Here is a 56,717-nt window from a genome sequence, read left to right as displayed (position 1 = left end):
ACCCTTCCGTTGCAGCCGCGCATAGAGATAGTCGATATAGGCGTCGACGCGGGTGGAGAGGCGGGCATTGATGATCTCGATGCCGGGGCGATCGAGATCGATGCCGGCCCGTTCGGCGGTCTCGCGGACGGCATCGTCGCGGCCGAGCAGGATGGCTGTGCCGAGTTCCTGGTTGGCATAGGAGATCGCCGCGCGCATCACCAGTTCCTCCTCGCCCTCGGCGAAGACGACACGCTTGGGATGGCGGCGCACGCCCTCATAGAGCCGCTGCAGCGTCGAGGCGATCGGATCGCGCCTTGCCGAAAGCTCGCGGGAATAGGCGGAGAAGTCGGCGATTTCCTTGCGCGCCACGCCGGTTTCCATCGCCGCCCGCGCCACGGCGACCGGGATGGCCGAAATCAGGCGTGGATCGAAGGGCACGGGGATGATGTATTGCGGCCCGAAGCGCGGGCGCATGCCCTGATAGGCGGCGGCGACGTCGTCAGGCACGTCCTCGCGCGCAAGGCTGGCGAGCGCCCGCACGGCGGCGATCTTCATCGCGTCGTTGATGGTGGTCGCCCGCACGTCGAGCGCGCCGCGAAAGATATAGGGGAAGCCCAGCACGTTGTTGACCTGGTTCGGATAGTCCGAGCGGCCGGTCGCCATGATCGCATCGTCGCGGATGCGCGCCACTTCCTCCGGCGTGATTTCCGGGTCGGGATTGGCCATGGCGAAGATGATCGGCCGCGGCGCCATGGAGCCGATCATCTCCTGCGTGAACGCGCCCTTCTGCGACAGGCCGAACACCACGTCGGCGCCTTCCATGGCTTCGGCGAGGGTGCGCCGGTCGGTCTTCACCGCATGGGCGGATTTCCACTGGTTCATGCCCTCTTCGCGGCCTTGGTAGATCACGCCCTTGGTGTCGCAGAGCGTGATATTGGCCGGATTGAATCCCATGGCCTTGATCAATTCGATGCAGGCGATGGCCGCGGCCCCCGCGCCGTTGCAGACCAGCTTGGTGTTGGCGAAATCGCGCCCCGTCAGGTCGAGCGCGTTGATCAGGCCGGCGGCGGCGATGATCGCGGTGCCGTGCTGGTCGTCGTGGAAGACCGGGATGTCCATGATCTCGCGCAGCTTCTGCTCGATGATGAAGCAGTCGGGCGCCTTGATGTCTTCGAGGTTGATGCCGCCGAAGGAGGGGCCGAGGTAACGCACGCAGTTGATGAACTCGTCGACATTCTCGGTATCGACTTCGAGGTCGATGGAATCGACGTCGGCGAAGCGCTTGAACAGCACCGACTTGCCTTCCATGACCGGCTTGGAGGCGAGCGCGCCGAGATTGCCGAGGCCGAGGATGGCGGTGCCGTTGGAAATCACCGCCACCATGTTGCCGCGCGTGGTGTAATCATAGGCCGTGCCCGGATCGGCGGCGATGGCTTTCACCGGCACCGCGACGCCGGGCGAATAGGCAAGCGAGAGGTCGCGCTGGGTCGCCATCGGCTTTGTGGGCGTGATCTCCAGCTTGCCGGGACGCCCCTGGGCATGGAAATCCAGCGCTTCCTGTTCGGTTACCATGGCCTTGGTCGGGCCGGAATTGTTCGTGGCAGACATAATCCCTCACCTAGTTGTGGGCAGTCGCTCCCCGAACGACCCACCTTATTGTCTTCATTCATGGCGCGCCGTTATGTTGCATGACTTTTTTCCAGGTGAAAACAGGCCTATGTCGATAAACAGCTATTCATCCTCGACGGAAATGCCCGATGCCGCCGCCCTGGCCTCGGAGGAAAGCCGCGCCTCGGCGACGCCGATGATGGAGCAGTATATCGAGATCAAGGCCAATAATCCGGGCTCGCTGCTCTTCTATCGCATGGGCGATTTCTACGAGCTTTTCTTCGACGATGCCGTCGAGGCCTCGCGGGCGCTCGGCATCACGCTGACCAAGCGCGGCCAGCATATGGGCTATGACATCCCCATGTGCGGCGTGCCCGTCCATGCCGCCGACGACTATCTGCAGAAGCTGATCGTGCGCGGCTTCCGCGTCGCCGTCTGCGAGCAGGTGGAGGAGCCGGCGGAAGCCAAGAAGCGTGGCTCGAAATCCGTGGTGCGCCGCGATGTCGTGCGTCTGGTGACGCCGGGCACGCTGACCGAGGAAAAGCTGCTCTCGCCCTCCGAATCGAATTACCTGATGGCGCTCGCCCGCCTGCGCGGCGGCACGGGTGCGCAGCTCGCGCTCGCCTGGATCGACATTTCCACCGGTATCTTTCGCCTCGCCGAGACCGAGATGGGACGGCTGCTGGCCGATATCCTGCGCATCGATCCGCGTGAGCTGATCGTTCCCGACACCCTCTTCCACGATCCCGAATTCAAGCCGGCCTTCGATGTGCTCGGCCGCGTGGTTGTGCCGCAGCCTTCGGTGCTGTTCGACAGCGCCACGGCGGAAAACCGCATCGCTCGCTACTACGACGTCGGCACGCTCGACGGTTTCGGCGCCTTCTCCCGCGCCGAACATGCCGCCGCCGCTGCTGCGGTCGCCTATGTCGAGAAGACGCAGATCGCCGAGCGCCCGCCGCTCGGCCGCCCCGAGCGTGAGGCGAGCGCTTCGACCCTGTTCATCGATCCCGCCACCCGCGCCAATCTGGAGCTGACGCGTACGCTCAGCGGCGACCGTAACGGCTCGCTGCTGAAGGCCATCGACCGCACCGTCACCGGCGGCGGCGCACGGCTGATCGCCGAACGGCTGATGTCGCCGCTGACCGATGCGGTCGCCATTAACCATCGGCTGGATTCCGTCGGTTTCCTGATGGACGAGCCGTCGCTCTGCGGCGAATTGCGCGAGGCGCTGAAGCTGGTTCCCGACATGCCGCGCGCTTTGTCGCGGCTGGCGCTCGACCGCGGCGGCCCGCGCGATCTTGGCGCCATCCGCCAGGGATTGGCCGCCGCAAACGGACTTGCGCGCCTTCTGGAAACCCGGCTGCTGCCGGAGGAAATCGCCGAGGCGCTGTCCGAATTGCAGCGTCTGCCGGCGCATCTGGAGCCGAGGCTGTCTTCCATGCTGGCCGAGGAACTGCCGCTCCTGAAGCGCGACGGCGGCTTTCTGGCCCGTGGCGCGAATGCGGAACTGGATGAGGTCCGGCGCCTGCGCGACGAATCGCGCCGGGTGATCGCCGGTCTGCAGCAGCAATATGCCGAGGAAACCGGCATCAAGTCGCTGAAGATCAAGCACAACAATGTGCTCGGCTATTTCATCGAGGTCACCGCCGGCAATGCCGGCGCGATGATCGATACGGTCGAGGCCAAGGCGCGCTTCATCCACCGCCAGACCATGGCGAGCGCCATGCGCTTCACCACCACCGAGCTTGCCGATCTCGAAAGCCGCATCGCCAATGCCGCCGACAAGGCGCTGGCAATCGAGCTTGCCGCGTTCGAGGAGATGGTGGCGGCGGTGGTCGGGCAGGCGGAGGCGATCAAGGCCGGCGCGCGGGCGCTCTCGGTCATCGATGTTTCCGCCGGTCTGGCGCTGCTCGCCGACGAGCAGAACTACGCCCGCCCGACGGTCGACGATTCGACCATGTTCGCGATCTCGGGCGGCCGCCATCCCGTCGTCGAGCAGGCCTTGAAGAAGCAGGCGGCCAATCCCTTCGTGGCCAATCATTGCGATCTCTCGCCGCAAGGCGATGGCCGCCTCGGCGGCATCTGGCTGCTGACCGGCCCGAACATGGGCGGTAAATCGACCTTCCTGCGCCAGAACGCGCTGATCGCCATTCTCGCGCAGATGGGTTCCTTCGTGCCGGCGGCGTCCGCCCATATCGGCGTCGTCGACCGGCTGTTTTCGCGCGTCGGCGCCTCGGACGATCTGGCGCGCGGGCGCTCGACCTTCATGGTCGAGATGGTCGAGACGGCGGCGATCCTCAACCAGGCGACCGAACGCTCGCTGGTCATCCTCGACGAAATCGGCCGTGGCACGGCGACCTTCGATGGCCTGTCCATCGCCTGGGCGGCGGTCGAGCATCTGCATGAGGTCAACCGCTGCCGTGGCCTGTTCGCCACCCATTTCCATGAATTGACGGTGCTGTCGGAAAAGCTTGGCCGCCTCTCCAACGCCACGATGCGGGTCAAGGAATGGCAAAGCGAGGTGATTTTCCTGCACGAGGTCGGCCCGGGTGCGGCCGATCGCTCCTACGGCATCCAGGTGGCGAAACTCGCCGGCCTGCCGGCCTCGGTGGTGGCGCGCGCGCGCGATGTGCTGACCCGGCTGGAGGATGCCGACCGCAAGAACCCGGCCAGCCAACTCATCGATGACCTGCCGCTGTTCCAGGTGGCGATCCGCCGCGAGGAGCAGAAGGGGGCCGCGCCCTCGAAGGTCGAGGAGCACCTGAAGGGCGTCAATCCCGACGACCTGACCCCGCGCGAGGCGCTGGAGGCGCTTTACGCGCTGAAAAAGCTGCTTCCGATATCGTAAGCGCCACCGTCCCGGCGCTTCGCCCTATTCTTGCCGGGAGAAAAATCCTATGTGAGAACAGCTTGGCAAGGCTTGCGGTGATAGCCTGCGGCCAGGAATGATGGACGATAGGGTCAGCAAGCGGATGCATACGCACAAATCCTCAGGCCGCCAGCCGGCCGCGACCGGCCATGCGGAGGCCGGACGCGCCCCGCCGTCGCGAATGGAATCGGATTTTCCGAACCTTCTCGATGTCGAGGCGCTCCGCCGGCAATGCGAGGAACTGGTCGCTGCCCCCGGCATGACCGTCGAGGCCATCCGCCCGGCGCTGCTTTCCCTGTTCAAGAAGGCAAGTGCCGAGGGGCGGGCGAAGATCCGCGCGCTGCTCGACGAGGACGGCAGCGGGTTGAACTGCGCGCGCCGCCTTTCGCGGCTGCAGGACCGGCTGATCGGCGTGCTCTATGATTTCATCATCGCCCATGTGCAACCGCTGAAGCCAGGCGACATCGCCGTCTGTGCCGTCGGCGGCTATGGACGCGACACGCTGGCGCCGGGCTCGGATATCGACCTGCTCTTCCTGTTTCCGCCGAAGCCGACCGAGGCCATGCACAAGGCGGTCGAGTTCATGCTCTACATGCTCTGGGACATGGGCTTCAAGGTCGGCCATTCCTCGCGCACCCTGGAGGAATGCATTCGTCTGTCCAAGGAAGACATGACGATTCGCACCGCGACCCTTGAAACCCGCTATATCTGCGGTGACAGGGCGCTGGTCGAGGGGCTGGAAAGCCGTTTCGACAAGGAAGTGACCGCCGGCACCGGCCCGGAATTCATCGCCGCCAAGCTCGGCGAGCGCGATGCGCGCCACCGCAAGGCCGGCGACACCCGCTATCTCGTCGAGCCGAACGTCAAGGAAGGCAAGGGGGGCCTGCGTGACCTTCACACCCTCTTCTGGATCGCCAAATATTATTACCATGTGCGCGATACCGCCGAACTGGTGAAGCTCGGCGTGCTCTCCAAGAAGGAATGGGCGCTGTTCCAGAAGGCGGAGGATTTCCTCTGGGCGGTGCGCTGCCACATGCATTTCCTCACCGGCAAGGCCGAGGATCGCCTGTCCTTCGACATCCAGCGCGAGATCGCCGAGGCGCTGGGCTACCATTCCCGCCCCGGCCTCTCGGCGGTCGAGCGCTTCATGAAGCACTATTTCCTCGTCGCCAAGGATATCGGCGATCTCACCCGCATCTTCTGCTCGGCGCTGGAAGACCAGCAGGCCAAGGCGGTGCCGGGCCTGACCGGCATCATCAGCCGATTCGCCAATCGCAGCCGCAAGATTCCCGGCTCGCTGGAATTCGTCGAGGATCGTGGTCGTATCGCGCTCGCCAATCCCGACGTCTTCAAGAACGATCCGGTCAGCATCATCCGTTTCTTCCATGTCGCCGATATCCACGGGCTGGAATTCCATCCCGATGCGCTGCGGCGCCTGACGCGCTCGCTGCCGCTGATCGACAACGGCTTGCGCGAAAACGAGGAAGCCAATCGCCTCTTCCTGTCGATCCTCACCTCGAAGCGCGATCCGGCCCTCATCCTGCGGCGCATGAACGAGGCCGGGGTGCTCGGCCGCTTCATTCCCGAATTCGGCAAGATCGTCTCGATGATGCAGTTCAACATGTATCATCACTATACGGTCGACGAGCATACGATCCGCGCCGTCGAGGTCATGTCCGACATCGAGAAGGGCAAGGCAGACGACATCCATCCGCTGACGGCGAAAATCCTGCCGGGCATCGAGGATCGCGAGGCGCTCTATGTCGCCATCCTGCTGCATGACATCGCAAAGGGACGGCAGGAGGATCATTCCGTCGCCGGCGCCCGCGTGGCGCGCAAGCTGTGCCCGCGCTTCGGCCTGACGCCGAAGCAGACGGAAATGGTCGTCTGGCTGGTCGAGGAACACCTGATCATGTCGATGGTCGCCCAGACCCGCGATCTGAACGACCGTAAGACCATCACCGATTTCGCCGAAAAGGTGCAGTCGCTCGACCGGCTGAAGATGTTGCTGGCGCTGACGGTCTGCGATATCCGCGCCGTCGGCCCCGGCGTCTGGAACGGCTGGAAAGGCCAGCTTCTGCGCACCCTCTATTTCGAGACGGAACTGCTGCTGGCCGGCGGCTTTTCCGAAGTGTCGCGCAAGGAGCGGGCCATGGCCGCCGCCGATGCGCTTTACGATGCGCTGGCCGACTGGGACGAGAAGGACCGCCAGACCTATTCGCACCTGCATTACCAGCCCTATCTGCTGTCGGTGCCGCTGGAGGATCAGGTGCGCCACGCCCGCTTCATCCGCGATACCGACCGCGCCGGACAGGCGCTGGCGACCATGGTGCGCACCCATTCCTTCCATGCGATCACCGAAATCACGGTCATCGCCCCCGACCATCCGCGCCTGCTGACGGTGATTGCCGGCGCCTGCGCCGCCGCCGGCGCCAATATCGCCGACGCCCAGATTTTTACGACTTCGGACGGGCGCGCCCTCGACACCATCCATGTCAACCGGGAATTCCCCAATGACGAGGACGAGATGCGCCGCGCCGCCACCATCGGCAAGATGATCGAGGACGTGCTCTCCGGCAAGAAACGCCTGCCGGAAGTCATCGCCACGCGCACGAAAAACCGCAAGAAGAACCGCGCCTTCGTCATCCCGCCCTCGGCCTCGATCTCCAACACGCTGTCGAACAAATTCACCGTCATCGAGGTGGAGTGCCTCGACCGGCCCGGCTTGCTGTCGGAAATCACCGCCGTGCTTTCGGATCTGTCGCTGGACATCCATTCGGCGCGCATCACCACCTTCGGCGAAAAGGTGATCGATACCTTCTACGTCACCGACCTCGTCGGCCAGAAGATCGTCAACGAAAACCGCCGCGCCACCATCATCGCCCAGTTGCGGGCCGTCATGAACGACCAGGAGGAGGAGCAGCGCCCGCGTATGCCCAACGGCATCCTCGCGCCCGCCGGCCCCCAGAAAAAAGCAAGATCCGACGCATGAGCCTCGTCAAGAAATTCGCAACCGTCGGCGGCGCCACGCTCGGCAGCCGCATCTTCGGTTTCGTCCGCGAAAGCCTGATGGCGGCGGCACTCGGCACCGGCCCCATAGCCGATGCCTTCAACGCCGCCTTCCGTTTTCCCAACACCTTTCGACGGCTGTTTGCCGAAGGCGCCTTCAATTCCGCCTTCGTGCCGCTGTTCGCCAAGGAGATCGAGCAGCGCGGCATGGACGGCGCCCGCCGCTTCTCGGAAGAGGTTTTTGGGGTTCTGTTCACCGTCTTGCTGGTGCTGACGGTGGTCATGGAATTTTCCATGCCCTTCATCGTCCGCACCGTCGTCGCGCCCGGCTTCATGGCCGATCCCATAAAATTCGAAAGCACGGTGCGGCTCGCCGTCATCATGTTCCCCTATCTCGCCTGCATGTCGCTGGCTTCGATGATGGGCGGCATGCTGAATTCGCTGCACCGCTATTTCGCCGCCGCCATCGCCCCCGTCTTCCTCAACATCGTCCTGATCGCCGTGCTGGCTTACGGCTGGTATCTCCGGGTCGACGGCATCACCATCGGCACCTGGCTCGCCTGGGGCGTGATGGTGGCCGGCGTCCTCCAGCTCGCCATCGTCTGGATCGCGGTGCGCCATGCCGGCATCAAGATCGGCCTGCGCCTGCCGCATTTCACCGCCAATGTCCGCCGCCTGCTGCTGCTGGCGCTGCCGGCGGCGATCACCGGCGGCATCACCCAGATCAACCTGCTGATCAACACCAACATTGCCTCCGGCCAGGAAGGTGCGGTGTCGTCGCTGGTCTATGCCGACCGCATCTACCAGCTGCCGCTCGGCGTCGTCGGCATCGCGGTCGCAACCGTCCTGCTGCCAGAATTGTCGCGGGCGCTGCGCGGCGGCCATCTGAAGGAGGCCGCCAATCTCCAGAACCGCTCGGCCGAATTCACCCTGTTCCTGACGCTGCCGGCCGCCGCCGCCTTGCTGGTCATGTCCGAGCCGATCGTCCGCCTCGTCTTCGAGCGCGGCCGCTTCTCGGCGGATTCGACCGTCATCGTCTCGCATATCCTGGCGATCTACGGCCTCGGCCTGCCGGCCTTCGTGCTGATCAAGGCCTTCATTCCCGGCTTTTTCGCCCGCGAGGATACGCGCACGCCGATGATCTTCGCCGCCGTCTCGGTGGTGGTGAACGTCTCGCTGGCCTTGACGCTGTTTCCGCGCATGGGGGCGGCCGGCATCGCCACGGCGGAAATCACCGCCGGCTGGGTCAATGCGCTGATGCTGTTCTTCACGCTGGTGAAGCGCGGCCATTGGGGGCAGGATCTGGGGCTCTTGAGCCGCATTCCGCGTCTTGTCTTCGCCGCCGGGCTAATGGCCGCAGGGCTCTATTTCGCCATCGGCTGGCTTGCCTGGCCGTTGTCGTCGGCCGCCCCGCTCGGTATGCGCGCCGGAACGGTCGCCGCCCTCGTCGTCGTTGCCATGATCGTCTATTTTGGGGCAGCCTTTGCGACCGGCGGGGCCGATCTCGGCATGATCCGCCGCAACCTCAAGCGCAAGGCGGCAAAGCCCGCCGTCGCCACGGAAAGCGCCGAATAGGCGTCTTCGAATTCCGCTTGATCGCCGTCGCGGCGACGTGCATAAACCGCCGCGTTAGCTACATGGGCGAATGCGCGGCCGCCCGGGAGAATGTAAACCCCATCCTCCCGACCGGCGTCCGCAAAATCATTTTCCCTGGGGCCCTCCACCAGCCTATTGAGGACATCATGGCCGAATTCCAAAAACTCGTCTTTTCCGGCGTGCAGCCGACCGGCAACCTGCATCTCGGCAATTATCTCGGCGCGATCCGCAAGTTCGTGGCGCTGCAAAAGGACAATGACTGCATCTATTGCGTCGTTGATGAGCATGCCCTGACGGCGCAGCTCGTCCACGAGGATCTGCGCGGCCAGACGCGCGCCATCGCCGCCGCCTATATCGCCTCCGGCATCGACCCGAAGAAGCATATCGTCTTCAACCAGTCGGCCGTCGCAGGCCATGCCGAGCTTGCCTGGATCTTCAATTGCGTCGCCCGCATCGGCTGGATGGAACGCATGACCCAGTTCAAGGACAAGGCCGGCGGCAAGAATGCCGAGCAGGTGTCGCTCGGTCTGCTGGCCTATCCCTCGCTGATGGCCGCCGACATCCTGCTCTATCGCGCCACGCATGTGCCCGTCGGCGACGACCAGAAGCAGCATCTCGAGCTGACCCGCGACATCGCCCAGAAGTTCAACATCGATTTCAGCGCCAATATCCGCAAGGAAGGCTACGGCATCGACATCAAGGTCGGCGACGAACCGGTGCATGCCTATTTCCCGATGGTCGAGCCGCTGATCGACGGGCCGGCCCCGCGCGTCATGTCGCTCCGCGACGGCACCAAGAAGATGTCGAAGTCGGACCCCTCCGATCTCTCGCGCATCAACCTGATGGACGATGCCGAGACCATTTCGAAGAAGATCCGCAAGGCCAAGACCGATCCGGACGGCTTGCCGAGCGAGCCTGAAGGCCTGAAGGGCCGCCCGGAGGCCGACAATCTCGTCGGCATCTACGCGGCGCTGTCGGACAAGACGAAGGCGGATGTGCTCGCCGACTATGGCGGCCAGCAGTTCTCGGTGTTCAAGCCGGCTTTGATCGAACTCGCCGTCTCCGTGCTCGCGCCGATCACCGAGGAAATGCGCCGCCTGACCGGCGATACCAGCCATATCGACGCCATCCTGCGCGACGGCGGCGAGCGGGCCAATGCGCGGGCCGAAAAGACCATGAAGGAAGTGCGCGACATCATCGGCTTCCTGCGTTAATGATAGGTGCATTCGGGCGGGCCGCCGGCGTCCGCCCGATAGCATCTTTCGTGCGAATGAGCTTCGTCCGGCATAGAGTTGCGGCATGGTTTCGAAACGTCTCTCCCGCCTTGAAGGTCACCGCCGCAAGTTCCTGGCCGTGATCGACAATACGCCCGAATGCCAGCGCGCCGTGCATTACGCCGGCCGCCGCGCCAAGAATACCAACGGGGCGCTGAGCCTGCTCTACGTCATCCCCGAAGGCGATTTCCAGCAATGGCTTGGCGTCGAGGAGATCATGCGCGCCGAGGCGCGCGAGGAGGCCGAATCGACGTTGGCCAAGGTCGCCCAGATCGTCCGCGAAAGCATCGGCATCGAGCCGGAAATGGTTATCCGCGAAGGCAAGGCCGCCGACCAGATCGTCAGCCTGATCGAGGAGGACCGCGATATCGCCATCCTCGTGCTCGCCGCCGGCTCCGCCAAGGAAGGGCCGGGGCCGCTGGTCTCGTCGATCGCCGGGCGCGCCTCCGCCTTCCCGATTCCGGTGACGGTGCTGCCCGACACGCTGACCAACGAGGAAATCGACGCCCTCTGTTGACGACAATCGTCGCCGCGCTCTTGATGCGCGGGCGGGATCGGCTTATTTTGGAAGTATTCTAAAAGTAATTCCAGGAAAAGTGCGAAGCGGTTTTCCGTGCGGAATTACGAACACAATGAGCGGCCGCGCCTTGAACCGGTTCGCGAAGGAGATTGAAATGTTCATTCAGACCGAAGCGACGCCGAACCCGTCGACGTTGAAATTCCTGCCGGGCAAGGTGGTGCTGGAGCAGGGCACGGCCGAATTCCGCAGCGCGGCGGAAGCGGATGCCTCGCCGCTGGCCGCGCGCATCTTCATGGTGCCGGGCGTCACCGGCGTGTTCTTCGGCTATGATTTCGTCACCGTCACAAAGGACGGGGCCGAGTGGCAGCATCTCAAGCCGGCGATCCTCGGCGCGATCATGGAGCATTTCATGTCCGGCGCCTCGGTGATGGGCGCGGCCGGCAGTTCGTCCGACCAGACGGACGGCGAGGAATTCTTCGATGCCGGCGACGAGACCATCGTCGCCACGATCAAGGAGTTGCTGGAAACCCGCGTCCGCCCCGCCGTCGCCCAGGATGGCGGCGATATCACCTTCCGCGGTTTCCGCGAAGGCACGGTTTTCCTGAACATGAAGGGTTCCTGCGCCGGCTGCCCGTCCTCGACGGCGACGCTGAAGCATGGCGTGCAGAACCTGCTGCGCCACTTCGTGCCGGAAGTGCGGGAAGTGGAAGCCGTTTGATGCAGGCTGGAATGGTGCGCCGCGCATGATCGTCCTGGCGCTCGATACCGCCGGCGTCGATTGCGCCGCCGCGCTCTATGACAGCGAAACGGGCAGGGTTCTGGCCGAGGTCTGCGAGACCATCGGCAAGGGCCATGCCGAGCGGCTGATGGCGATGATCGACGAGGCGCTGGCCGCCTCCGGCCTTGCGCTTGCCGATCTCGACCGCGTCGCCGTGACCGTTGGCCCCGGATCCTTCACCGGCATCCGCGTCGGCGTCGCCGCCGCGCGCGGTCTGGCGCTGGCGCTCGGCATCGAGGCAGTCGGGGTCACCACGCTTGCCGTACTCGCCGCCATCCACCGCGAAACCGGCGCAGATCAGCCCGTGTTCGTTGCCATGGATGCCAAGCGCGGCGAGGTCTATGCCCAGGTCTTCGCCGCCGATGGCGCTGTTTTGAGCGAACCCGTCGAACTGGCGATTGCGGATGCGGAAGCGCTTCCTGCCCGCTACGGGGCAGCGGTCGCCGGCTCCGGCGCGCCGCTTCTCGCCGGTGCGGCGGAAGGTTCCGGCCCCGATCATTTTTCCATTGCACATGTCGCGCGACTCGGCGCAGATTTGCAACCGGGCGCGGCCAGACCCAAGCCGCTCTACCTGCGTGCGCCCGACGCCAAGCCGCAGACGGGGTTTGCCCTTTCCCGGGCATAAGGCCCCGTCGTTGCAGCGGTTTTGCGTCTGAGGACCGGCGGCGAAACCGAATGTGAGACGACGTGCTGGAAGCCTATCTGCCCCGCAAGACCGAATTTGAAATCCTGCCGATGCAGACGGACGATTGTTCGCGGGTCGCGGCTCTGCATGGCGAGCGCTTTTCCCGCCCCTGGGGCGACGGCGAATTCCATAGCCTTTTGATGCAGCCCTATGTCTTCGGCTTCGTGGCGAGGCAGATGAACGGGTTGTTCAAGCTGCCGCTCGCGGGCTTCGTGCTCACCCGGGCGGTGGCCGACGAAGGTGAGATCCTGACGGTCGCGGTCCACACCAAGGCGGCGCGCGCCGGGCTCGGCTGGCGGCTGATGCTGGCGGCGATGCGCGAGGTCCATGCCCGTGGCGGCGAAAGCCTGTTCCTCGAGGTCGACGACACCAACCAGGCCGCGCTCGGCCTGTATCGCAAGCTCGGATTTGCGAAGGTCGGCGAACGGCCGGCTTACTACACAGATAAGAACGGGGTGCGAACGACGGCGCTTGTCATGAAGCGCGATCTTCGCTAGTCCCGTGCCTTTGACGGTTGATTGACGGCAAAGGGCCACCGCCCATGACAGACCTTTCCAAGTCGCTCGAAGAGCTGTGCACCGAGCGCGGAATGCGCATGACCGACCAGCGCCGGGTGATCGCCCGCATTCTGGAGGAATCGGAAGACCATCCCGATGTCGAGGAACTGTATCGCCGCTCGGTCCAAGTGGATGCGAAGATCTCCATCTCGACCGTCTATCGCACCGTAAAACTGTTCGAGGATGCCGGTATCATTGCGCGGCATGATTTCCGCGACGGCCGCTCACGCTACGAGACGGTGCCGGAAGAGCATCATGATCACCTGATCGATCTCAAGACCGGCACTGTCATTGAATTCCGCTCGCCGGAAATCGAGGCGCTGCAGGAGCGCATCGCCCGCGAGCACGGCTTCCGGCTGGTCGATCACCGGCTGGAGCTCTATGGCGTGCCCCTCAAGAAGGATGAGCGCTGACGGAGAGCCCCGCGTGATCGAGGCGTTGCGCATCGGCTTCAAGGGCGCGGTTCTGGCCGTCGCCACCCTGTTCCTGCTGCCTGTGCATCTGCTGGCGCTGAAATTCCGCTGGCCGATCCGCCGGCGCATTCCGCGCTGGTGGCATCGCGTCGCCTGCTGGATGCTCGGCATCCGCGTGCGTGTCCATGGCGTCATCGATCCGCGCCGGCCGCTGATGCTCGCCGCCAACCATTCCTCCTGGCAGGATATCATGGTGCTCGCCTCGATCGCCGACGTGGTGTTCATCGCCAAGTCGGAGGTGAAGACCTGGCCGGTCTTCGGCCTGCTGGCGCGCTGGCAGGAAAGCGTCTTCGTGGTGCGGGAGGAAAAGCGCCGCACCGGCGAGCAGGTCAATGAGATCGGCGAGCGCATGGCCGATGGCGAGATCGTCGTCCTGTTTCCCGAAGGTACGACCTCTGATGGTAACCGCCTGCTGGAGGTCAAGTCGTCGCTGTTCGGCGCTGCGGCCGCGGCCGTTCCGGCGTCGGCCAGCGGCATGGTGCATATCCAGCCGGTGGCGATCGCCTATACCGGCATTCACGGCACGCCCATGGGCCGCTACCACCGGCCGATCTCGGCCTGGCCGGGTGATGTCGAATTGGTGCCGCATCTCAAGGATCTGCTGAAGGTCGGGGCGATCGAGGTCGACGTCACCTTCGGCGAGACGGTCGACTACACCGCCCGCAGCAACCGCAAGCAGGTGGCCTCCGCCGTCGCCGCTTCGATCCGCCACCACCTGATGGCGTCGCTGCGCGGGCGGCCGGGCGAGTGAACGGCATTTTTCCGTTTCAAATGGACGGAAAAGCCACTAAATAGCGCCCATGACCCAGGACACCGCCCAGACCGCCGCCCCGCAGGCTCCTGCCAGCGATGGCGCCAACAGTCGCAAGGTTTTCGTGAAGACCTATGGCTGTCAGATGAACGTCTACGATTCCGGCCGCATGACCGATGCGCTGGCCCGCGACGGCTATGTGCCCACCGAAGACATGGGCGAGGCCGATCTGGTGTTGCTCAACACCTGTCATATCCGCGAAAAGGCGGCGGAGAAGGTCTATTCGGCGCTCGGCCGCCTGCGCGACATGAAGAAGGCGCGCAATGCGCAAGGCCGCGAATTCATGATCGGCGTCGCCGGCTGCGTCGCGCAGGCCGAGGGCGAAGAGATCCTGCGCCGTGCGCCCGCCGTCGACGTCGTCATTGGCCCGCAGACCTATCACCGGCTGCCGGAAGCGCTCAACAAGGCCCGCTCCGGCGCCCGCGTCGTCGAGACCGACTATGCCGTCGAGGACAAGTTCGAGCATCTGCCGGTCGCCGAAAAGGCGAAGATTCGCGCCCGCGGGGTCACCGCTTTCCTCACCGTGCAGGAAGGCTGCGACAAGTTCTGCACATTCTGCGTGGTGCCGTATACGCGCGGCTCCGAAGTCTCCCGTCCCTTGTCGCAAATCCTCGATGAAGCGAAAAAGCTCGCCGAGGGCGGCGTGCGCGAACTGACCCTGCTCGGCCAGAACGTCAATGCCTGGCACGGCAAGGGGCCGAAGGGCGAGGAACTGACGCTCGGCGACCTGCTCTATGCGCTGGCCGAGGTGCCGGGCATTGCCCGCCTGCGCTACACCACCAGCCATCCGCGCGACATGGACGACCGGTTGATCGCCGCCCATCGCGACCTGCGCGTGCTGATGCCCTATCTGCATCTGCCGGTGCAGAGCGGTTCGGACCGCATCCTGAAAGCCATGAACCGCCGCCACACGGCCGCCGAATATCTGGCGCTGATCGAGCGCATCCGCGCCGCCCGCCCCGATATCGCGCTCTCGGGCGATTTCATCGTCGGCTTTCCGGGCGAAAGCGAGCAGGATTTCGAGGATACGATGTCCCTGATCCGCGCGGTCGGTTATGCTCAGGCCTTCTCGTTCAAATATTCGATCCGTCCGGGCACGCCCGGCGCGGAGATGGACGGCCATCTTTCGGAAGAGGTCAAGACCGACCGTCTCGAGCGGCTGCAGGCCCTGCTTCTGCAGCAGCAGAAGGATTTCAACGAAAGCTGCATCGGCCGTGAGATCGAGGTGCTGCTCGAAAAGCCCGGCCGCATGGAAGGCCAGCTCATCGGTCGCTCGCCCTGGTTGCAGTCCGTGAATGTTGATGCAAAAACATCGCAAATCGGTGACATTATCAAGGTGCGAATCACCGGAACCGGCCCCAACAGCCTGTTTTCCGAGCCGATCACGATACAGGAAGGGTAATCCCCCGAAAAGCGCGGACAATCGTCGGTCTAAGCCTTCACAAACCTCCGGGCGAGGACTACCTTTCAGGAGAGCAATGCCGAGCCGAGAGCAAAGGAGCCTCATCGCTTGAACGGACACGATCTGGTTACTTCCCCGCCGCGCCAGTCTCGCCCGCCTGTGACAGACGCCAATCACTTCGTGCTCACGTTCGAGAACAACCGACACGCCAGCGAGCTTTTCGGCCAGTTCGACCAGAATCTCAAACTTCTGGAAGAGCGCCTGCATGTGACGGCCCGTCCGCGCGGCAATTCCGTCGCCATATCAGGCGATGTCGTGGCCACCAACCAGGCGCGCCGGGCGCTGGATTTCCTCTATGAGCGCGTGCAGCGCGGCGGCTCGGTCGAGCCTTCGGATGTCGAGGGCGCCATCCGCATGGCGCAGGCCGCCGACGACCAGCTGACGCTGCCGACCCTGGAACGCAAGGCCAAGCTCAGCATGGCGCAGATTTCCACCCGCAAGAAGACCATCGTCGCCCGCACCCCGACGCAGGATGCCTATATCCGTGCCATGGAGCGCGCCGAGCTGGTCTTCGGCGTCGGCCCGGCCGGGACCGGCAAGACCTATCTCGCCGTCGCCCATGCCGCCCAGCTTCTGGAGCGCGGCGCCGTCGACAAGATCATCCTGTCGCGCCCGGCGGTCGAAGCCGGCGAACGTCTCGGCTTCTTGCCCGGCGACATGAAGGAGAAGGTCGATCCCTATCTGCGGCCGCTCTATGACGCGCTCTATGACATGATCCCCGGCGACCGCGTCGAGCGGGCAATCACCGCCGGCGTCATCGAGATCGCGCCGCTCGCCTTCATGCGCGGCCGCACGCTCTCCAATGCCGCCATCATTCTCGACGAGGCGCAGAACACCACCTCGATGCAGATGAAGATGTTCCTGACGCGTCTCGGCGAAAACGGCCGCATGATCGTCACGGGTGACCCCAGCCAGATCGACCTGCCGCGCGGCGTCAAGTCGGGTCTGGTCGAGGCGCTGGATATCCTCGAAGGTGTGGAAGGCATTTCCACCGTTCGCTTCAAAGATGTCGATGTCGTGCGCCACCCGCTGGTCGGACGCATCGTCCGGGCGTATGATGCGCAATATGCTCCCGCTGCCAGCGAGAGCGAGTGAAGCGCGACGAACAGGGCAATGACGAAACTCGATATTCAGGTCAGCGTCGAGGACGACGGCTGGGGCGACGAGGCGTCGCTGCAGGACGTCGGCAGCCGGGTTCTCGGCGCGGCGGCGGATTTTCTGGCGCGTGAGCAGGGGCAACCTTTCCCCGAGGAGCCGCCGGAAGTGTCGCTGGTGTTCACCGATGACGCCTCGATCCGCGAAATCAACGCCGAATGGCGCCAGCAGGACAAGCCGACCAACGTGCTGTCTTTCCCCGCTTTTCCGGTGACGCCGGGCGAAAAGCCCGGACCGATGCTCGGCGATATCGTCATCGCCCGCGAGACTGTCGAGCGGGAAGCGGTTGACCTCGGCAAGAGTTTCGAGGAACATCTGACCCATCTGCTTGTTCACGGTTTTCTTCATCTGCTCGGTTACGACCATATGGAAACGGAAGAAGCGGAAGAGATGGAGGCGCTGGAGACTCGCATTCTGGCGTCTTTGGGCCTATCTGACCCCTATGCGGGACAGGACCCGATATGACAGTTTGGAACAATGAGCGATTTTTCGATAAGACCGGCCCGTGAGGCCAAGGAAGACGGGGAAGCCTCGTTATCGGACGAAGGCCACAGTCCGCAACGGGCGGAACAGTCCCCAAAGCATTCCAATTCCTTCTGGACGCGCGCCCTGCGTCTCCTGCGTCCGGCAAGTGCCGCGCAACTGCGTGAGGACATTGCCGATGCCCTGCTGACCGAGACCGATGGCGTCGACGTCTTCGCCCCCGAAGAGCGGGCCATGCTGCGCAACATCCTGCGCTTCCGCGAGGTAAGCGTCGAGGATGTCATGGTGCCGCGCGCCGATATCGAGGCGGTCGACCTGTCGATCACCGTCGGCGAGTTGATGATCCTGTTCGAGCAGTCCGGCCGTTCGCGCATGCCGGTCTATAACGATACGCTCGACGATGCCCGCGGCATGGTTCATATCCGTGATCTGCTCTCCTATGTCGCCAGGCAGGCGCGGGCAACGCGCCGTCCGGTGGCCGGCGCCACGCCCGAGGCAACGCAGGAGGCCATCCGCGCCGAAGCGGCGAGCGTCGATCTCAGCCGTGTCGACCTCGCCACGCCGCTGTCGGAAGCCGGCATCGTCCGCGAAATCCTGTTCGTGCCGCCGTCCATGCTGGCCTCGGAGCTGCTGCAGCGCATGCATCAGCAACGCACCCAGCTTGCCCTCGTCATCGACGAATATGGCGGCACCGACGGCCTCGTTTCGCATGAGGACATCGTCGAGATGGTGGTCGGCGATATCGACGACGAGCATGACGACGACGTGCCGATGTTCTCCAACGCGCCGAACGGGGTGGTCGTCGCCGATGCTCGCGCCGAACTGGAGGATCTCGCCGAAGCCCTCGGTCCGGATTTCGACATTCGCGACAAGCTGGAAGACGTCGATACGCTGGGCGGCCTGATCGCTTCGGAACTCGGCCGCATTCCGGTCAAGGGCGAGGTGGTGCAGGCAGTTCCCGGCTTCGAATTCCACATCGTCGATGCCGATGCCCGCCGCGTCAAGCGGGTGCGCATCCTGCGCCGTCACCCCGCTTCGGTGCCGGTGGTCAACGACGCCCCGCCGATCGCCGGTGAGCCGGCATCGGAAAGCTGATCAGCCTCAACGTGGCTAAGGACAAAGCTCCTCGTTTTTGAAAGACTGCGTCCAACTGATTCGGGCGCAGTTGATCGGGGAGAATGCGTGGAAAGGCTTGCCGGCAGGATCATGCTTCTGGGAGGGGCGCGGCGCGCCCTTCTCGCCTTCTTGGCCGGGGCTTTCGGCGTTCTGGCCTTACCGCCCTTCGGCTTCTTCGCGGCGCTGTTTGTCTCCTTCACTTTGCTGGTCTGGCTCCTCGACGGCGTTGGCGGCGGCCCGCTCGCGCGGCTGAGAAACGCCTTCGCCATCGGCTGGATGTTCGGCTGGGGTTATTTCGTCGCCGGCCTGTGGTGGCTCGGCCATGCGCTGATGATCGATGCCGAGGAATTCGCCTGGGCGTTGCCGCTTGCCGTCCTCGGCCTGCCGGCCTTCCTGGCGCTGTATTACGGGCTGGCGGCGATGGTGGCGCGGCTGTTCTGGTCGGACGGCATGGGCCGCATCGCGGCCCTTGCCTTCGGCTTCGGCCTCGGTGAATGGCTGCGCAGTTTCCTCGCCACCGGCTTTCCCTGGAATGCGGTCGGTTACGGCATCATGCCGATGCCGCTGATGATGCAGAGCGCCCATCTCGTCGGCCTGTTCGGCATCAGCGCGCTCGCCGTCTTCGTGTTTTGTACGCCGGCGCTTCTGGCGACGCGGCGCGGCCTGTTGCCCGGTGCGGCGATCGCCATCGCCCTGTTTGCCGCCCATCTCGGCTACGGCGCCTATGCGCTGACCGTGCCGGAGACGCCGGTCAGGGGCGGCGAGGTTACCGTGCGGCTGGTGCAGCCGCGCATCGACCAGGCGCAGAAGCTGGACGACGGTTCGCGCGAAGCCGTCTTCGCCGAGCATCTGAAGCTCTCGACAGAAGCGCTGAAGGAGGGCGGGAAGCGGCCGGATATCATCGTCTGGCCGGAGACCTCCGTCCCCTATATCCTGACGCAGAACCACGAGGCGCTGGCGCGCATCGCCGATATGCTGGAGCCTGGCCAGGTGCTGCTTGCCGGCGCGGTGCGCGCCGAAGACATGGGACCGGGACTCGAGCCGCGCTATTACAATTCGATCTATGTCATCGACGATGCCGGCCAGATCGTCGGGGCCTCCGACAAGGTGCATCTCGTGCCCTTCGGCGAATACCTGCCCTTCGAGGATCTGTGGCATGAACTGGGCGTCGACCAGGCGATCGCAGACATGCCCGGCGGCTTTTCCGCCGCCGCCCGCCGGGCGCTGCTGACCTTGCCGAACGGTCTGATCCTCTATCCGCTGATCTGCTATGAGGCGATCTTCCCCGACGAGGTGACCGGCGACGTCGCCCGTGCCGACGTGATCCTCAACGTGACGAACGACGCCTGGTTCGGCAATACGCCCGGCCCCTACCAACATTTCCAGCAGGCGCGGGTGCGCGCCGTCGAGGAGGGGCGACCGCTGATTCGCGATGCCAACAACGGCATTTCCGCCTTCGTCGACGCCAAGGGGCGGATCGTCGCCGGCCTGGATTTCGACACGAAGGGCGTCGTTCAATCAACCGTTGGTGGCAAGTTGAACGCAACGCTGGACGATGCCGCCCGGAGCCTGTACTTTGGGTTGATCATGACCGTTTTGGCTGTGGTCGCTTTGAGTGCCCGCATCGGTTTCTCCTTGCGACGCGATTGACCCAAAACCCCTAAAATTGCATAGTCGGCCCGCCCACCTTACCCTTCGCATGCCGGGCATCGTACAGGCATCGCGGTCGGCGGACGAGTCGGCGCGGGGCGGAAGCGAAAAGCGACGGGCGGACTGGATTATGCAACGCGATGAAAACCTTAGTTTGTCCGGGAGATGTGGAAACCGGTTTTCCCGACATGGCAAACGAAAACGAAAGGTCTTCGGCGCTTGCTGTAAAACATTGCAAACAAGCGATGAGTCAATCGCAAAAACGGGAACTTTAGGACGTTGAGATGATCGAGAACAAAAAGAAGCCGAATCCGATAGATATTCATGTCGGAAGCCGAATTCGCCTGCGCCGCACCATGCTGGGCATGAGCCAGGAAAAGCTCGGCGAAAGCTTAGGGATCACGTTTCAACAGATCCAGAAATACGAAAAAGGCACCAACCGCGTCGGCGCCAGCCGGTTGCAGAACATCGCCAGTATTCTCAACGTTCCCGTCTCCTTCTTCTTCGAGGACGCCCCCGGCGAGCACCAGACGGAGCAGGGTGGATTTGCCGAAGCCAACTCCTCCTCCTATGTCGTCGATTTCCTCTCTTCCTCGGAAGGCCTGCAACTCAACCGCGCCTTCGTGAAGATCACCGACCCCAAGATTCGCCGCAAGCTGATCGACCTGGTCAAATCGCTGGCCGACGAATCCGAGACAGAATGACGCAACCCCCGCCCGCTCCGCGCCATTCTCCCGCCGGGAGGGTCGAGCGGGAGGTGAAGGGATATAGTAAAAGCACAAGGCGGCAGATTTGCCGCCTTTTTGCATGTTTTTGACAGTTTTTTGCGTGACCGTCGGTCACATAAAGATATATTTATGTCCTTGTGTGCTTGTCTTTCGACGCCTAAATGCGTAACACACCACACGCCTGTTTCTTTGAGGGGAATCCCGCATGCGCGCCAATTATCTGTTTACCAGTGAGTCCGTCGCCGAAGGTCATCCGGACAAGGTCTGTGACCGTATTTCCGACGAAATCGTCGATCTCGTGTACCGTGAAGCCGCCAAGACCGGCGTCGATCCGTGGAGCGTGCGCATCGCCTGCGAAACGCTGGCGACCACCAACCGCGTCGTGATCGCCGGCGAGGTTCGCCTGCCGCCCAGCCTGATGAAGACGGACAAGCAGGGCAACGCCGTCATCAATCCCTCGAAGTTCAAGTCGGCCGCCCGCAAGGCGATCCGCGACATCGGCTATGAGCAGGACGGCTTCCATTGGAAGACCGCCAAGATCGACGTGCTCCTGCATTCGCAGTCCGCCGACATTGCGCAAGGCGTGGACAGCGCCGCCGACAAACAGGGCCACGAGGGCGCCGGTGACCAGGGCATCATGTTCGGTTATGCCTGCCGCGAAACCCCGGACCTGATGCCGGCCCCGATCTATTATTCGCACCGCATCCTGCAACTGCTCGCCAGCGCCCGCAAGAAGGGCGAGGGCGATGTCGGCAAGCTCGGCCCCGATGCCAAGAGCCAGGTGACCGTGCGTTACGTCGACGGCAAGCCGTCGGAAGTCGTCTCCATCGTGCTCTCCACCCAGCATCTCGACGACTCCTGGGATTCGGCCAAGGTGCGCGCCGTGGTCGAGCCCTATATCCGCGAGGCGCTCGGCGACCTGAAGATCGCCGACGATTGCAACTGGTACATCAACCCGACCGGCAAGTTCGTCATCGGCGGACCGGACGGCGATGCGGGCCTCACCGGTCGCAAGATCATCGTCGACACCTATGGCGGTGCTGCCCCGCATGGCGGCGGCGCCTTCTCCGGCAAGGATACGACCAAGGTCGACCGCTCCGCCGCTTACGCCGCCCGCTATCTGGCCAAAAACGTGGTCGCCGCCGGTCTTGCCGATCGTTGCACCATCCAGATCTCCTATGCCATCGGCGTCGCCCAGCCGCTGTCGATCTATGTCGATCTGCACGGCACTGGCAAGGTTGGGGAAGACGAGGTCGAGGCCGGCATCCGCAAGGTGATGGACCTCTCGCCCTCGGGCATCCGCCGCCATCTCGATCTCAACAAGCCGATCTATGCGAAAACCTCGGCCTACGGCCATTTCGGCCGCAAGTCCGGCCGCGACGGCTCCTTCTCCTGGGAAAAGGTCGACCTGGCCAAGGCCCTCAAGGAAGCGGTGAAGGGCTGATCGGGATCATGAGCGACGCAGGCCGCCCGCAGCGGGCCACGGAAGCATTTTTCGGACGGCGCAAGGGCAAGCCCCTGCGCGGCCTTCAGGCCGATACGCTGAAGAGCGGCCTGTCGTCGTTGAAGATCGATCTGGAAACACCGGCGCCGCAGGATATCGCGGCGCTGTTTTCGGTGCCGGTCGAAACCATCCGCCTGGAAATCGGCTTCGGCGGCGGCGAGCATCTGGTGCATCGCGCCGGCGAGCAGCCGAAGACCGGCTTCATCGGCGTCGAGCCCTTCGTCAATTCGATGGCGAAGCTTTTGTCACGGGTGCGCGATCTCGGGCTGGAAAATATCCGGGTTTACGAGGACGATGCGACGCAACTGCTCGACTGGCTGCCCGAAGCCTGCCTCGACCGCATCGACCTGCTCTATCCCGATCCCTGGCCGAAGCGGAAGCACTGGAAGCGCCGCTTCGTCTCGCAGGTCAATCTCGACCGTTTTCACCGCGTGCTGAAGCCGGGCGGGCTTTTCTGCTTCGCCTCGGATATCGATACCTATGTCAACTGGACACTGCTGCATTGCCGCGACCATGGCGGCTTCGCGTGGCAGGCGCGCAACGCGGCCGACTGGCTGACGCCCTATGCCGGCTGGCCCGGCACGCGCTACGAGGCAAAGGCCCGGCGCGAAGGCCGCTCTTCCGCCTACCTGACATTCCGCAAGGCTGGATAAATCGGATCGTTCTGGCGCGATGTTCGCGCCGGTCCTCGTCCTGATTCGAAACGGCGGCTTTTTACGCCAAACTTACGGGCCGCCGTTTTCATCGAAGGGGAGGGGCCGCGGTCTTCTTGCGCGGCAAAAGCCTGTCTATTGCAGGGTGACGGTTTTCAGGTCGTCCTCGGCGGCCTTGAAGAAGGTCGAGGAGCGATTGTCGGTGAGCAGCAGCGGCGTGCCGTCGGCGCCGAACAGCGCCCAGAGATCGAGGCTCGGATCGATTTCCGGCGCTTCGGGGAAGCAGCGCGTCACTTCGTCGAGCCGCATCTTGCGGATATAGCCGACTTCGCCGGCGCCCAGATGGGCAAGCTCGGATTGCGTCAGGCGGGCGGTGGCGTCTTTCATCAACATTGTCTGGCTCCACGTTGAGGAGGAACGGCAGCAGCGCCGTCACCCCTCACTGTGAAACGGAAATGTTAATTTTCTTTACCATACGCTCCGGTTCGGGACGGATGAGATCGACGGACAGCAGCCCGTTGCGCAAGGCAGCGCCGAGCACATGCATGCCGTCCGCCAGCACGAACATGCGCTGGAACTGGCGCGCGGCAATGCCGCGATAGAGATAGTCGCGTTCGGCCTGTTCGAGCTGGCGGCCGCGGATGACGAGCTGGTTCTCCTCGACGGAAACGTCGAGTTCCTCCTCGGAAAAACCGGCGACGGCCAGCGTGATTCGCAGCCTGTCCGGCGCGTCGTCGCTGCCGCGCAGGCGCTCGATATTGTAGGGCGGATAGCCGTCGCTCGCCTTGGCGATTCGCTCCAGCGTCTTTTCCATGCTGTCGAAGCCCAGGAGAAGCGGGCTCGCGAAAGGGGTGATACGGGTCATCGTCTAGTCCTTGATCCAAGCGACCGGCCCGGATCTTCGAGGAAGCCTCCGGATGGCCCTAATATGGGCGGCGGCACCGTGGAGCGCAAGACGCGAAACGGGCGGCTTGGTGAGCGAGCTGCCCGCTTGACAAACCGCGCAGGCCATCCCAATCAACCCCCAGATATTCATGGAGGAGGGCCAGATGGCCGAGAAGCGAAAGATCATCATCGACACCGATCCCGGTCAGGACGATGCGGCCGCCATTCTTTTGGCCTTCGGCAGCCCGGAGGAACTCGAGGTGCTGGGCATCACCACGGTCGCCGGCAACGTGCCACTGGCGCTGACCTCGCGCAATGCGCGGATGATCTGCGAACTCTGCGGCCGCCAGGACATCAAGGTGTTCGCCGGCGCCGACCGCCCGGTCAAGCGTCCGCTGATCACCGCCGAGCATGTCCACGGCAAGACCGGCCTCGACGGTCCGGTCCTGCCGGAGCCGACCATGGCGCTCCAGGAACAGCACGGCGTCGATTTCATTATCGAGACCCTGCGTCGCGAGCCGGCCGGCACGGTGACGCTCTGCACGCTGGGGCCGCTCACCAATATCGCGCTGGCGCTGGAAAAGGCCCCCGACATCGCGCCGCGCGTGCGCGAGCTTGTGATGATGGGCGGCGGCTTCTTCGAGGGCGGCAACATCACGCCGGCCGCCGAATTCAACATCTATGTCGACCCCGAAGCGGCGCAGGCGGTGCTGAAGAGCGGCATTCCCGTGGTGATGATGCCGCTCGACGTCACCCACCAGCTCCTGACACTGAAGAAGCGCGTCGAGGCCATCCGCGCCATCGGCACGCGCCCGGCAATTGCCATGGTCGAGATGCTGGAATTCTTCGAGCGTTTCGACGTCGAGAAATACGGTTCCGACGGCGGCCCGCTGCACGATCCGAGCACCGTTGCCTATCTGCTGAAGCCGGAGCTGTTCAAGGGCCGCGACTGCAATGTCGAGGTCGAACTCGAATCCGAGCTGACGGTCGGCATGACGGTTGTCGACTGGTGGCAGGTGACCGATCGCAAGCACAATGCCAAGGTCATGCGCCACGTCGATTCCGATGGCTTCTTCGCGTTGCTGGCCGAGCGTTTCGCCCGCGTCTGACGCCGGTGACATCGCAATGAAAAAGGCCGCCGGATCGCTCCGACGGCCTTTTCGTTTCATCGTCCCGGGATCAGAATTCTTCCCAGTCGTCGCTGGCGACCGCCACGGCCGCCGGGCCGCTGGCGCGGCGAACCGGCGCGGGGCGGGAAGCCCTCGCCTGGGGTTGGGGCTGCGGCGGGGTGGGCGTGCGCATCTGGCGGGCCGTCTGGCGCAGGGCGGAAACCGGATCGGCCTGCTCCGCACCGGTCTTGAAGGCCGCCATCAGCGATTTCAGCTTCACGGCTTCTTCGGCCAGCGCCGCGCCGGCTGCGGTCTGTTCCTCGACCATGGCGGCGTTCTGCTGGGTCACCTGGTCCATCTGGGTCACCGCGCTGTTGATTTCGCGGATGCCGATCGCCTGCTCGCTGGCGGAGGCCGAGATCTGGCGGATGAGGCCGTTGATCTGCATCACCTGACTGGCGATCTTGTCGAGCGCCTCGCCGGTGCGGCCGACGAGGCCGACGCCTTCCTGCACCTGGCCGGCCGACGCATTGATCAGCGTCTTGATCTCCTTGGCGGCCTGGGCGGAGCGCTGAGCGAGTTCACGCACTTCCTGGGCGACGACGGCAAAACCCTTGCCGGCTTCCCCGGCGCGCGCGGCCTCGACCCCGGCGTTGAGCGCCAGCAGGTTGGTCTGGAAGGCGATCTCGTCGATGACGCCGATGATGCGCGAGACTTCCTGCGAGGAATTCTCGATGCCCTGCATCGAAGAAATGGCCTTCTGGACGATGTCGCCGGAGCGTTCGGCATCCTTGCAGGCAGATTCGACGCTTTCGGCGGCGGCGCGGGCATTGTCGGCGCTGGAACCGACCTGCGCCGCGAGCTGGTTCAGCGCCGCTGCGGTTTCTTCAAGGCTTGCGGCCTGCTGCTCGGTGCGGCGGGCAAGGTCGCTGGCGCTGCGGCTGATTTCGCTGGTGCCGCCGCTGATGTTGTTGATCGAGATGCTGATTTCGCCGGACATCCGCTCCAGGCTCTGCAGCGCGCCGTTGAAATCATGCTTCAGCGTCGCATAATCCTCGGGGAAGTCCTCGGTGATGCGGTAGGAGAGATTGCCGGTGGAGAGCTGCGACAGGCCCTTGCCGACCAGGGCGACGACATGGCGCTGCTGCTGGGTCGATTCGTTGCGCTGGTTTTCGGAGCGCTGCCGCTCCTGCTCGGCGGCCTGGCGCTGCTTGCCCGCTTCCGTTTCCAGCGCGCGGCCGCTGGCCAGCGTATGCCGCAGGCCTTCGAGCGCGCCGGAGAGGGCGCCGATCTCATCGCTGCGGGTACGGCCGGCAACCGGCGTCGAATAGTCGCCGCCGCTGAGACGGCCGACATCGGCCATCAGGCCGGTGAGCGGCCGCTTGATGAAGGCGCGGGCGGCGAAATACAGCGCCAGCATGACGGCGGCGAGCACGACGATGCCGCCCAGCGCCATCATCAGCGTCTGCGCCTGCACGGGCGCCGCGATCGCGGCTTCCGGCACGTCGACCAGCACGGCCCAGGTGACGTTGAGATCGGGCAGCGCGAAGGGATAGACGACGCGGCGATAGGTGACCCCGTCCGCGCCGACGATGCCCTCGACGACCTCGCCCTTGCCGCCGTCGAGCGCTGCCTTGATGGCGGTGTCGCCGGCATCCTTGTAGTCGGTCATGCCGAGCTCGACGGTCGGGGCGACCATCCACTGGGCGCTCTGCGAGAGCAGCAGCACGCGGCCGTTGCCGAAGGGCTTCAGCTTGCGCAGGCTGTCGGCCAGCGAGCCGAGAGAGATGTCGATGCCGGAAACGCCGAGCAGCTTGCCGCCGGACATGACCGGATAGCTGATCGAGGTCATGGCCGTGGGAATGGCGATCGACTGGGCTTTGTAAGGCTTGGTGATGTGGCCGGCGCGGCTGGTGGCCGTGGCGGAATACCATTCGGCCTTATAGTCCTCGTCGAAGGTGGAGAAATCGATACCGCCGGTGCCGGCGTTCTTGGTCCAATAGGGGGCGAAGATACCGTGCTTGTTGGCGCCGATATCCGCCTGGTTGGCGATCTCGTCCTTGCGGCCGTCGAAGGCGCGCTCTTCCTCGATGAACCAGCTTCCGAAAGCGAAGGGGTTCTGGTCGACATTGGCGCGCAGCACCTGGATGAGACCCTTGCGATCGAGCGCCTTGCCTTCATGGCTGCGGCTGATGACGCCGGCCATGGAGCGGGCGGCGCCGGAGAGTTGGCCGACCTGTGCGGAGATGTCGTTGGCGATTGCCTTGGCCTCGCTTGAGGCCTGCGCCATGGTCAGCGACTCAACCCGATCTCGCGATTGCGAGATGAGCACGAGATTGGACGACAGCATGACCAGCGCGATCGAAACGCCGCTGACGGCCATCAGCTTGGCAGCCAGCGAATTGAGCTTGAACTTGAACATGGGAGACGGTCTCGGCAATCGTTGGGCAGCCGAGTTGTCTCGGATGCCGCTGGGCTCGGTTTATAAAGCTGGAACCCTTCGCTTCGCAGTTGCGAAAGCCGCGAGGCATCGGTATTCCCCTCTGCCCCCATGCGTAATCGGCATCGGTTAAATTAGAATAAAATCCCCGCCAATTCCCTGATTTTGCCTGCTTTGCGCCAGATCACAGCCGCTTTGCGACGTCCTCTGCGGTAGGGATCGACGGCTGTGCTCCATGCTTCAGGCAGGCCAGCGAACCGGCGATCGCGGCGCGCCGCAATGCCATGGGAAAATCGAGGCCATCGGCAAGGCCGGCGGCAAAATAGCCGCAGAAGGTATCGCCGGCGCCGACCGTGTCGACCGGCTCGATCTTCAGGCCGGCGCTGCGATGCAGCGCCCCCTCGCGCGCGGCGATCACGCCATCGGCGCCAAGCGTGACGATGATCGTCTGGCCGGTCTCGGCGTGCAGGCGCTTTAGCGCAGCCTCGCGGGCCGCCGAATCCATGCCGTCCTCACCGGCAAGGCGTTCGAATTCGGTCTCGTTGGCGATGACCACATCGGCCAGGCGGCCAAGGCGGGCGGCATCTTCGATCAGCGGTGCAAGGTTCAGCACGGTGGTGACGCCCTTTTCGCGCGCCGCGTTCAGCATGCGCTCGACGGCGGGGGCGGGGATCTCGAACTGCAGCATGACGATATCGCCGGGCGACAGTTTTGCAATGGCCGCATCGGCATCTTCGGCGGTCATCGTGCCGTTGGCGCCGGGCACGACGGCGATCATGTTCTCGCCGTCGGCCCCGACCAGGATCAGCGCCGTGCCCGTGGGCTCGTCGGTCTGCTTGACATCGGACAGATCGGTTCCGGCCTGCTTGAGAAGCGCCAGTGCCGGTTCGGCAAAACCGTCGCGGCCGACCGCACCGCTTATGCGCACATCAGCGCCGGCGCGGCGGGCGGCCAGCGCCTGGTTGGCGCCCTTGCCGCCGGCGGCGGTGGAAAACCCGGTGCCGGAGACCGTCTCGCCCGGCTTCGGCAGGCGTTGCGTGGTGGCGATGAGGTCCATGTTGATGGAGCCGAAAACCGTAATCATCAGGCGTGTCCCGTCTGTCTCATGTGCAATGGAAAGCGACACTGCCCGAGAGGCTCAATCCTCGTCAACCACCCTCAGCTTCAGAAGTCCCGTGCGGCTTTCGACGCCGCGTGGCGCCGGCTGCGGTTCCGGAGGCGTAGCGGCCGGGGTTGCCGCAGTCTCGGCGAAATCGAGGGAGACGATCTTCTCGCCGCGTTTCATCATCTTGGCCCCGGAGACGGCGATCATCTCCACATCCTTCTGCGCGGCGGAAAAATGCGATTGCAGTTTCGCCACCCGGTCGTCGAGCCGGGCGAGGTCGCCGAGCAGATGCGCCACCTCGCCCTGGATGACATGCGCCTGCTCGCGCATGCGCTGGTCCTTCAGCACCGACTGGATCACCTGGATCGACAGCATGAGCAGCGAGGGCGAGACGATGACGATGCGCTGGCGTTGCGCCCGCTGGATGATCGCCTCGTGATGCTCATGGATATCGGCGAAGATCGATTCCGAGGGCACGAACAGGAAGGCGGTCTCCTGCGTCTCGCCGGTAACAAGGTATTTTTGCGCGATGTCGCGGATATGGGTGTCGAGGTCGCGGCGGAATTGCTGTGTCGCCAGCCGCGCAGCTTCCGGCGAGGCGGCGGCGCGCAGCGCGTTCCACGCCTCCAGCGGAAATTTCGCGTCGACGACCAGCGGCGGCGCGCCGTTCGGCATGCGGATGGTGCAATCCGGGCGCGAGCCGTTCGACAGCGTTGTCTGGAAGGCATAGGCGCCCATCGGCAAGCCATCGGCGACGATCGCCTCCATGCGCGCCTGACCGAAAGCGCCGCGCGTCTGCTTGTTGGAGAGAATAGCCTGAAGGCCGACGACATCCTTGGCGAGCGTCTGGATATTGCTCTGCGCCGCATCGATGACGGCAAGCCGCTCCTGCAGTCGTCGCAGGTTCTCATGGGTATGGCGCGTCTGTTCGGTCAGCGTCGCGCCGATGCGCTGGCTCATGCCGTCGAGTCGCTGGCCGATGGACTGGTTGAGTTCCGCCTGCCGTGTGCCAAAAACATCGGCCATGGCGGCGAGGCGGCCGTTGAGATCGGCCTGCGCCCGCATCAGCTCGGCCATCTGCGCTTCCGCCTGATCCCGCCCGCCGTTGCGGCGCAGGAAAAGCACGCCGATCAGGAGGACGCCGACGGCAAGCGCGACGAGGCCGCCCGGGCCGAAGCCGGAAAGCCATGCCATGAGATTTTGCGCCGGGGATGCCTGTTCCATGCCTCCAGTCATAGCAGACATGGCGGATAAGAAAAGATCAAAACGTGAACATTGGAAAATTGGCGACGACCTGTCGAAAAATTACCCCTGCTGCCAACGGAATAATTCCATCCTGCGGCAAGATGGTTTATGGGAAAGCCCATGTCTATCAAGCCTCTCATCATTCTGCCCGATCCCCTGCTGCGCCAGGTGTCCGCTCCTGTCGAACGCGTCGACGACGATCTGAAGCGTCTGGCCGACGACATGCTGGAGACCATGTATGACGCGCCGGGCATCGGGCTTGCGGCGATCCAGATCGGCGTGCCGCGCCGCATGCTGGTCATCGACCTTGCCAAGGACGGCGAGGAGAAGCAGCCACAGGTGTTCATCAATCCTGAGATCATCGCCTCGTCGGATGCCCGTTCGGTCTATGAGGAAGGCTGCCTGTCGATTCCCGAATACTATGCCGAGGTCGAACGCCCGGCCGAGGTCGAGGTGGCCTATCTCGACCGCGAGGGCAAAGAGAGTCGGGTCAAGGCCGAAGGCCTGCTCGCCACCTGCCTGCAACACGAGATCGACCACCTGAACGGCGTGCTGTTCATCGACCATATCTCGCGTCTCAAGCGGGAAATGGTGGTGCGCAGGTTCACCAAGGCGGCCAAGTCCAAAGCAATCTAAACCGTCTCGTTTCAGGCATGGAAGGAAACGATACCATGTCTCTTCGCATCATCTTCATGGGCACGCCGGAATTTTCGGTGCCGACGTTGCGTGCGTTGGTCGATGCCGGCCACAAGGTCATCGCCTGCTACACGCAGCCGCCGCGCCCCGGCGGTCGGCGCGGGCTCGATCTGCAGAAAGCGCCTGTGCATCAAGCCGCCGAACTCTTGGGAATCCCGGTCCGCACGCCGCTGAATTTCAAGGCGGAGGAGGACCGGCTGGCATTCGCCGATCTCGATGCCGATGTTGCCGTCGTCGTCGCCTATGGGCTGCTGCTACCCGAGGCGGTGCTGAACGGCACGCGACTCGGCTGCTATAACGGCCATGCCTCGCTTTTGCCGCGCTGGCGCGGTGCCGCCCCCATCCAGCGGGCGATCATGGCTGGCGACGAAAAGACTGGCATGATGGTGATGAAGATGGACAAGGGGCTGGATACCGGCCCCGTGGCGCTGACCCGCGAGGTCGAGATCGGCAAGACCATGACGGCGGGCGAATTGCACGACCGGCTGATGCATGTCGGCGCGAAGGCAATGGCCGAGGCGATGGCGCTGCTGGAAGCCGGCGCGCTGCCATTGACGCCGCAGCCGCAGGACGGCGTGCTCTATGCCGCCAAGATCGACAAGGGCGAGACCCGCATCGATTTCTCCCGGCCGGCGGATGCGGTGCATAACCATATCCGTGGCCTCGCGCCCTTCCCGGGGGCCTGGTTCGAGACCAACATCAACGGCAAGCCCGAGCGCGTCAAAGTGCTGGGCAGCGAATTGGGCGAGGGTTCCGGCCCGGCCGGCACGGTCATCGGCGACGACCTGACGATTGCCTGCGGGTCTGGCGCGGTTCGGCTGACGCGGCTGCAGAAGGCCGGCGGCAAGCCGCTGGCGGCGGCCGACTTTTTGCGCGGTACGCCGCTGGCTATCGGAACGAGGCTTTAAAAACATGCCGCGCTTCCGCCTGACGGTCGAATATGACGGCACGCCCTATGTCGGCTGGCAACGCCAGGAAAACGGCGCTTCCGTGCAGGGGGCGCTGGAGGCGGCGGTGCTGTCGCTGACCGGCGAGACCGTGTCGATCCGCGGTGCGGGCCGCACCGATTCCGGCGTGCATGCGCTGGGGCAGGTGATCCATATCGACCTTTCCCGCGACTGGGCGGCCTACAAGCTGCGCAATGCCATGAACGCCCATCTCGCCATGGCCGGAGAGCGGGTCTCGGTGCTGGAGGTGCAGGAAGCGCCCGCCCATTTCGACGCCCGCTTTTCGGCTTTGCGCCGGCATTATCTCTATCGCATCGTCAACCGCCCGGCGCGGCTGGCGCTGGAGGCGGATCGCGCCTGGTGGGTGCCGAAGACGCTCGATCACGAGGCGATGCATGCGGCCGCCCAGATGCTGGTCGGGAAGCATGATTTCACCACCTTCCGCTCCGCCCATTGCCAGGCGACGAGCCCGGTGCGCACGCTGGACCGGCTGGATGTCACCCGAAACGGCGACCTCATCGAGATCCGCGCCACTGCGCAAAGCTTTCTGCACAACCAGATCCGCTCCTTCGCCGGCACGCTGAAACTGGCGGGCGAGGCCAAGATGTCGCCTCAGGATGTGCGCGCGGCGCTGGAGGCGCGCGACCGCAAGCAATGCGGTCCGGTCGCGCCGCCCTCCGGACTTTATTTCCTGCAAGTGGATTATCCCGAGATCATACCGGAACGGTGCGGACAACAAGGACATTCCGACAATGGTGACGATTTTTCATAACCCGGCCTGCGGCACCTCCCGCAACGTTCTGGCGATGATCCGCCAGTCCGGCATCGAGCCCGAGATCATCGAATATCTGAAGACGCCGCCGACGCGCGAGCAGCTCGTAGCGTTGCTGATTGCCATGGAGATGTCGCCGCGCGACCTGATGCGCCGCAAGGGCACGCCGTATGGCGAACTCGGCCTCGACGACGAAATCCTGAGCGACGCGCAATTGCTCGACGCGATGCTGGAACATCCGATCCTGATCGAGCGGCCGATTGTGGTGACGGAAAAGGGTGTGCTTCTCTGTCGCCCCTCCGAGCGGGTGCTCGATCTCCTCGAAAATCCCGACATTGGCACCTTCGTCAAGGAAGACGGCGAGGTGGTGCCGCCGAAGGCGGATCAGGCCGGGTAGACGCCGAGATATTGCTGCAGGTAATCCGACAGGAACATCGACGGCACCAGCAGGACCAGCACCAGTGTGGCGATGATGAGCGGCTGCTGGCCGCAGATCATTCGGAGCAGCCGGATCAGCGAGAAGATCAGCAGCAGGATCAACGCCAGCCACAGCAGCGAGGCGATGCCGGCGGCACCCGGAACGAACATGACGATCAGCACGATCAGCGCATAGAGATAGCTGAGCGGCACGGCCAGCCAGTTCGACACCACGACGATGGCAAGGAACCGCCGCCCGAGCCGCAACGCCAGGCAGAGCAGCCCCGCCAGCACCAGCGGCACGATCCAGTTGGCGATCTCAACCATGGCGAGCCGCAGGAAGAAGGGCAGGCCGGTCTTGGTTCCTGGCGGATAGGCGCGCAAAAAGGCCGTCTGCCACCAGACCCAGCTGATCGCGGTCGCCGGAAAGCACCAGACCATCGCCCAGAAGGAGCGGGTCATGCCGCGATCGGTGAGGTCGAGATAGCCAAAGCCCTGTGGTTTGCCCTGGATCAGCAAGACGATGCCGCGCAGGTAGTATTCGATCTCCTTAAGCGACGGCATGTCCGAACCAGCGATCGATGAAGGTTTCGTAGATGCGGGTCAGCCCTTCCAGATCGGCGACGGCGACGCGCTCGTCGACCATGTGCATGGTCTGGCCGACCAGGCCGAATTCGACCACCGGGCAATAATCCTTGATGAAGCGCGCATCGGATGTGCCGCCGGTGGTTGAAAGCTTCGGCTGCCTACCCGTGACAGCTTCGATGGCGCCGGAGAGCGATTCGATCAGCGCATTGTCGCGGGTCAGGAAGACATGGCTCGGGCGCTCGGCCCAGACAAGCTCGTAGCGTGCCGGTTCGCGGCCCGGGCGCAGGCGCCGATTGGCGGCCGCGCGGGCGAGCCGCGCCTCGATCTCGGCCTTCAGGCTGTCGGCCGTCCAGCTGTCGTTGAAACGGATGTTAAAGGTCGCCACCGCCTTGGCCGGGATGACATTGGTGGCGGGATTGCCAACGTCGATGCTGGTGATTTCGAGGTTGGAGGGCTGGAAATCCACGGTGCCGGCATCGAAGGGCGGATCGAGCAGTGCATCGGCCATCTGCAAGAGCGCGCGGACCGGATTGTCGGCGAGATGCGGATAGGCGGCATGGCCTTGCACGCCGTTGACGGTGATGCGCCCCGAGACCGAGCCGCGCCGGCCGATCTTGATCATGTCGCCGAGCATGTCCGGATTGGTCGGCTCGCCGACCAGGCAGGCATCCCATGTTTCGCCTTTGTCGGCGGCCCATTGCAACAGCTTGGTCGTGCCGTTGACGGCCGGGCCTTCCTCGTCGCCGGTGATCAGGAAGGAGACCGAGCCCTTGGGCGCGCCATGCTTTTCGATATGGCGGGCGATGGCGGCGACGAAGCAGGCGACGCCGCCCTTCATGTCGACCGCGCCGCGCCCGAACAATTCGCCATCGGCGATCTCGGCGGCGAAGGGCGGATGCGTCCAGGCGGCCTCGTCGCCGACCGGCACCACGTCGGTATGGCCGGCAAACATCAGATGCGGCCCCTCGTTGCCGAGGCGGGCATAGAGGTTCTCGATATCGGGCGTGCCCTCCTCATGCGCGGTGACGCGGGTCACGGCAAAGCCGAGCGGCTCCAGCATCGCGGTGAGCGCGGTGAGCGCTCCGCCTTCGGCGGGCGTTACGGAGGGGCAGCGAATCAGGGATTGCAGATTGGCGATCGGATCGGTGGCGCGCATGAAAATCAAACCGTTGGCGGCCGTTCGGGGCCGATTTGCATTGTTCCTGGATATGTCGGGCTGGTGTAGCCGATCCCGATCTTGCTGTCACCTGCAACACCGTTGTCCCGTTGTCCCGCAAACGAAAACACCCCCGGAGCCGATGAGGTTCCGAGGGTGCGAACAGGATCGCGGCTTGCGAGAGGTTTAGTCGCGCAGCAGCTCGTTGATGCCGGTCTTGGAGCGGGTCTGCTCGTCGACGCGCTTGACGATCACGGCGCAATAGAGGCCAGGCGCCGGCTGGCCGTTCGGCATGGTCTTGTCGGACGGCAGGGAGCCGGCGACGACGACGGAATAGGGCGGCACTTCGCCATAGGTGATCTCGCCGGTGGCGCGATCGACGATCTTGGTCGACTTGCCGATGAACACGCCCATGCCGAGCACCGAGCCTTCGCGCACGATGCAGCCTTCGACGACTTCCGAACGGGCGCCGATGAAGCAATTGTCCTCGATGATCGTCGGTCCTGCCTGCATCGGTTCCAGCACGCCGCCGATGCCGACGCCGCCGGAGAGGTGAACGTGCTTGCCGATCTGGGCGCAGGAACCGACCGTCGCCCAGGTATCGACCATCGTGCCTTCACCGACATAGGCGCCGAGATTGACGAAGGAGGGCATCAGAACCGCGTTGGGCGCGATATAGGCCGAACGGCGCACGACACAGTTCGGCACGGCGCGGAAACCGGCGCGCTCGAATTCGTTGGCGCTCCAGCCGTCGAACTTGGAAGCCACCTTGTCCCACCAGACGCTTTCGCCCGGGCCCCCCTTGACGATTTCCATCGGATTGAGGCGGAAGGAGAGCAGGACGGCCTTCTTCAGCCACTGATGCACGACCCATTTGCCGTCCTCGCCGCGCGTTGCGACGCGCGCCTTGCCGCTGTCGAGCAGGTTCAAGGCCGTTTCGACGGCGTCGCGAACCTCGCCACGGGTGGCGGTCGAGACGCTGTCGCGGGCCTCGAAAGCGGCTTCGATGGACTTTTCAAGCGAGGCGAGGTCGGCACTGGTCATGAGAATTCCTTAAACTTCGCGGTCTATCGTGAATGATGGGAAAACCGGGGTCGAAATGGCTTGTTTCGGCCCTTTGCTCTACAGGATGATCCCGCAAAAAGAAATCGTTTTTCCGACGGATGCCGCTCTCCTGGAGGCGCCGGCGGAAGGAAAGGCATGGGTAAGATGGCGAAACTGAAGAACGGTCGGTTGCGGCGAAAGGACGGTGTCTGGGATCCGCTCAAGGACAGTTCCACCGACAAGAAACGCGCCGAAGGCGTGCCGAAGACGCCGCAATCGGCTTCGCCCGCCTATCGCCTGGCCTATGCAGACGACGATTTTCTCTGCCGCGAGGAATTGCGGCCGATCCGCCTGCAACTGGAACTGCTGAAGACGGAAATGGCGCTGACCGAAAGCGGCATCAAATCGACGGTGGTGATGTTCGGCGGCGCGCGCATTCCCGCCCCCGGCGCCAGCGCCTGGGCGGCGCGCAACGACACGCAGCGCGCCCATCTGGAAGCGGCCTCGGTCTATTACGCGGAAGCCCGCAAATTCGCCCGCCTCTGCTCCGAGCAGGCGGCCAAGACCGCCTACCAGGAATACCTTGTCGTCACCGGCGGCGGACCGGGCGTCATGGAAGCGGGCAATCGCGGCGCGGCGGACGCCGGCGCGCCCTCGATCGGCCTCAACATTGTCCTGCCGCACGAGCAGGCGCCAAACCCCTATGTGACGCCGGAATTCAGCTTCAACTTCCACTACTTCGCCATCCGCAAGATGCATTTCATGCTGCGCGCCAAGGCGATCACCGTCTTCCCCGGCGGCTTCGGCACGCTGGACGAGATGTTCGAGGCGCTGACGCTGATCCAGACGGGGCGCATGGCGCCGATCCCGCTCATCCTGTTCGGGGCGGAATTCTGGCACCGGATCATCAATTTCGAAGCGCTCGCCGATTTCGGCACCATCGCGCCCGACGATGTGAACCTGCTGAAATTCGTCGAGACCGCCGACGAGGCCTGGAAGATCATCAGCGATTTTTATGAGCTGACGGCATAGCCGGGACCGCCACCGCAATCTCCTTCGTCATGCTCGGGCTCGTCCCGAGCATCTGCCGGTGCTTGCCAAGCTATTGATGATAAAGGATATATCTGACGTACTTAGATGCTCGGGACGAGCCCGAGCATGACGTCGCAGGACTTTGTGGCGGGACAAAAAAGCCCGCCCCCGGGGCGGAGGGGCGGGCTTTCATCGGCGAAACGCTTGAAATCAGCGGTTCGGCATATCGTCGATGGAAATCACGCCATCCTTGTTGCGGTCCATGCGCTTGAACAGCTTGTCGGCGGCAGCCATATATTCATCCTTGCTGATCTGGCCGTTCTCGTCCTTGTCGGCGATGCGGAAGATCATGCCTTCGCCGCTGCCCCATTTCATGCCGTGGCGGCCCATGCCGTCGCGGTCGCCATGGTGGCGGCCAGGCTTCTTGCCGTCCTTGTCGTCATCGTTCTGGGCAGTCTCGCGCTCGGCCTTCATCTTTTCCCATTCGGCCTTGCGCTCCTCGCGCTTGGCCTTGTGATAGGCGCGCATTTCGCCGGGGGTGATATTGCCGTCATTGTTGGTATCGATCGCGGCGAACAGTTTTTCCGCGCCGGTCTTGGCTTCTTCCGGGGTGATGCGGCCGTCCTTGTTGGCGTCGTCCTGCTTCAGCATCCGCACGAATAGGACTTCCGGTGCCATGCGGGGCCCGTGATGGCGGGGGGCTGCGAACGCCTCGGCGGCGACGCCGAGAACCAGCGCTGCGGAAAGCCCGGTGAGCATGATCTTCTTGCCGTTCATCGTCTGTCCTTTCGTTTCAAAGCGATAGGGACAAGATAGGGCCGGCGGCTACGCAGGCCCACTTAAACATTGGTAAGTCTGCATGAATTTTTGGTAATCTTCGCGTTTGCGAATTAAACGAGTTGCTTGAGAAAGCCGGTCAGGTCGCTGGTGACGTAGTCGATATGATTGTCGTCCTCGCCGGCGATTTCCCAGCGCTCGAAGGCGTGTTCGAGGTTTTGCGGCACCAGCAGAACCGTCCTCATTCCGAGCGTCTTCGGCACGGTCAGGTTGCGCGGCAGGTCTTCGAACATCGCCGCATGGGCAGTGTCGACCCGGTGCAGTCCCATGAACTTGTCATAGGTGGCGCTGGCCGGCTTCGGCACGAAATCGGCGGCGACGATGTCGAAAATGTCGTCGAAATTGTCGAGGATGCCGAGCGCGCGCGCCGCCGTCTCGGCGTGGCTGACGCTGCCATTGGTGAAGATGAATTTTCGCCCCGGCAGGGCCTTGATCGCGTCGCCCAGTTCCGGATGCGGCAAGAGCGGCGAATAATCGATCGCATGCGCCTTTTCGAGGAAATCGTTGGGATCGACCTTGTGGTGGATCATCAGCCCCTGCAGCGTCGTGCCGTGCTCCAGGTAATATTGTTTCTGCAGCTTCTTGGCCTCGACCGGCTCCAGTTGCAGCAGGGCGGAGACATAGGCCGTCATGTTGCGGTCGATCTGGGCGAAGAGATCGATGTGATGCGGATAGAGCGTATTGTCGAGATCGAACACCCAGTCGCGGACATGGGCGAAATCGGCGGGCGTCGGAGCGGCGGTGGTCTTGGTCATGGCGCCCTTATGCCACGGCTTGCCCGGCAGGGAAATGGTCAATGAGGGGCGAAACCGAACTGGAATCGGCCTTGGCTGCCTTGGCGGGCGCAAAACGCCATGCTACCGCCGCTTCCATGGAAGCCTGGATCGCCATCACCATCACCGCCGCCTTTCTGCAGAACCTGCGCTCGGCCCTGCAAAAACACCTGCAGGGATCGCTGGGCACACGCGGCGCGTCCTTCGTGCGTTTCGGCTATGGCTTTCCCGTGGCGCTTGCCTATGTCGTCGGCCTGCATCTGATCGGCGGCTACGAATTTCCAGCGCTGAACCTAACCTTCGTGCTCTGGGCGGTGATCGGCGGCCTCGCGCAGATTTTCGCGACCATGCTGCTGGTGCATCTGTTTTCGCTGCGCAATTTCGCCGTCGGCACCGCCTATTCCAAGACCGAGCCGGTGCAGGCGGCGATCTTCGGTTTCCTGCTGCTCGGCGAAAGACTGACCTTCGGCGCGGTGATCTCGATCGTCGTCGGCGTTCTCGGCGTCATGCTGATCTCGATCGCGCGCGGCGCCAAGTCGATGAGCAACATCCTGGCGGCGCTGACCGGGCGCACGGCGATGATCGGCATTGCCTCGGGCGCCGTCTTCGGCATTTCCGCCGTCGCCTATCGCTCGGCCTCGCTGTCGCTGCATTATCCGAACCCGGTGATGGCGGCGGCGGCGACGCTCGCCTTCGTCACCGCCTTCCAGACCGCCTTCATGCTGATCTGGATGCTGATTACCGACCGCAGCGAGATCGTGCAGGTCGTTCGTTCCTGGCGGTCCTCGTCGCTGGTCGGGCTTGCCGGTGTGCTCGGCTCGGCCTGCTGGTTCACGGCGATGACGCTGCAGCCGGTCGCCTATGTGCGCGCGCTCGGCCAGATCGAGCTGATCTTCACCTTCCTGTCCTCCTACTTCTTGTTCAAGGAGCGGGTGACGCCGCTGGAAATGGCTGGCTGCCTGCTGATCGTCGCCGGCATCATCGGCCTGCTTTTCCATTGAGGCCAAGCCCCGAACCGGTCTATGGATGGGCTGGAGGATAGGCCCATGCTGTTTGCCGACTGGCTGGAAACGCCGATAGGGCCGCTGCTGGTCGCGGCGAGCGAAACCCATCTGCTCTCCGTCGAATTTTGCGACGGCGAGCCTGAGCCGGCGCCGGTCGAACGGCTGGGCCGCAAGCTTGGTTTGCCCATAGGGGAGGGGATGAGCCCGGCGCTGCAGCAGGCTCTTTCCGAACTCAGGGATTATTTTTCCGGCCGCTCCGGTGCGTTTCATGTGCCGCTCGCCTATGACGGCTCGGCTTTCGAACGCCGCGTCTGGGAGCATCTGCTGACGGTGCCGCTGGCGGAGACCTGCTCATACGGCGATATCGCCCGGGCGCTCGGCGACCTGCAATTGTCGCGCGCCGTCGGCGAGGCGAACCATGTCAATCGCATTCCCATTATCATTCCCTGCCATCGTTGCATCGGTTCGGACGGATCGTTGACGGGTTATGGCGGCGGGCTGTGGCGCAAGAAATGGCTGCTGCGGCATGAGGGGCAGATGCGGCCGGTCGGATTGTTCGCGATAGAAGGAAAGTGACCATGACGGATACCTCGAAAGACAAGGCGAAGGCATTCGCGGCGCTGCATCGCAAGGGCGATCCGGTGGTGCTCTACAATATCTGGGATGCGGGCTCGGCCAAGGCCGTTGCCGAAAGTGGCGCGAAGGCTCTGGCCACGGGAAGCTGGTCGGTCGCCGCCGCCCAAGGCTATCCGGACGGCGAGGCGATCCCGCTGGAGCAACTGGTGACCACGGTGAGGCAGATTGCCGCCGCCACCGACCTGCCGGTTTCTGTCGATTTCGAAGGCGCCTACTCGGCGGAGCCGGAACAGGCCGCGGCCAATGTCGCCCGGCTGATCGAAGCCGGCGCGGTGGGCATCAATTTCGAGGATCAGGTGATCGGTGGCTCCGGCCTGCATGATGTCGAGGCGCAGGCCGCCAGCATCCGCGCCATCCGGGCGATGGCGGCCTCGCGCGGTGTCGACCTGTTCATCAATGCCCGCACCGATCTGTTCCTCAAGGAGCCGGATGCGGCCAAACATGCCGGCCTGGTCGACGAGGCGATTGCGCGTGGCGCGGCCTATGCGGCGGCGGGCGCCAGCGGCTTCTTCGTGCCGCTGTTGCTCGATCCCGCGCTGGTCGCGAAGGTGACGGCGGCGTCGAGCCTGCCGGTCAACATCCTGCTGAAGCCGGGCGCGCCGGATGTTGCCACCTTCGCCAAGGCTGGCGTTGGCCGCATCAGCTACGGGCCATTCCCCTATCGGGCGATGATCGACTGGCTGAAGGGTCAGGCCGGAAGCGCCTACGCCTCGGCCTGAGGCCCAGTATCAGGGCACGATCAGCGTGCCGGCGCCGTGTTCGGTGAACAATTCGAGCAGGACCGAATGGGCGGTCTTGCCGTTGAGGATGACGACGCCCTGCACGCCGGCCTCGATCGCCTCGATACAGGTCTCGACCTTGGGGATCATCCCGCCGGAAATCGTGCCGTCGCGGATCAGCGACTTGGCCTCGGCGACCGAGAGTTCCTTGATCAGTTCCTTGTTCCTGTCGAGAACGCCGGGAACGTCGGTAAGGAACAGGAGGCGGGTGGCGTTCAGCGCCCCGGCGATGGCGCCGGCAAACGTGTCGGCATTGATGTTGTAGGTGGCGCCGTCGCGACCGGGCGCGACCGGGGCGATGACCGGGATCATCTCCGACTTGGCAAGCAGGTCGAGCAGGGTGCGGTCGACCTCGACGACTTCGCCGACGAAGCCGAGATCCAGCACCTTCTCGATGTTGGACTCGGGGTCGATCATGGTCTTGTGCGCCTTCTGGGCGAAGACCATGTTGCCGTCCTTGCCGCACAGGCCGATGGCCCATTCGCCGGTCTGGTTGATCAGCGCGACGATTTCCTTGTTGATCGAGCCGGCCAGCACCATTTCGACGATTTCCACCGTCTTCTGGTCGGTAACGCGCAACCCGCCTTCGAATTTCGATTCGATGCCCATCTTGGTCAGCATGGCGCCGATCTGCGGGCCGCCGCCGTGAACGACGATCGGGTTGACGCCCGACTGTTTCAGCAGCGCGATATCGGCGGCAAACGCCCTGCCGAGTTCGGAATCGCCCATGGCGTGGCCGCCGTATTTCACCACGATGGTCTTGTTTTCGTAGCGCTGCATGAAGGGCAGCGCCTGGGTGAGAAGCTGCGCCTGCTTTTCGCTGTCGGAACCGGTCATGAATTACCCCGTCGATTGATCGCGGCCTTGTATCGCAAGATTGCGACAGAGGGAATAATTGTGGCGAATCTTTGCGGTCCGATCCCACGTCTTGCACGGAGCTTTGCATTGACAGGGGAGGCCAAGAGTTGGATTCTGCCAGAATGCGGCTGCGTCGCCGCCCGCCCGCGCCAGGAGACCTCCGGAACCGATGACATCGCCCGACAGGAGCAAGGGAAACCGTTCCCGCGACGAAGTGCTCGCCGGCGAGTATGTCCTCGGCGTCCTCTCGAGCAATGACCGTCGGCTGGTGGAGGAGCGGCTGACGCGCGATCTCGCCTTCGCCACCATCGTCCGTCGCTGGCAGGACAACCTGCTGACGGTCGATGACGGCGTGACCGTCTCCCGCCCGCCGGTACGTTTCGTCACCCGCGCGCCGCCGGCGCCGTTGAAGGCGGCGGGGATGCCGGTCAAGCAGCGCCCGCCGCGCCGTGGCCTGTGGCAATCGCTCGCCTTCTGGCGGATGCTGACGGCCATCGCCTGGATCGGCATGCTGGCCATGGTGGCGGTGGATGCGCTGAAACCCTGACCGTTCAGCCGGGGAGGCCGACGGTCTCGGCGATCGTCTGGCGCAATTCGTCCATGCCGATGTTCTTTTCCGATGAGGTCGCCAGCACCGAGGGATAGGCGGCGGGGCGCTTGCGGATTTTCTCCAGCGTCGCTTCGATCAATTGCGGCACGGCGGCCTGGCCGATCTTGTCCGTCTTGGTCAGGATGATGTGGTAGGAGACGGCGGCCTTGTCGAGCAGGGTCAGCACGTCCTCGTCGTTCTTCTTGATACCGTGGCGGGAATCGATCAGCACATAGACGCGTTTCAGCGTCGAGCGGCCGCGCAGATAGTCGAAGACGAGCTTGGTCCAGGCATCCACCTGCGCCTTGGGCGCCTGCGCATAGCCGTAGCCGGGCATGTCGACCAGTGCCATCGGCGGCAGGTCGTCGCCCTCGCCGGAATAGCCGTCCGGCACGAAATAATTGAGTTCCTGCGTGCGACCGGGCGTGTTCGAGGTGCGCGCCAGACCCTTCTGGCTGACCAGCCCGTTGATCAGCGACGACTTGCCGACATTGGAGCGGCCGGCGAAGGCGACTTCCAGCGGACCCTCGGGCGGCAGGAATTTCATCGACGGCACGCCGCGAATGAAGATCCACGGCCGTTGGAAGATCGGCTTGTCGCTCATCGGGGTCTTTTCGGCCATCGTCTCGTCCTGTCAGGGTTTCAAGCGCATGGCTTCCCGTTTTTGGGCCGCAAAGTCAAGCAAGCATGCTGTTCATGCGATGGGCGGCATGGCGCGGCCGGTGGTGTTCAGCCGCCTCTGGCGCAGGAATTCGGCCGTGAGATAGCCGATGAGCGCGGTGAGGATGATGACGCCGCCGAAGATCGTGCGCGTCGCAGGCACCTCGCCATGCACCAGCCCGACCCAGACCGGCGCCAGCATGGTTTCGGCCATGCTGAGCAGGGTGGCGAGCGCCGAGGGGATGAGACGTGCGCCGGTGACGAAGCAGGCCATGCCGAGGCCGAGATTGAAGGCCCCAAACACGACGAGCAGCCCCATGTCGCCGGCCGAAACGGTGAGCGAGCCGGCCTGCGTCGCGGCAAAGGCACTGGCAACGAAGCAGCCGAAACAGGTGGCCGGCGTCATGCGCACATGCGGATAGCGCCGGGTGACGACGGTGGCGAGCGCAAAGGCAAAGGCGATCAGCACGCCGAGCGCATCGCCGACCGGCGAGACCTTGCCGCTGAACGAGCCGGACACCATGATGCCGACGCCGCAGATCACCAGCGCGATGGCGGTCCAGGTCAGCACCGACACCGGCTCGCGGAAGACGAGCCAGGTGATCAGCGCTGCAAACAGCGGCACGCCGGCCCCCAGCAGCATGACATTGGCGATGGTCGTATAGGAAATCGCGACGATGAAGGCGCTGGCGGCGATGGTGAAGCACAGGCCGACGGTAATCCCCGGCCAGCCCATATCGCGAAACAGCCGCACCGTGCCGCGCGGCCCGTCGCGCACCAGCATGAAGGCGAGCAAAAACAGCCCGCCGAACAGGCAGCGCCAGAAGACGACGGTCCAACTGTCCTGCACCGAGAGGAAACGGGCGATGGTGCCGCCAAAGCTCCAGAAGAAGGCGGAGCCGAAGACCAGCAGCGCGCCGAGGCGCTCGTTCTGCACGCCGCCGCCTTGACCCACGGCCGATACAGCCTGCTCTCCCATGTCGTCCCCCCGCATTGCCGTCGATGATAGGCTCGCCTGACTTATCCGGCGCGCGCGGCGGCGACAAGGCCGTGTCGCGAAAGCGGCGAACCAAGGTGATCGGAAATGCAAGGAGGCCCGCAGCCTGGGGCTGCGGGCCTCTTGATAGGGCGGCGGGCTCGCCGGCTATTTCGATGGCGCCGGTTTTCGCCGGAACACGCCCTTCAGATTGTCGAACAGCTCGATCTTGACGCCATGGCGCTTCATGATGATCGACTGCTGGGTGATCGACAGCGTGTTGTTCCAGGCCCAGTAGATGACGAGGCCGGCCGGGAAGCTTGCCAGCATGAAGGTGAAGATGACCGGCATCCAGGTGAACAGCATCGCCTGCGTCGGATCGGGCGGCGTCGGGTTCATGCGCATCTGCAGGAACATGGTGACGCCCATGATCAGCGGCCAGACGCCGAGATGCAGGAAGTGCGGCACGTCGTAGGGCAGCAGGCCGAACAGGTTGAACAGAGTGGTCGGATCGGGGGCCGAGAGGTCGTGGATCCAGCCGAAGAACGGCGCATGGCGCATTTCGATGGTGATGTAGATCACCTTGTAGAGCGCGAAGAACACCGGAATCTGCAACAGGATCGGCCAGCAGCCGGCGACCGGATTGATCTTTTCCTGCTTGTACAGCTCCATCATCGCCTTCTGCAGGCCCATGCGGTCGTCGCCGAACTTGGCCTTCAGTTCCTCCATCTTCGGCTGAACCTTCTTCATGTTCGCCATGGACGCGTATTGCTTGCTGGCGAGCGGGAAGAACAGCGCCTTGACGACGATGGTGGTGATCAGGATGGCGACGCCGAAATTGCCGAAGTAGCGATAGAAGAAATCCATCATCTTGAACATCGGCTTGGTGATGAAATAGAACCAGCCCCAGTCGATCATGCGGTCGAAGCGGGGGATGGAATATTCCGCCTCGTAGCGGTCGATGACCGGCACTTCCTTGGCGCCGGCGAAGATCAGGTTCTTGACCTCGACCGACTGGCCGGCTGCCAGCGACACGGCGTCGTCCTTGAAATCGGCCTGGTAGCGCGGCTGGCCGTCGGTGAAGTGCGAGAAGCGGGCGTCATAGGCCGTGGTCTGCGGCGGAATGATCGCGGCGGCCCAGTACTTGTCGGTGATGCCGAGCCAGCCGCCGGTCGCCTTGTCGAGGGTCACGGGGGTTTCCTCGACCTTGGAATACTTGGTCTCGTTGAGGCCCTGGTCGCCGAACACGCCGATGAAGCCTTCGTGCAGCACGTAGACGGAGGGCGTTGTCGGCTTGTTGTAACGCGTGATGCGGCCGTAGCTGGAGAGCGCCACGGCATCGGCGCCGCCATTCGTCACCTTGTCGGTGACGGTGAACATGTAACGGTCATCGACGGCGATGGTGCGGGCGAAGGTGATGCCCTTCTCGTTGGTATAGGTCAGCGTCACCGGCGTGGTTTCGGTGAGTTTGGCGCCTTCCGGCGCGGTCCAGACCGTGGTCGGGCCTGGCAGCGTGCCGGCATTGGCGTCCGGGATATAGCCGATTTCGGCGAAATAACCGTCATGCGTGTCGGCCGGATTGAGCAGCGTGATGATCGGGCTGTTCGGGTCGACGGTCTCGCGATAGGCCTTGAGCTTCAAGTCGTCGAAACGGGCGCCGGTCAGGTTGACCGAGCCGCTGACCGACTTGGTGTCGATGGCAAGGCGCGGCGTCTTGGCGAGCGCTTCCTCGCGCGAGGCGGTCGCCTGCGCCTGGGTCTGGCCCGGCAGGGCGCCCTGCGCGGTCGTGGCCGGCGTCGTCGTGCCGTTGGCCGCCGGATTTGCGGCCTGCTCGGTTGCCTGCTGCGCCTTCAGCGCTTCGTCGGCAAGGCGCTGCTTTTCCAGGCGCGGGTTCATGTACAGGAACTGCCAGGCCAGAACGATGAGCACGGAAAGGGCAATCGCCACGAAATAATTACGATTTTTTTCCATCATACCTTCCTGGGTCGTCCGGCGTCGGACGGCCGGGTGCTATTGTCTGTTTCCGGCAATTGCGCGCGCGAGGGCTGGGGCTTTTTGGGAAAATGCCTCTGCCTGTTTGCGATACGCCCGTTGAGCTCGGCCGAAAGCGATGCAAAGGACGCAGTCAGCACATCCCGCCGGGCAACGACCACATAGTCATGTCCGGGCTGCATTGCAAACCGGGCGGAAAGCCGCACGGCTTCTTTCAGACGGCGTCGCATCCGGTTGCGCTCGACCGCGTTACCCTGTTTCTTGGTGACGGTGAAGCCGACGCGCGGGGCGTCTTCTTTTGCCTCGGGCTCCGCTCGCGCGCGGTCGAGGACTTCGAGGAGAAAGAATTTCCCCTTCCTTTTCTCGCCGTTTCGAACGGCAAGAAACTGCGGCCGGCTTTTCAGCCGCCCGGCAGTCTTGTCTTGTGCATCATGCGTCATGTGCCCGCAACTCGCATCGGGCAGCGCCCGGCTTTACGCCGACAGACGCTTGCGGCCGCGCTGACGGCGAGCCGACAGAACCAGGCGGCCGCCTTTGGTGGCCATGCGCGCACGGAAACCGTGACGGCGCTTGCGAACGAGCTTCGAGGGTTGGTAGGTACGCTTCGACATTTATTTAATACCGCGGTGTGCGGCCCTTCTTGGATTTGCATTGCGCAAGGAGCGTTTGGAAAAAGACGCACGATCTTGACCCGCCTGAGGCAGGGCGACAGGACCGAACGTGCGCGCCTTATAGGGAGGACGCGCACCAAAGTCAATCGAAGCGGCGTTTTCCGCATGTTAAGTGACCGGGCCGGCTGCCGCCTTTAACCTTTCCGGTTGCAGCCAGCGACGACGCTCATCCCGCAAGCCGCTGGCATTCCAGCGGGAATTCAAGAAAAACTGCTGAAACGCAAGAATTTCGCCCGCTTCCGGCGCGGATGCCGCTGCAACCGACACTTAACGAATTCATGGCAATTTGAAGACAATTATCTGTTCGGCGCTGGTTCCAGCGGTTCGTCTGAGGAGAATGCGCAAGTGAGAATACGGGGAAAGATCAATCTGCTGGTCGTTGTTATGGGCCTTGCCGCCCTGCTGATCGGCGCCACCGCATTGGTGGCGATCAGTGAATACGACCGGCGTGCGGGCGAGTACAATCTCGCCTCCGAGCGTGCCTTCCAGGGCGAGCGGCTCAATCGCTATGTCACCGCCGTCGTCATGGAGGCCCGCGGGGTCTATGCCTCGAAATCGCTCGACGAGGCCAAGAAGTTCGCCGATGGCATCCTGGCCAATCTCGACAAGATCGATGAGGTGCTGGGCGACTGGCGGGCGCTGCTGACGCCGGCCCAGGCCGCGGCCATGCAGGACGTCTTCGACGGCGCCAAGAGTTTCCGCACCTTCCGCGCCGAAACCGCGCGGCTCGGCACGGTGGTCAGCCCGGCGGCGGCCAACGAGCAGGGTAACAACGAGGCCAACCGCGCCAACCGCAAGGCCTTCCAGGCGGCAATCGACAAGATCGTCGCCGCCGACCGTGCGACGCTGGACGAGCAGAAGGCAGCGCTGGACGGCTTCCGCCAGGCCGTCTTCCTGCTGGTCGCCGGCATGACGATCGTCGGCATCGGCGCCGGTGCCGGCATGGGCACCTATATCGGCACGCATCACCTGAGTTCGCCCATCCGCGGCGTCACCGCCGCCATCGGCGAGGTGGCGCGCGGCAATTTCGAGGTCATCCTGCCCGCGAAGAAGCCGGCTGACGAAATCGGCGAGATGATGACGGCGCTGGAAGTGTTCAAGGAAAACGGCCTGGCCGTGCAGCGCATGAACGCCCAGGAAACCGCCATGCGCGCCCGTTCCGACGACCTCCAGGCCAGCATGTCGCAGGTGGTGGGCGCAGCTGCGGCCGGCGATTTCTCGCGCCGCATCGACAAGGATTACCAGGACGAGAACCTCAACCGTTTCGCCCGCAACATCAACGAATTGCTGATATCGGTGGATGCCGGGATCGGCGAGACGCGCCGCGTCGTCGGCGCGCTTGCGGAAGGCGACCTGACGCAATCCATGCGCGGCGAATTCCAAGGTGCCTTCGCCGACCTTCAGCGCAACGTCAACACGACGCTTTCCACCCTGCAGGACACGATGCGCCAGGTGCGCCAGACCACCGGCTCGATCAGCGCCAACACCAACGAGGTGCGCTCGGCCAGCGACGACCTGTCGAAGCGCACCGAGCAGCAGGCGGCCGCCCTGGAGGAAACCTCCGCCGCGCTCGACGAGATCACCGCCGTGGTGCGCAATTCCAGCGACCGCGCCCAGGAGGCGACGGCGATGGTGACCGAAGCCAAGCGCAATGCCGCGCAATCGGCGACCGTGGTTCGCAACGCCATCGACGCCATGGGCCGCATCGAGCAGGCCTCGCGCGAGATCAGCCAGATCATCAACGTCATCGATGAGATCGCCTTCCAGACCAACCTCTTGGCGCTGAACGCCGGCGTCGAGGCAGCGCGCGCGGGAGAGGCCGGCAAGGGCTTTGCCGTGGTCGCCCAGGAAGTGCGCGAACTCGCGCAGCGTTCCGCCACCGCCGCCAAGGACATCAAGGGCCTGATCACCAAGTCCGGCGACGAGGTTCAGACCGGCGTCAAGCTGGTGCAGGCGACCGGCGAGGCGCTGTCCGGCATCGAGAGCCAGGTCAATGGCATCAACGACCATATCCACTCGATCGCGACCTCGGCGCGCGAACAGGCGACCGGCCTTGCCGAGGTCAACACCGCCGTCAACCAGATGGACCAGGTGACCCAGCAGAACGCGGCGATGGTCGAGGAAACCTCGGCCGCCACCCACAAGCTGTCGCAGGAGGCGGAAAGCCTCGTCGGCCTCGTCGCCCGCTTCCGGGTCGATGCCGGCGGCGATGGCCGCATCGCCGTGGCGAGCGCGGGGGATCATCGGGCCGTCGCCTCGCCGGCGCGGCGCATGCTCGGCAATGTCGCCCGCGCCTTCGGCGGCGGTTCGGCCGCCGCCGCCCAGCAGAACTGGGAAGAATTTTGAGGGTTTTCCCGACGATAAACGATATGAAAGCCCGTCGCGGATCGCGGCGGGCTTTTGCCGTCCATAGGTAGCATTGGAAAATATCGGCGGCTTGGCTTATGATGGGCTCGTTCGCCGGGCGTCGGTTTTCATGACGGTTCTTGCCATCGCCCGTTTTCTGCAATGCGACAAATGGAGAAGCCGATGCCGGAAAACGCCGAGGCGCCGCTTGCGTGTCATGGCCGGCTGAAGCCTGGCCTGCGGGGCCTTTTTGCCGGTCTCTCGGGCAAATTGCTGCTGCTCACTGTCGTCTTCGTCATGCTGGCCGAGGTGCTGATCTTCGTGCCGTCGATCTCGACCATGCGGCTGCGCTGGCTGCAGGACCGGCTGAACACGGCGGCGGCGGCGGGCATCGTCATCGATGGGCTGCAGGTCTCCGATCTGCCGCGCGGGCTGCAGGACGATACGCTGGTGGCCACCGGCACGCGCGCCATCGTGCTGCGCAAGGATGGCACCTCGCGGCTGCTCGCCGCCAGCGACATGCCCGATGCCGTCGACGGCCAGTATAATCTTGCGGAAACCACGAGCTGGGGCTCGATATGCGATGCGCTTGACACGCTGGTTTTCGGTGGAAACCGCATCATTCGGGTCTACGGCCCGATCGGCGACAGCGCCATGACCATCGAGTTGGTGATGAGCGATGCCAGCCTGCGCCGCGCCATGCTGACCTATTCCGGCAACATGCTCGCCGTCTCCGTGCTGATCTCGCTGATCACCGCAACCTTGATCTTCTTCGCCATCAACCGCCTGCTGATCCGCCCTATCCGTGGGCTGACGTTGAGCATGCAGGATTTTTCGCAGGCGCCCGAGGATCCCGCCCGCATTATGGCCGCCGGGCCCGGCCGCGACGAACTGGCCCTGGCGGGCCAGCATCTGGCGGCGATGCAGGCCCATTTGCAGCGGACGCTGAAACAGCAGAAGAACCTTGCCGATCTCGGCCTCGCCGTCTCCAAGATCAACCACGACATGCGCAACATCCTCGCCTCGGCGCAATTGATGTCGGACCGGCTGGTGGATGTCGACGACCCCATGGTCAAGCGTTTCGCGCCGAAATTGCTGCGCACCATCGACCGTGCCGTCGGCTATACCAGCGAGGTGCTGGCTTATGGCCAGGCTTCCGAAGCCGAGCCGCGTCGAAAACCGGTGCCGCTGGCAGCGCTGGTGCAGGAGGTTCGCGAGTTGCTGGCGATCGAGGCGGATGCCGGAATCGAATTCGTCGAATCGATCTCGGCCGACCTGATGGTCGACGCCGACGGCGAGCAGCTTTTCCGCATCGTTCACAATCTCTGCCGCAACGCCCATCAGGCGCTGCTGGCGCCGCGCGCGACCGGATCGTCCGAACTGCGGCGAATCACCGTCTCGGCGCAACGTTTCGGCAGCGTCGTCAGCATCGATATCGACGATACCGGCCCCGGCATGCCGGCCAAGGCGCGCGAAAACCTGTTTTCCGCCTTCAAGGGCTCGGCCCGCTCCGGCGGCACGGGACTGGGCCTCGTCATCGCCCGCGAACTGGTGCTTGCCCATGGCGGCACCATTGCGCTCGCCGAGAAGCCGGGTCCCGGCACGCTGTTCCGCATCGAAATCCCCGATCGCCCCGTTTCGCTGCAGGATTATCGCGCCCGCGCCTGAGCCGCGAAGCGGCAAGGACCGCCGCCTCAAAAAAATGAAGCTTTTTTGAAATAAGGGGTTGCAATCCCCCCGGTGACGTTTTAGAGAACCGCCATCGCAGACGGCAACGCCGCTGCACAGCGCACCCGTAGCTCAGCTGGATAGAGCACCAGACTACGAATCTGGGGGTCAGGAGTTCGAATCTCTTCGGGTGCGCCATTTCTTATCCTTCTTGATAATCAAGTATTTGCGATGGCCCGCCTGCTTACGTCACGGCATCCGCGCGCTGATCTTCGACAACAAAAAACCCCGCCGGGATCGCCAGGCGGGGTTTTTCGTTTGGCCGGTCTTGGCGGTTCAGCGATGCCCGGGGATGCGCGGCAGCAAGATGGTCAGCAGGCCGAGCAGGGGCAGGTAGGAGCACAAGCGGTAGACGAAGTCGATGCCGTGCGTATCGGCGAAGCCGCCGAGTGCCGCTGCGCCCAGGCCGCCGAAACCGAAGGCGAAACCGAAGAAGATGCCGGCGATCATGCCGACGCGGCCGGGCACCAGTTCCTGTGCGAAGACGACAATGGCCGAGAAGGCGGAGGCGAAGATCAGCCCGATCAGCACCACCAGCACGATGGTCCAGGTGAGGTTGGCATAGGGCAGCATCAGCGCGAAGGGGATGACGCCGAGGATCGAGAACCAGATGACGAAGCGCGCTCCGTAGCGGTCGCCTATGGGCCCGCCAAGGAAGGTGCCGATTGCCGCGGAGCCAAGGAACAGGAACAGCATCAACTGCGCATCACGCACCGACAGCGCGAACTTGTCGATGACATAGAAGGTAAAGTAGCTCGACAGGCTGGACATGTAGACGTTCTTCGTCGCCGTCAGCAGCACGAGGATGGCAAAGGCGATCGCCACCTTGCTCTGTGGCAGCGGCAGGGTGCGGCTGGGCGCCTTCTTCGAGGCGTTGGCGCGGCGATGGGCGGCATACCAGCGCCCGACCCAGGTCAGGATGACCATGCCGAGCATGGCGATGGCCGAGAACCAGGCGACGGAATGCTGGCCGAGCGGCAGCACCACGAAGGCGGCGAGCAGCGGCCCGATGGCGGAGCCGGCATTGCCGCCGACCTGGAACAGCGATTGCGCCAGGCCATGGCGCCCGCCCGAGGCAAGCCGCGCCACGCGCGAGGATTCCGGATGGAAGATCGCCGACCCGAAGCCGATGAGGCTCGCGGCGAACAGCAACATCGGGAAACTATGGGCGGAGCCCAGCAGAATAAGTCCGATCATCGTGCTCGCCATGCCGACCGGCAGCGAAAACGGCATCGGCCAGCGATCGGTGACGATGCCGACCACCGGCTGCAGCAGCGAGGCGGTGATCTGGAAGGTCATCGTCAGCAGGCCGATTTGCACGAAATCGAGCTGGTAATTCTCCTTCAGCATCGGATAGAGCGATGCGAGCAGCGATTGCATGACGTCGTTGAGCATGTGGCAGACGCTGACCGCCACGAGAATGGAAAAGGTGGTTTTTTCGAAGCGGGCCTCGTTGCCCGTAATCGCCGCCATGACATGTCCTCCGTCGATCCGCCTGTTCGAATGGAAAAATGCAGCGCTGACCACGTCATCCTGAGAATGCGTGGGCTGCTGCGGGAAGGCGGATTGTGTCCGTTTGCGCTTGTATCCGGCTTGTCTCTGGCCTGCTTTTGTGTTGTGGTCCAATTCTTTCGCGATTGGGCCAAACCATGGAAAAGCTGGCGCCGAAGCTCCTCTCGGCACTCGACGAGAACCATTTTCGTGCGCTGGCGCGCATGGAGAGCTCCGATGCAGACGTGCTGGTCAACAGCAGTCAGGCGCCGGGCGGCTACCGCGTGCCGCTGCACCAGCACCGGCGCACGCAGATCCTGTGTGTCCATGAGGGCGTGGTGCTCGTCGGCACCCGGAAGGGCCGCTGGATGATCCCGCCCGGCCACGCGCTTTTGATCCCGCAGGGGCTCGATCATACCGTAGAGATGCTGAGCGATGTCGTCATGCGCTCGGTCTACATCTCGCCGCGCCCGGAGCGGGCGCAACATGCGGTGCCAAAGGTGCTGGCGGTGACCGATCTCGCCCGCAGCCTGCTGGTCGAGGCGGTGAAATTCGGCGATATCCCGCCCGGCGAAGGCAAGGCGGTGCTGGTGCATGCGCTGCTGCTGGCGGAGATGGAAAGCCTGTGCGAGCGTCCGCTCGGCCTGCCGTTTCCGGCCGACGAGCGGCTGTCGGCGCTCTGCCGGCGCTATCTCGCCGATCCCGCCCCGGATGCGCGCATCGACGATTGGGCGAATGCCCTGGCGATGAGCCGGCGCAGCTTCACCCGCTTCTTCCGTCGGGAAACGGGCCTCAGCTTCGCCACCTGGCGCCAGCAGGCCAGCGTCTTTTCCAGCCTTCCGAAACTGGCGGCCGGGCGGCCGATCACCCATGTGGCGCTGGAGGCGGGTTATGAAAGCGTGCCGGCCTTCACTACCATGTTCAAGCGCATGCTCGGTGCGCCGCCACGCTCCTACCTGTGCAGCAGGAATGCAACGCCCTCCGCTTCGCTGCGTCCGCGACGGCGCAAGGCGCTGGAAAAGGCGGCGGCTCACGGCTAAGACTATGGGCCTATCGCTTAAGTGGAGTAACTCCGTGCTGTCACTCGCTCTGCAACGTCTCCGCAAGCAATGCGTTGTGGCCCTGCTCGTCCCCGTGCTGGGGTTGTCAGGCTGCGGCGGCCGGCCGATCGGGGTGATGACGCCGACCGGCGTCAGCCTGCCCGGCACCTCCAGCGTCGACATGCTGGTGGCGACGACGCGGGCGCCGTCCGAGGATCCGGCCATCCTGTTTTCCGGCGAGCGCGGCACGGGCTTGCGCCTTGACGCGGTCAAGGTGTCGATCCCGCCCAAGGGCAATCGCGAGATCGGCCAAGTGCAATGGCCGCAGAAACTGCCGGGCGATCCGCTCAAGGATTTCACCACCGTCAGCGTCGATACGATCGACAAGGCCCAGGGCGGCAGAAGCTGGCTGAAGCAGCATCTGCCCAGGAATCGCCGGATGATGATCTTCGTCCACGGCTTCAACAATCGCTATGAGGAAGCGGTCTATCGCTTCGCGCAGATCGTCCATGACAGCGGCGCCGATGTTGCGCCCGTGGTCTTCACCTGGCCGTCGCGCGCCAGCATTTTTGACTATAACTACGACAAGGAAAGCACCAATTACTCCCGCGACGCGCTGGAGGAACTGCTGCAACTCGCCGCTGACGATCCTGCGGTCGGCGAAATCACCGTCATGGCCCATTCGATGGGCACCTGGCTTGCGGTCGAGGCGCTCCGGCAGATGGCGATCCGCGACGGCCGGGTCTCGGCCAAGATCGGCAATGTGATCCTGGCGTCGCCCGATCTCGATGTCGATGTCTTCGGCCAGCAGATCGCCGCATTCCAGGGCAAGGGGCCGCATTTCACCATCTTCGTTTCGCAGGATGACCGGGCGCTGCTGCTGTCGCGCCGTATTTCCGGCAATATCGACCGGCTCGGCCAGATCGATCCGTCGATCGAGCCCTATCGCTCGGCGCTGGAGCGGGCGGGCATCACCGTCATCGATCTGACCAAGCTGAAATCCGGCGACAAGCTCAATCATGGCAAGTTCGCCGAAAGCCCCGATGTCGTGAAGCTGATCGGCAGCCGGCTGGTGGCCGGCCAGACGATCACCGATAGCGAGGTCGGGCTGGGTGAAGCCGTCGGCTCGGTGGCGCTGGGGGCGGCGCAGACGGTCGGCAATGCGGCGAGCGTCGCCGTTTCCACCCCGATCGCCGTCTTCGATCCGCGCACGCGTCGCAATTACGGCCGGCAGGTCGAACGCCTCGGCGCCTCGGTCGGCAATACGCTGACCTCGGTCGATACGGTGGGGGTCTCGGTCGGAGAAACCGCCGAAGAGGCCTTGCCGCGCCGGGCGGGGACGGTCAATTCCGCCTGCTTCGCCATCCGCGACAAGAGCCGCGCCGACGCCTGCGACGGACGCCGCTGACCATAAGCCACGCGGCCCCACGTGACCTTGCGCCACGTCTTCAGGCGCAAAAAGCGATAGGCAATGACGGCGATCTGATATATCAGCTCGGGGCGACGAATATGCCGGCGGCCGGCGCCGCCCTGACGGGAGAACGAAGGATGAGATGGAAACGCACGATCCAGCTTCTGGATGTCCATGCCGAGGGTGAGATCGGCCGGGTGGCGATCGGCGGCGTGCCGAAAATTCCCGGCAATACCGTGGCCGACCAACTGCACTGGCTGAACACCGATCCCAAGGGCGATGCGTTGCGTCGCTTCCTGGTGCTGGAGCCGCGCGGCACGCCGATGGGTTCGGTCAACCTGCTCTTGCCGCCCAAGCATCCCGATGCCGATACCGCCTTCGTCATCCTGCAGCCGGACCAGGCTCATGCCAGCTCCGGCTCGAATTCGATCTGCGCCACCACCGCGCTGCTCGAGGCCGGCATCGTCGAGATGAAGGAGCCGGAAACCGTGGTGACGCTGGAAACCGCCGCCGGCCTGGTGAAGGCGGTTGCGACCTGCCACGACGGGCGCTGCGAAAAGGTCAAGCTGACGATGGTTCCCGCCTTCGTCCACCAGCTCGATGTCGAACTCGACACGCCCGAATGGGGCAGGATCACCGGCGATATTTGCTATGGCGGCATTTTCTACCTGCTGGTCGATGCCGATCAGGTGGGCCTGACCATCGCCCCCAGCCATGCTGCCGCGCTGGTCAAGGCCGGCATGATCCTCAAGGAGATCGTCAACCGCACCATCTCGGTCGTGCATCCCGAGATTCCGGCGATTTCCGGCGTCGCCTACGTGATGTTCCGTGGCCGTGACGAAGATGGTTCCATGCGCACTTGCACGACGATGTGGCCGGGCCGCGTCGACCGCTCGCCCTGCGGCACCGGCAGTTCCGCCAATCTGGCGACGCTGCATGCGCGCGGCCAGGTGAAGGTCGGGGATACCCTGATTTCGCGCTCGATCATCGGCTCGGAATTCGAGGTCGGGCTCTCGGCCGAAACCACGGTCGCCGGCAAGCCGGCGATCATCCCGACCATCGCCGGCCGCGGCTTCACCTTCGGCCTGCATCAGGTGGCGCTCGACCCGGCCGATCCCATGGCGGAAGGATTTGCGCTGACCGACGTCTGGGGTCCCTCGGCGGGCGACATCCCCGAGCCGCGCAAGTAAGGCAGAATAAAGTCAAAGGCCGCCATGATCTCCATGGCGGCCTTTGACTTTAGAGCGCGGTGCTGGCGGTGACGATGCTGCGATCGACGGCCGGGGGCAGGGGCTTGGCCTGAGCCGTTGCCAGAGCCTCGTTGACCAGCTTCAGGCGGTCTTCGGCAAAGCCGTCGCCCAGCTTGGCGGCGCGACCGTACCAGTTGGCGGCGGCGGTGAGATCGCTCGTCGTGCCCTGGCCGCCTTCATACATCAGCGCCAGATTGACCATGGCGTCGACCTGGCCCTTGGCGGCGGCGCGCTTGTACCATTCCATGGCGCGGCTATTGTCCTGCGGCACGAGCTGGCCCTCGTCGTAGAGGACGCCGAGATTGAAGCCGGCGGCGGCATAACCCTTGGTCCAGGCGGCGGTGAACCAGCGGACGGCTTCAGCCGTGTTCTGGGCCGTGCCGGCGCCGTCGCGATAGAGCACGCCGACATTATAGGCGCCGAGCGCATTGCCGGCATCGGCGGCCTGGCGGAACAGGGCGAAAGCCGCTTCTTCCTCGCCGAGTTCGCCCAGCGACATACCGAGATGCACCTTGGCGATGGCATAGCCGCGCTGCGAGGCCTGATCGAAGGCGTTCATGGCGTCCGCCGTGTCGCCGGCGCCGTCAAGGGCGCGGCCGAGCTGGAAGGCGAAACGCGGTGCATTGGTTTCATCGAGCGCTGCGCGGCATGCGGCGATCGCCTGGCTATTGGCGCCCTTCAGGCCGGCTTCCCGCACCGGCGCGAAGGCCATGTTGCGGGAGGTGTCGTACTGGCTGCCGGCCAGCCGGTCGCAATTGTCCTGCGAAGGCGATGCGGCTTGCGCCGGCAGTGCAAGCCCGAGCGCCGCCACCAATGCGCCCGCGCCAGCGGCGCGCATGATGCTGGCCTTCCAATGCGAGTTGTCATGGGCAGGTGCGGCAGACATGGTCTTTCTCCCTCGACCTTTTGTGGTTCGAGTTAACAACGCATCAACGCCCCGCGAAGTTCCCGGGGGTACATCCGTTCATGCTTTTTTAGGAATTGAGGGAAAGGGGATCCAAGCATGCGGGCCAAACCGTAAGGCGGTTTTCCCCTCGGAAATGCTTCAGTCGTCCAGTGGTTCGGCGATGCGGACCAGCCTGCCGATGTCGCAGCCGACGATGCCGTCGCGGCGGGTGATGGCGCCTGCGTCTTCGAGCGAGGCAAGGGCGCGATTCATCTTCGGTCGACTGCAGCCGACGATGGCGGCGATCTCGGTCTGGCTCAGCGAAAGCTGCAGGTTGGCCTGGTCGGGCAACTCATGGCCGTGGATTTGCCGCAACGTGGCAAGGAAGAAGCGGGCAACGCGGGAATCGAGATCGTAGAGCGCCATGGTTTCCAGCCGCTC

At 64.2% G+C, this 56,717-nt stretch carries 53 protein-coding genes and 1 tRNA gene (2 of these 54 only partly in view); 34 read left to right on the top strand and 20 right to left on the bottom strand.

The window, feature by feature from the left end; translation table 11 throughout:
• Positions 1-1,590, bottom strand: the 5' portion of a protein-coding gene (locus P7F60_RS03205) for an NADP-dependent malic enzyme (protein WP_277916245.1). It extends 690 nt beyond the left edge of the window; the window shows 1,590 of its 2,280 coding nt (coding positions 1-1,590); its start codon is at positions 1,588-1,590; the stop codon falls past the left edge of the window.
• Positions 1,591-1,732: 142 nt separating this feature from the next.
• Here P7F60_RS03205 and mutS point away from each other — a divergent pair, with 142 nt between their 5' ends.
• The 18 genes from mutS (at position 1,733) to P7F60_RS03115 (ending at position 22,913) form a co-directional block, all read left to right on the top strand.
• A complete protein-coding gene (mutS, locus tag P7F60_RS03200; RefSeq protein WP_277916504.1) occupies positions 1,733-4,438 on the top strand; it encodes a DNA mismatch repair protein MutS in 2,706 nt (901 codons plus the stop codon).
• Positions 4,439-4,562: 124 nt separating this feature from the next.
• A complete protein-coding gene (locus tag P7F60_RS03195) occupies positions 4,563-7,451 on the top strand; it encodes a [protein-PII] uridylyltransferase (protein WP_277916244.1) in 2,889 nt (962 codons plus the stop codon).
• Entirely contained in the window at positions 7,448-9,043 is a 1,596-nt protein-coding gene (murJ, locus tag P7F60_RS03190; protein ID WP_277916243.1) for a murein biosynthesis integral membrane protein MurJ, read from the top strand. Before P7F60_RS03195 ends, murJ begins: the two co-directional genes overlap by 4 nt.
• A gap of 167 nt (positions 9,044-9,210) precedes the next feature.
• Positions 9,211-10,278 (top strand): tryptophan--tRNA ligase, encoded by a 1,068-nt coding sequence (trpS, locus tag P7F60_RS03185; protein WP_277916242.1) that lies wholly within the window; start codon positions 9,211-9,213, stop codon positions 10,276-10,278.
• Positions 10,279-10,363: 85 nt separating this feature from the next.
• A complete protein-coding gene (locus P7F60_RS03180; protein WP_277916241.1) occupies positions 10,364-10,855 on the top strand; it encodes a universal stress protein in 492 nt (163 codons plus the stop codon).
• A 157-nt stretch (positions 10,856-11,012) separates the two neighbouring features.
• Entirely contained in the window at positions 11,013-11,576 is a 564-nt protein-coding gene (locus P7F60_RS03175; protein ID WP_277916240.1) for a NifU family protein, read from the top strand.
• Between the two features lie 25 nt (positions 11,577-11,601).
• On the top strand, positions 11,602-12,261 hold the full coding sequence (gene tsaB, locus P7F60_RS03170; protein ID WP_277916239.1) for a tRNA (adenosine(37)-N6)-threonylcarbamoyltransferase complex dimerization subunit type 1 TsaB: 660 nt from the start codon (positions 11,602-11,604) through the stop codon (positions 12,259-12,261).
• A gap of 110 nt (positions 12,262-12,371) precedes the next feature.
• The gene (locus P7F60_RS03165) at positions 12,372-12,818 is read left to right on the top strand and encodes an N-acetyltransferase (protein WP_277916503.1); all 447 of its coding nucleotides are present in this window, start codon (positions 12,372-12,374) and stop codon (positions 12,816-12,818) included.
• A gap of 44 nt (positions 12,819-12,862) precedes the next feature.
• Positions 12,863-13,291, top strand: a complete 429-nt coding sequence (locus tag P7F60_RS03160; protein WP_277916238.1) for a Fur family transcriptional regulator — start codon at positions 12,863-12,865, stop codon at positions 13,289-13,291.
• A 13-nt stretch (positions 13,292-13,304) separates the two neighbouring features.
• Positions 13,305-14,102 carry a lysophospholipid acyltransferase family protein gene (locus P7F60_RS03155; RefSeq protein ID WP_277916237.1) on the top strand — a complete coding sequence of 266 codons (798 nt, stop codon included), beginning with the start codon at positions 13,305-13,307 and terminating at the stop codon, positions 14,100-14,102.
• A gap of 49 nt (positions 14,103-14,151) precedes the next feature.
• Complete coding sequence (gene miaB, locus P7F60_RS03150; protein ID WP_277916236.1) at positions 14,152-15,564, top strand: tRNA (N6-isopentenyl adenosine(37)-C2)-methylthiotransferase MiaB; 1,413 nt, start codon at positions 14,152-14,154, stop codon at positions 15,562-15,564.
• A gap of 108 nt (positions 15,565-15,672) precedes the next feature.
• A complete protein-coding gene (locus P7F60_RS03145; RefSeq protein WP_277916235.1) occupies positions 15,673-16,719 on the top strand; it encodes a PhoH family protein in 1,047 nt (348 codons plus the stop codon).
• An 18-nt stretch (positions 16,720-16,737) separates the two neighbouring features.
• A complete protein-coding gene (ybeY, locus tag P7F60_RS03140) occupies positions 16,738-17,244 on the top strand; it encodes an rRNA maturation RNase YbeY (protein WP_277916234.1) in 507 nt (168 codons plus the stop codon).
• A 12-nt stretch (positions 17,245-17,256) separates the two neighbouring features.
• On the top strand, positions 17,257-18,357 hold the full coding sequence (locus P7F60_RS03135; RefSeq protein ID WP_277916233.1) for a hemolysin family protein: 1,101 nt from the start codon (positions 17,257-17,259) through the stop codon (positions 18,355-18,357).
• Positions 18,358-18,444: 87 nt separating this feature from the next.
• Positions 18,445-20,028, top strand: coding sequence for an apolipoprotein N-acyltransferase (gene lnt, locus P7F60_RS03130; protein ID WP_277916232.1), 1,584 nt, complete (start codon positions 18,445-18,447; stop codon positions 20,026-20,028).
• A 284-nt stretch (positions 20,029-20,312) separates the two neighbouring features.
• Positions 20,313-20,732: a helix-turn-helix domain-containing protein gene (locus tag P7F60_RS03125; protein WP_277916231.1), complete on the top strand. Its 420-nt coding sequence runs from the start codon at positions 20,313-20,315 to the stop codon at positions 20,730-20,732.
• Between the two features lie 229 nt (positions 20,733-20,961).
• Positions 20,962-22,200: a methionine adenosyltransferase gene (gene metK / locus P7F60_RS03120; RefSeq protein ID WP_277916230.1), complete on the top strand. Its 1,239-nt coding sequence runs from the start codon at positions 20,962-20,964 to the stop codon at positions 22,198-22,200.
• A gap of 8 nt (positions 22,201-22,208) precedes the next feature.
• A complete protein-coding gene (locus P7F60_RS03115) occupies positions 22,209-22,913 on the top strand; it encodes a tRNA (guanosine(46)-N(7))-methyltransferase TrmB (RefSeq protein ID WP_277916229.1) in 705 nt (234 codons plus the stop codon).
• A 135-nt stretch (positions 22,914-23,048) separates the two neighbouring features.
• Here P7F60_RS03115 and P7F60_RS03110 read toward each other — a convergent pair whose 3' ends face one another.
• Both P7F60_RS03110 and P7F60_RS03105 read right to left on the bottom strand, forming a co-directional pair.
• Positions 23,049-23,306, bottom strand: coding sequence for a DUF1150 family protein (locus P7F60_RS03110; protein ID WP_277916228.1), 258 nt, complete (start codon positions 23,304-23,306; stop codon positions 23,049-23,051).
• 46 nt (positions 23,307-23,352) lie between these two features.
• Positions 23,353-23,778: an Hsp20 family protein gene (locus P7F60_RS03105; RefSeq protein WP_277916227.1), complete on the bottom strand. Its 426-nt coding sequence runs from the start codon at positions 23,776-23,778 to the stop codon at positions 23,353-23,355.
• A 184-nt stretch (positions 23,779-23,962) separates the two neighbouring features.
• Between P7F60_RS03105 and P7F60_RS03100 the strand changes: the two genes are divergently transcribed.
• The gene (locus P7F60_RS03100; protein ID WP_277916226.1) at positions 23,963-24,907 is read left to right on the top strand and encodes a nucleoside hydrolase; all 945 of its coding nucleotides are present in this window, start codon (positions 23,963-23,965) and stop codon (positions 24,905-24,907) included.
• Between the two features lie 70 nt (positions 24,908-24,977).
• Here the strand turns inward: P7F60_RS03100 and P7F60_RS03095 are convergent, their stop codons facing one another.
• The 3 genes from P7F60_RS03095 to rmuC all read right to left on the bottom strand — a co-directional run bounded on the left by P7F60_RS03095 (position 24,978) and on the right by rmuC (position 29,646).
• Complete coding sequence (locus P7F60_RS03095) at positions 24,978-27,329, bottom strand: methyl-accepting chemotaxis protein (RefSeq protein ID WP_277916225.1); 2,352 nt, start codon at positions 27,327-27,329, stop codon at positions 24,978-24,980.
• 202 nt (positions 27,330-27,531) lie between these two features.
• Positions 27,532-28,431 carry a ribokinase gene (locus tag P7F60_RS03090; RefSeq protein WP_277916224.1) on the bottom strand — a complete coding sequence of 300 codons (900 nt, stop codon included), beginning with the start codon at positions 28,429-28,431 and terminating at the stop codon, positions 27,532-27,534.
• A 54-nt stretch (positions 28,432-28,485) separates the two neighbouring features.
• Positions 28,486-29,646, bottom strand: a complete 1,161-nt coding sequence (rmuC, locus tag P7F60_RS03085; protein ID WP_277916223.1) for a DNA recombination protein RmuC — start codon at positions 29,644-29,646, stop codon at positions 28,486-28,488.
• A gap of 171 nt (positions 29,647-29,817) precedes the next feature.
• Between rmuC and def the strand changes: the two genes are divergently transcribed.
• The 4 genes from def to arsC are packed head-to-tail and all read left to right on the top strand — an operon-like array spanning position 29,818 to position 32,509.
• The gene (gene def, locus P7F60_RS03080; RefSeq protein WP_277916222.1) at positions 29,818-30,333 is read left to right on the top strand and encodes a peptide deformylase; all 516 of its coding nucleotides are present in this window, start codon (positions 29,818-29,820) and stop codon (positions 30,331-30,333) included.
• Positions 30,334-30,368: 35 nt separating this feature from the next.
• The gene (fmt, locus tag P7F60_RS03075) at positions 30,369-31,301 is read left to right on the top strand and encodes a methionyl-tRNA formyltransferase (protein ID WP_277916221.1); all 933 of its coding nucleotides are present in this window, start codon (positions 30,369-30,371) and stop codon (positions 31,299-31,301) included.
• Between the two features lie 4 nt (positions 31,302-31,305).
• Positions 31,306-32,112: a tRNA pseudouridine(38-40) synthase TruA gene (truA, locus tag P7F60_RS03070; protein WP_277916220.1), complete on the top strand. Its 807-nt coding sequence runs from the start codon at positions 31,306-31,308 to the stop codon at positions 32,110-32,112.
• Entirely contained in the window at positions 32,093-32,509 is a 417-nt protein-coding gene (gene arsC / locus P7F60_RS03065; protein WP_277916219.1) for an arsenate reductase (glutaredoxin), read from the top strand. Before truA ends, arsC begins: the two co-directional genes overlap by 20 nt.
• Here arsC and P7F60_RS03060 read toward each other — a convergent pair.
• The 3 genes from P7F60_RS03060 to dapD form a co-directional block, all read right to left on the bottom strand.
• Positions 32,497-33,093 carry a hypothetical protein gene (locus P7F60_RS03060; RefSeq protein ID WP_277916218.1) on the bottom strand — a complete coding sequence of 199 codons (597 nt, stop codon included), beginning with the start codon at positions 33,091-33,093 and terminating at the stop codon, positions 32,497-32,499. The two genes, arsC and P7F60_RS03060, sit on opposite strands and share 13 nt — an antisense overlap.
• The gene (gene dapE, locus P7F60_RS03055; RefSeq protein WP_277916217.1) at positions 33,080-34,273 is read right to left on the bottom strand and encodes a succinyl-diaminopimelate desuccinylase; all 1,194 of its coding nucleotides are present in this window, start codon (positions 34,271-34,273) and stop codon (positions 33,080-33,082) included. The genes P7F60_RS03060 and dapE overlap by 14 nt, the downstream gene beginning before the upstream one ends.
• Positions 34,274-34,459: 186 nt before the next feature.
• Positions 34,460-35,317: a 2,3,4,5-tetrahydropyridine-2,6-dicarboxylate N-succinyltransferase gene (gene dapD / locus P7F60_RS03050; protein ID WP_277916216.1), complete on the bottom strand. Its 858-nt coding sequence runs from the start codon at positions 35,315-35,317 to the stop codon at positions 34,460-34,462.
• A gap of 165 nt (positions 35,318-35,482) precedes the next feature.
• Here dapD and P7F60_RS03045 point away from each other — a divergent pair, with 165 nt between their 5' ends.
• Positions 35,483-36,349, top strand: coding sequence for an LOG family protein (locus tag P7F60_RS03045; RefSeq protein ID WP_277916215.1), 867 nt, complete (start codon positions 35,483-35,485; stop codon positions 36,347-36,349).
• Positions 36,350-36,559: 210 nt separating this feature from the next.
• Here P7F60_RS03045 and P7F60_RS03040 read toward each other — a convergent pair whose 3' ends face one another.
• Both P7F60_RS03040 and P7F60_RS03035 read right to left on the bottom strand, forming a co-directional pair.
• Entirely contained in the window at positions 36,560-37,126 is a 567-nt protein-coding gene (locus P7F60_RS03040) for a hypothetical protein (RefSeq protein ID WP_277916214.1), read from the bottom strand.
• 113 nt (positions 37,127-37,239) lie between these two features.
• The gene (locus tag P7F60_RS03035; protein ID WP_277916213.1) at positions 37,240-37,941 is read right to left on the bottom strand and encodes a pyrimidine 5'-nucleotidase; all 702 of its coding nucleotides are present in this window, start codon (positions 37,939-37,941) and stop codon (positions 37,240-37,242) included.
• A 116-nt stretch (positions 37,942-38,057) separates the two neighbouring features.
• Here P7F60_RS03035 and P7F60_RS03030 point away from each other — a divergent pair, with 116 nt between their 5' ends.
• Genes P7F60_RS03030 through P7F60_RS03020 form a run of 3 tightly spaced genes read left to right on the top strand, consistent with a single transcriptional unit; the run spans position 38,058 to position 40,318 of the window.
• Positions 38,058-38,960, top strand: coding sequence for a DMT family transporter (locus P7F60_RS03030; protein WP_277916502.1), 903 nt, complete (start codon positions 38,058-38,060; stop codon positions 38,958-38,960).
• 45 nt (positions 38,961-39,005) lie between these two features.
• Positions 39,006-39,539 carry a methylated-DNA--[protein]-cysteine S-methyltransferase gene (locus P7F60_RS03025; RefSeq protein ID WP_277916212.1) on the top strand — a complete coding sequence of 178 codons (534 nt, stop codon included), beginning with the start codon at positions 39,006-39,008 and terminating at the stop codon, positions 39,537-39,539.
• A 2-nt stretch (positions 39,540-39,541) separates the two neighbouring features.
• Positions 39,542-40,318 carry an isocitrate lyase/phosphoenolpyruvate mutase family protein gene (locus P7F60_RS03020; protein ID WP_277916211.1) on the top strand — a complete coding sequence of 259 codons (777 nt, stop codon included), beginning with the start codon at positions 39,542-39,544 and terminating at the stop codon, positions 40,316-40,318.
• A gap of 9 nt (positions 40,319-40,327) precedes the next feature.
• Here the strand turns inward: P7F60_RS03020 and argB are convergent, their stop codons facing one another.
• Entirely contained in the window at positions 40,328-41,215 is an 888-nt protein-coding gene (gene argB / locus P7F60_RS03015) for an acetylglutamate kinase (RefSeq protein ID WP_277916210.1), read from the bottom strand.
• A gap of 190 nt (positions 41,216-41,405) precedes the next feature.
• Here argB and P7F60_RS03010 point away from each other — a divergent pair, with 190 nt between their 5' ends.
• A complete protein-coding gene (locus P7F60_RS03010) occupies positions 41,406-41,783 on the top strand; it encodes a hypothetical protein (protein ID WP_277916209.1) in 378 nt (125 codons plus the stop codon).
• Positions 41,784-41,787: 4 nt separating this feature from the next.
• Here the strand turns inward: P7F60_RS03010 and yihA are convergent, their stop codons facing one another.
• From yihA to rpmH, 5 genes are all read right to left on the bottom strand, one after another.
• A complete protein-coding gene (gene yihA, locus P7F60_RS03005; RefSeq protein ID WP_277916208.1) occupies positions 41,788-42,447 on the bottom strand; it encodes a ribosome biogenesis GTP-binding protein YihA/YsxC in 660 nt (219 codons plus the stop codon).
• 72 nt (positions 42,448-42,519) lie between these two features.
• Positions 42,520-43,464, bottom strand: coding sequence for a DMT family transporter (locus P7F60_RS03000; protein WP_277916207.1), 945 nt, complete (start codon positions 43,462-43,464; stop codon positions 42,520-42,522).
• A gap of 165 nt (positions 43,465-43,629) precedes the next feature.
• Entirely contained in the window at positions 43,630-45,432 is a 1,803-nt protein-coding gene (gene yidC / locus P7F60_RS02995) for a membrane protein insertase YidC (protein ID WP_277916206.1), read from the bottom strand.
• Positions 45,432-45,893, bottom strand: a complete 462-nt coding sequence (gene rnpA, locus P7F60_RS02990; protein WP_277916205.1) for a ribonuclease P protein component — start codon at positions 45,891-45,893, stop codon at positions 45,432-45,434. Before rnpA ends, yidC begins: the two co-directional genes overlap by 1 nt.
• Positions 45,894-45,926: 33 nt before the next feature.
• Positions 45,927-46,064 (bottom strand): 50S ribosomal protein L34, encoded by a 138-nt coding sequence (rpmH, locus tag P7F60_RS02985; RefSeq protein ID WP_277916204.1) that lies wholly within the window; start codon positions 46,062-46,064, stop codon positions 45,927-45,929.
• A gap of 405 nt (positions 46,065-46,469) precedes the next feature.
• Here rpmH and P7F60_RS02980 point away from each other — a divergent pair, with 405 nt between their 5' ends.
• The 3 genes from P7F60_RS02980 (at position 46,470) to P7F60_RS02970 (ending at position 50,336) form a co-directional block, all read left to right on the top strand.
• Positions 46,470-48,470: a methyl-accepting chemotaxis protein gene (locus P7F60_RS02980; RefSeq protein ID WP_277916203.1), complete on the top strand. Its 2,001-nt coding sequence runs from the start codon at positions 46,470-46,472 to the stop codon at positions 48,468-48,470.
• Between the two features lie 183 nt (positions 48,471-48,653).
• Complete coding sequence (locus P7F60_RS02975; protein WP_277916202.1) at positions 48,654-50,138, top strand: HAMP domain-containing sensor histidine kinase; 1,485 nt, start codon at positions 48,654-48,656, stop codon at positions 50,136-50,138.
• 121 nt (positions 50,139-50,259) lie between these two features.
• Positions 50,260-50,336: transfer RNA gene (locus P7F60_RS02970), tRNA-Arg, on the top strand.
• Between the two features lie 138 nt (positions 50,337-50,474).
• Here the strand turns inward: P7F60_RS02970 and P7F60_RS02965 are convergent.
• Positions 50,475-51,671: an MFS transporter gene (locus P7F60_RS02965; RefSeq protein ID WP_277916201.1), complete on the bottom strand. Its 1,197-nt coding sequence runs from the start codon at positions 51,669-51,671 to the stop codon at positions 50,475-50,477.
• A 176-nt stretch (positions 51,672-51,847) separates the two neighbouring features.
• On the opposite strand from P7F60_RS02965, the gene P7F60_RS02960 reads away from it, so the two are divergent.
• From P7F60_RS02960 to P7F60_RS02950, 3 genes are all read left to right on the top strand, one after another.
• Entirely contained in the window at positions 51,848-52,729 is an 882-nt protein-coding gene (locus tag P7F60_RS02960; RefSeq protein WP_277916200.1) for a helix-turn-helix transcriptional regulator, read from the top strand.
• Positions 52,730-52,766: 37 nt separating this feature from the next.
• A complete protein-coding gene (locus P7F60_RS02955; protein ID WP_277916501.1) occupies positions 52,767-54,137 on the top strand; it encodes an alpha/beta hydrolase in 1,371 nt (456 codons plus the stop codon).
• A gap of 140 nt (positions 54,138-54,277) precedes the next feature.
• Positions 54,278-55,330: a 4-hydroxyproline epimerase gene (locus P7F60_RS02950; RefSeq protein WP_277916199.1), complete on the top strand. Its 1,053-nt coding sequence runs from the start codon at positions 54,278-54,280 to the stop codon at positions 55,328-55,330.
• Between the two features lie 49 nt (positions 55,331-55,379).
• Here P7F60_RS02950 and P7F60_RS02945 read toward each other — a convergent pair whose 3' ends face one another.
• A complete protein-coding gene (locus P7F60_RS02945) occupies positions 55,380-56,276 on the bottom strand; it encodes a tetratricopeptide repeat protein (RefSeq protein WP_277916198.1) in 897 nt (298 codons plus the stop codon).
• A 159-nt stretch (positions 56,277-56,435) separates the two neighbouring features.
• On the bottom strand, positions 56,436-56,717 hold the end of the coding sequence (locus tag P7F60_RS02940) for a Crp/Fnr family transcriptional regulator (protein ID WP_277916197.1). The gene runs 423 nt beyond the window's last position; the window shows 282 of its 705 coding nt (coding positions 424-705); its start codon lies beyond the right edge, outside the window; its stop codon occupies positions 56,436-56,438.

This window comes from Rhizobium sp. YJ-22 (genome assembly GCF_029601685.1).
GTDB lineage: Bacteria > Pseudomonadota > Alphaproteobacteria > Rhizobiales > Rhizobiaceae > Metarhizobium.
The sequence above is the reverse complement of the archived record's forward strand: the minus strand, read 5'-3'. Positions and strand labels throughout refer to the sequence as shown.

Coding starts and splice junctions, on each gene's coding strand:
- rmuC (WP_277916223.1), bottom strand. CDS start 29,646: ATGGCATGGCTTTCCGGCTTCGGCCCGGGCGGCCTCGTCGCGCTTGCC.
- P7F60_RS03160 (WP_277916238.1), top strand. CDS start 12,863: ATGACAGACCTTTCCAAGTCGCTCGAAGAGCTGTGCACCGAGCGCGGA.
- ybeY (WP_277916234.1), top strand. CDS start 16,738: ATGACGAAACTCGATATTCAGGTCAGCGTCGAGGACGACGGCTGGGGC.
- P7F60_RS03060 (WP_277916218.1), bottom strand. CDS start 33,093: ATGCCGTCGCTTAAGGAGATCGAATACTACCTGCGCGGCATCGTCTTG.
- P7F60_RS03135 (WP_277916233.1), top strand. CDS start 17,257: ATGAGCGATTTTTCGATAAGACCGGCCCGTGAGGCCAAGGAAGACGGG.
- rpmH (WP_277916204.1), bottom strand. CDS start 46,064: ATGTCGAAGCGTACCTACCAACCCTCGAAGCTCGTTCGCAAGCGCCGT.
- P7F60_RS03100 (WP_277916226.1), top strand. CDS start 23,963: ATGGCCGAGAAGCGAAAGATCATCATCGACACCGATCCCGGTCAGGAC.
- P7F60_RS03090 (WP_277916224.1), bottom strand. CDS start 28,431: ATGATTACGGTTTTCGGCTCCATCAACATGGACCTCATCGCCACCACG.
- dapE (WP_277916217.1), bottom strand. CDS start 34,273: ATGCGCGCCACCGATCCGATCGCCAATCTGCAATCCCTGATTCGCTGC.
- P7F60_RS02950 (WP_277916199.1), top strand. CDS start 54,278: ATGAGATGGAAACGCACGATCCAGCTTCTGGATGTCCATGCCGAGGGT.
- P7F60_RS03025 (WP_277916212.1), top strand. CDS start 39,006: ATGCTGTTTGCCGACTGGCTGGAAACGCCGATAGGGCCGCTGCTGGTC.
- murJ (WP_277916243.1), top strand. CDS start 7,448: ATGAGCCTCGTCAAGAAATTCGCAACCGTCGGCGGCGCCACGCTCGGC.
- mutS (WP_277916504.1), top strand. CDS start 1,733: ATGCCCGATGCCGCCGCCCTGGCCTCGGAGGAAAGCCGCGCCTCGGCG.
- P7F60_RS03125 (WP_277916231.1), top strand. CDS start 20,313: ATGATCGAGAACAAAAAGAAGCCGAATCCGATAGATATTCATGTCGGA.
- P7F60_RS03010 (WP_277916209.1), top strand. CDS start 41,406: ATGACATCGCCCGACAGGAGCAAGGGAAACCGTTCCCGCGACGAAGTG.
- metK (WP_277916230.1), top strand. CDS start 20,962: ATGCGCGCCAATTATCTGTTTACCAGTGAGTCCGTCGCCGAAGGTCAT.
- argB (WP_277916210.1), bottom strand. CDS start 41,215: ATGACCGGTTCCGACAGCGAAAAGCAGGCGCAGCTTCTCACCCAGGCG.
- dapD (WP_277916216.1), bottom strand. CDS start 35,317: ATGACCAGTGCCGACCTCGCCTCGCTTGAAAAGTCCATCGAAGCCGCT.
- yidC (WP_277916206.1), bottom strand. CDS start 45,432: ATGGAAAAAAATCGTAATTATTTCGTGGCGATTGCCCTTTCCGTGCTC.
- tsaB (WP_277916239.1), top strand. CDS start 11,602: ATGATCGTCCTGGCGCTCGATACCGCCGGCGTCGATTGCGCCGCCGCG.
- P7F60_RS03165 (WP_277916503.1), top strand. CDS start 12,372: ATGCAGACGGACGATTGTTCGCGGGTCGCGGCTCTGCATGGCGAGCGC.
- P7F60_RS03040 (WP_277916214.1), bottom strand. CDS start 37,126: ATGAACGGCAAGAAGATCATGCTCACCGGGCTTTCCGCAGCGCTGGTT.
- P7F60_RS03020 (WP_277916211.1), top strand. CDS start 39,542: ATGACGGATACCTCGAAAGACAAGGCGAAGGCATTCGCGGCGCTGCAT.
- P7F60_RS02945 (WP_277916198.1), bottom strand. CDS start 56,276: ATGTCTGCCGCACCTGCCCATGACAACTCGCATTGGAAGGCCAGCATC.
- P7F60_RS03115 (WP_277916229.1), top strand. CDS start 22,209: ATGAGCGACGCAGGCCGCCCGCAGCGGGCCACGGAAGCATTTTTCGGA.
- yihA (WP_277916208.1), bottom strand. CDS start 42,447: ATGGCCGAAAAGACCCCGATGAGCGACAAGCCGATCTTCCAACGGCCG.
- P7F60_RS03035 (WP_277916213.1), bottom strand. CDS start 37,941: ATGACCAAGACCACCGCCGCTCCGACGCCCGCCGATTTCGCCCATGTC.
- trpS (WP_277916242.1), top strand. CDS start 9,211: ATGGCCGAATTCCAAAAACTCGTCTTTTCCGGCGTGCAGCCGACCGGC.
- P7F60_RS03045 (WP_277916215.1), top strand. CDS start 35,483: ATGGCGAAACTGAAGAACGGTCGGTTGCGGCGAAAGGACGGTGTCTGG.
- P7F60_RS03195 (WP_277916244.1), top strand. CDS start 4,563: ATGCATACGCACAAATCCTCAGGCCGCCAGCCGGCCGCGACCGGCCAT.
- P7F60_RS03110 (WP_277916228.1), bottom strand. CDS start 23,306: ATGTTGATGAAAGACGCCACCGCCCGCCTGACGCAATCCGAGCTTGCC.
- arsC (WP_277916219.1), top strand. CDS start 32,093: ATGGTGACGATTTTTCATAACCCGGCCTGCGGCACCTCCCGCAACGTT.
- P7F60_RS03105 (WP_277916227.1), bottom strand. CDS start 23,778: ATGACCCGTATCACCCCTTTCGCGAGCCCGCTTCTCCTGGGCTTCGAC.
- rnpA (WP_277916205.1), bottom strand. CDS start 45,893: ATGACGCATGATGCACAAGACAAGACTGCCGGGCGGCTGAAAAGCCGG.
- P7F60_RS03180 (WP_277916241.1), top strand. CDS start 10,364: ATGGTTTCGAAACGTCTCTCCCGCCTTGAAGGTCACCGCCGCAAGTTC.
- truA (WP_277916220.1), top strand. CDS start 31,306: ATGCCGCGCTTCCGCCTGACGGTCGAATATGACGGCACGCCCTATGTC.
- def (WP_277916222.1), top strand. CDS start 29,818: ATGTCTATCAAGCCTCTCATCATTCTGCCCGATCCCCTGCTGCGCCAG.
- fmt (WP_277916221.1), top strand. CDS start 30,369: ATGTCTCTTCGCATCATCTTCATGGGCACGCCGGAATTTTCGGTGCCG.
- P7F60_RS03175 (WP_277916240.1), top strand. CDS start 11,013: ATGTTCATTCAGACCGAAGCGACGCCGAACCCGTCGACGTTGAAATTC.
- P7F60_RS02960 (WP_277916200.1), top strand. CDS start 51,848: ATGGAAAAGCTGGCGCCGAAGCTCCTCTCGGCACTCGACGAGAACCAT.
- P7F60_RS03000 (WP_277916207.1), bottom strand. CDS start 43,464: ATGGGAGAGCAGGCTGTATCGGCCGTGGGTCAAGGCGGCGGCGTGCAG.
- P7F60_RS03030 (WP_277916502.1), top strand. CDS start 38,058: ATGGAAGCCTGGATCGCCATCACCATCACCGCCGCCTTTCTGCAGAAC.
- miaB (WP_277916236.1), top strand. CDS start 14,152: ATGACCCAGGACACCGCCCAGACCGCCGCCCCGCAGGCTCCTGCCAGC.
- P7F60_RS02975 (WP_277916202.1), top strand. CDS start 48,654: ATGCCGGAAAACGCCGAGGCGCCGCTTGCGTGTCATGGCCGGCTGAAG.
- P7F60_RS03095 (WP_277916225.1), bottom strand. CDS start 27,329: ATGTTCAAGTTCAAGCTCAATTCGCTGGCTGCCAAGCTGATGGCCGTC.
- P7F60_RS02965 (WP_277916201.1), bottom strand. CDS start 51,671: ATGGCGGCGATTACGGGCAACGAGGCCCGCTTCGAAAAAACCACCTTT.